At 70.7% G+C, this 41,897-nt stretch carries 32 protein-coding genes and 3 pseudogenes; 14 read left to right on the top strand and 21 right to left on the bottom strand.

The annotated features are described in order from the left end of the window. Window positions 1–127: 127 nt before the first annotated feature. On the top strand, window positions 128–775 hold the full coding sequence (locus AB0D57_RS36045; RefSeq protein WP_362083189.1) for a tetratricopeptide repeat protein: 648 nt from the start codon (window positions 128–130) through the stop codon (window positions 773–775). A gap of 21 nt (window positions 776–796) precedes the next feature. On the opposite strand, the pseudogene AB0D57_RS36040 reads toward AB0D57_RS36045, so the two are convergent. The 3 genes and pseudogenes from AB0D57_RS36040 to AB0D57_RS36030 all read right to left on the bottom strand — a co-directional run. Continuing rightward, window positions 797–1,654, bottom strand: a pseudogene (locus AB0D57_RS36040) (IS5 family transposase); the annotation flags it as partial. A 120-nt stretch (window positions 1,655–1,774) separates the two neighbouring features. Then, window positions 1,775–3,694, bottom strand: a complete 1,920-nt coding sequence (locus AB0D57_RS36035; RefSeq protein WP_362083186.1) for a hypothetical protein — start codon at window positions 3,692–3,694, stop codon at window positions 1,775–1,777. Between the two features lie 286 nt (window positions 3,695–3,980). Next, on the bottom strand, window positions 3,981–4,808 hold the full coding sequence (locus tag AB0D57_RS36030; protein WP_362083183.1) for a class I SAM-dependent methyltransferase: 828 nt from the start codon (window positions 4,806–4,808) through the stop codon (window positions 3,981–3,983). A gap of 72 nt (window positions 4,809–4,880) precedes the next feature. Here AB0D57_RS36030 and AB0D57_RS36025 point away from each other — a divergent pair, with 72 nt between their 5' ends. After that, entirely contained in the window at window positions 4,881–5,483 is a 603-nt protein-coding gene (locus AB0D57_RS36025; protein ID WP_362083180.1) for a TetR/AcrR family transcriptional regulator, read from the top strand. 60 nt (window positions 5,484–5,543) lie between these two features. Here AB0D57_RS36025 and AB0D57_RS36020 read toward each other — a convergent pair whose 3' ends face one another. Together AB0D57_RS36020 and AB0D57_RS36015 are read right to left on the bottom strand one after the other, a co-directional pair. Further along, window positions 5,544–6,833, bottom strand: coding sequence for an ISL3 family transposase (locus tag AB0D57_RS36020; protein WP_362083177.1), 1,290 nt, complete (start codon window positions 6,831–6,833; stop codon window positions 5,544–5,546). Between the two features lie 29 nt (window positions 6,834–6,862). Beyond that, the gene (locus tag AB0D57_RS36015) at window positions 6,863–7,039 is read right to left on the bottom strand and encodes a transposase family protein (protein ID WP_362083192.1); all 177 of its coding nucleotides are present in this window, start codon (window positions 7,037–7,039) and stop codon (window positions 6,863–6,865) included. Between the two features lie 423 nt (window positions 7,040–7,462). On the opposite strand from AB0D57_RS36015, the gene AB0D57_RS36010 reads away from it, so the two are divergent. Continuing rightward, a complete protein-coding gene (locus AB0D57_RS36010; protein WP_362083174.1) occupies window positions 7,463–8,068 on the top strand; it encodes a hypothetical protein in 606 nt (201 codons plus the stop codon). A 231-nt stretch (window positions 8,069–8,299) separates the two neighbouring features. On the opposite strand, the gene AB0D57_RS36005 is transcribed toward AB0D57_RS36010, so the two are convergent. After that, window positions 8,300–8,446 (bottom strand): hypothetical protein, encoded by a 147-nt coding sequence (locus AB0D57_RS36005; protein WP_362083171.1) that lies wholly within the window; start codon window positions 8,444–8,446, stop codon window positions 8,300–8,302. A 498-nt stretch (window positions 8,447–8,944) separates the two neighbouring features. Between AB0D57_RS36005 and AB0D57_RS36000 the strand changes: the two genes are divergently transcribed. Further along, window positions 8,945–9,349 carry a hypothetical protein gene (locus tag AB0D57_RS36000; protein WP_362083168.1) on the top strand — a complete coding sequence of 135 codons (405 nt, stop codon included), beginning with the start codon at window positions 8,945–8,947 and terminating at the stop codon, window positions 9,347–9,349. 360 nt (window positions 9,350–9,709) lie between these two features. Here AB0D57_RS36000 and AB0D57_RS35995 read toward each other — a convergent pair whose 3' ends face one another. Then, window positions 9,710–9,916, bottom strand: a complete 207-nt coding sequence (locus AB0D57_RS35995; RefSeq protein WP_362083165.1) for a hypothetical protein — start codon at window positions 9,914–9,916, stop codon at window positions 9,710–9,712. A gap of 166 nt (window positions 9,917–10,082) precedes the next feature. On the opposite strand from AB0D57_RS35995, the gene AB0D57_RS35990 reads away from it, so the two are divergent. Both AB0D57_RS35990 and AB0D57_RS35985 read left to right on the top strand, forming a co-directional pair. Beyond that, the gene (locus AB0D57_RS35990; RefSeq protein WP_362083162.1) at window positions 10,083–10,424 is read left to right on the top strand and encodes a DUF6207 family protein; all 342 of its coding nucleotides are present in this window, start codon (window positions 10,083–10,085) and stop codon (window positions 10,422–10,424) included. A gap of 86 nt (window positions 10,425–10,510) precedes the next feature. Then, window positions 10,511–10,831 carry a GYD domain-containing protein gene (locus AB0D57_RS35985; protein WP_362083159.1) on the top strand — a complete coding sequence of 107 codons (321 nt, stop codon included), beginning with the start codon at window positions 10,511–10,513 and terminating at the stop codon, window positions 10,829–10,831. Here AB0D57_RS35985 and AB0D57_RS35980 read toward each other — a convergent pair. Further along, window positions 10,824–10,967 (bottom strand): annotated as a pseudogene (locus AB0D57_RS35980) (transposase); the annotation flags it as partial. The gene AB0D57_RS35985 and the pseudogene AB0D57_RS35980 overlap by 8 nt on opposite strands. Before the next feature lie 50 nt (window positions 10,968–11,017). Between AB0D57_RS35980 and AB0D57_RS35975 the strand changes: the two are divergent. Beyond that, window positions 11,018–11,935 (top strand): annotated as a pseudogene (locus AB0D57_RS35975) (IS5 family transposase). A gap of 4 nt (window positions 11,936–11,939) precedes the next feature. On the opposite strand, the gene AB0D57_RS35970 reads toward AB0D57_RS35975, so the two are convergent. Together AB0D57_RS35970 and AB0D57_RS35965 are read right to left on the bottom strand one after the other, a co-directional pair. After that, window positions 11,940–12,374, bottom strand: a complete 435-nt coding sequence (locus AB0D57_RS35970; RefSeq protein ID WP_362083156.1) for a hypothetical protein — start codon at window positions 12,372–12,374, stop codon at window positions 11,940–11,942. 48 nt (window positions 12,375–12,422) lie between these two features. Then, window positions 12,423–13,043 (bottom strand): L-threonylcarbamoyladenylate synthase, encoded by a 621-nt coding sequence (locus tag AB0D57_RS35965; protein ID WP_362083153.1) that lies wholly within the window; start codon window positions 13,041–13,043, stop codon window positions 12,423–12,425. Between the two features lie 277 nt (window positions 13,044–13,320). Between AB0D57_RS35965 and AB0D57_RS35960 the strand changes: the two genes are divergently transcribed. The 3 genes from AB0D57_RS35960 to AB0D57_RS35950 all read left to right on the top strand — a co-directional run bounded on the left by AB0D57_RS35960 (window position 13,321) and on the right by AB0D57_RS35950 (window position 18,219). Next, on the top strand, window positions 13,321–14,157 hold the full coding sequence (locus tag AB0D57_RS35960) for an AfsR/SARP family transcriptional regulator (protein ID WP_362083150.1): 837 nt from the start codon (window positions 13,321–13,323) through the stop codon (window positions 14,155–14,157). Between the two features lie 1,016 nt (window positions 14,158–15,173). Further along, window positions 15,174–15,998: an AfsR/SARP family transcriptional regulator gene (locus AB0D57_RS35955; RefSeq protein ID WP_362083147.1), complete on the top strand. Its 825-nt coding sequence runs from the start codon at window positions 15,174–15,176 to the stop codon at window positions 15,996–15,998. A gap of 928 nt (window positions 15,999–16,926) precedes the next feature. Further along, complete coding sequence (locus tag AB0D57_RS35950; protein WP_362083144.1) at window positions 16,927–18,219, top strand: helix-turn-helix domain-containing protein; 1,293 nt, start codon at window positions 16,927–16,929, stop codon at window positions 18,217–18,219. Window positions 18,220–18,397: 178 nt separating this feature from the next. Here AB0D57_RS35950 and AB0D57_RS35945 read toward each other — a convergent pair whose 3' ends face one another. Together AB0D57_RS35945 and AB0D57_RS35940 are read right to left on the bottom strand one after the other, a co-directional pair. Then, the gene (locus AB0D57_RS35945; protein ID WP_362083142.1) at window positions 18,398–23,863 is read right to left on the bottom strand and encodes an amino acid adenylation domain-containing protein; all 5,466 of its coding nucleotides are present in this window, start codon (window positions 23,861–23,863) and stop codon (window positions 18,398–18,400) included. A 281-nt stretch (window positions 23,864–24,144) separates the two neighbouring features. Further along, complete coding sequence (locus tag AB0D57_RS35940; protein ID WP_362083139.1) at window positions 24,145–24,390, bottom strand: hypothetical protein; 246 nt, start codon at window positions 24,388–24,390, stop codon at window positions 24,145–24,147. Between the two features lie 390 nt (window positions 24,391–24,780). Here AB0D57_RS35940 and AB0D57_RS35935 point away from each other — a divergent pair, with 390 nt between their 5' ends. Then, the gene (locus AB0D57_RS35935) at window positions 24,781–26,010 is read left to right on the top strand and encodes an aminotransferase class V-fold PLP-dependent enzyme (protein ID WP_362083136.1); all 1,230 of its coding nucleotides are present in this window, start codon (window positions 24,781–24,783) and stop codon (window positions 26,008–26,010) included. Between the two features lie 521 nt (window positions 26,011–26,531). Here AB0D57_RS35935 and AB0D57_RS35930 read toward each other — a convergent pair. Then, complete coding sequence (locus tag AB0D57_RS35930) at window positions 26,532–26,726, bottom strand: hypothetical protein (RefSeq protein WP_362083133.1); 195 nt, start codon at window positions 26,724–26,726, stop codon at window positions 26,532–26,534. A 7-nt stretch (window positions 26,727–26,733) separates the two neighbouring features. Here AB0D57_RS35930 and AB0D57_RS35925 point away from each other — a divergent pair, with 7 nt between their 5' ends. From AB0D57_RS35925 to AB0D57_RS35915, 3 genes are all read left to right on the top strand, one after another. Further along, on the top strand, window positions 26,734–27,801 hold the full coding sequence (locus AB0D57_RS35925; RefSeq protein ID WP_362083130.1) for a serine hydrolase domain-containing protein: 1,068 nt from the start codon (window positions 26,734–26,736) through the stop codon (window positions 27,799–27,801). Window positions 27,802–27,977: 176 nt separating this feature from the next. Next, window positions 27,978–28,424 carry a hypothetical protein gene (locus AB0D57_RS35920; protein ID WP_362083126.1) on the top strand — a complete coding sequence of 149 codons (447 nt, stop codon included), beginning with the start codon at window positions 27,978–27,980 and terminating at the stop codon, window positions 28,422–28,424. After that, window positions 28,421–31,315, top strand: a complete 2,895-nt coding sequence (locus AB0D57_RS35915; RefSeq protein WP_362083123.1) for a hypothetical protein — start codon at window positions 28,421–28,423, stop codon at window positions 31,313–31,315. Before AB0D57_RS35920 ends, AB0D57_RS35915 begins: the two co-directional genes overlap by 4 nt. Before the next feature lie 96 nt (window positions 31,316–31,411). On the opposite strand, the gene AB0D57_RS35910 is transcribed toward AB0D57_RS35915, so the two are convergent. The 8 genes from AB0D57_RS35910 to AB0D57_RS35875 form a co-directional block, all read right to left on the bottom strand. Next, window positions 31,412–32,074 carry a spherulation-specific family 4 protein gene (locus tag AB0D57_RS35910; RefSeq protein ID WP_362083120.1) on the bottom strand — a complete coding sequence of 221 codons (663 nt, stop codon included), beginning with the start codon at window positions 32,072–32,074 and terminating at the stop codon, window positions 31,412–31,414. Continuing rightward, a complete protein-coding gene (locus tag AB0D57_RS35905; RefSeq protein WP_362083117.1) occupies window positions 32,071–33,006 on the bottom strand; it encodes an NAD(P)-dependent oxidoreductase in 936 nt (311 codons plus the stop codon). Before AB0D57_RS35905 ends, AB0D57_RS35910 begins: the two co-directional genes overlap by 4 nt. 7 nt (window positions 33,007–33,013) lie before the next feature. Continuing rightward, window positions 33,014–33,727, bottom strand: a complete 714-nt coding sequence (locus AB0D57_RS35900; protein WP_362083114.1) for a sugar phosphate nucleotidyltransferase — start codon at window positions 33,725–33,727, stop codon at window positions 33,014–33,016. A 64-nt stretch (window positions 33,728–33,791) separates the two neighbouring features. Next, window positions 33,792–34,793, bottom strand: a complete 1,002-nt coding sequence (locus AB0D57_RS35895) for a GDP-mannose 4,6-dehydratase (RefSeq protein WP_362083111.1) — start codon at window positions 34,791–34,793, stop codon at window positions 33,792–33,794. Window positions 34,794–35,020: 227 nt separating this feature from the next. Continuing rightward, the gene (locus AB0D57_RS35890; RefSeq protein WP_362083108.1) at window positions 35,021–36,397 is read right to left on the bottom strand and encodes a hypothetical protein; all 1,377 of its coding nucleotides are present in this window, start codon (window positions 36,395–36,397) and stop codon (window positions 35,021–35,023) included. After that, window positions 36,394–37,947, bottom strand: a complete 1,554-nt coding sequence (gene pelF, locus AB0D57_RS35885) for a GT4 family glycosyltransferase PelF (RefSeq protein WP_362083105.1) — start codon at window positions 37,945–37,947, stop codon at window positions 36,394–36,396. The genes AB0D57_RS35890 and pelF overlap by 4 nt, the downstream gene beginning before the upstream one ends. Before the next feature lie 86 nt (window positions 37,948–38,033). Continuing rightward, window positions 38,034–40,169, bottom strand: a complete 2,136-nt coding sequence (locus AB0D57_RS35880; RefSeq protein WP_362083102.1) for a hypothetical protein — start codon at window positions 40,167–40,169, stop codon at window positions 38,034–38,036. Window positions 40,170–40,613: 444 nt separating this feature from the next. Continuing rightward, entirely contained in the window at window positions 40,614–41,141 is a 528-nt protein-coding gene (locus AB0D57_RS35875) for a hypothetical protein (RefSeq protein WP_362083099.1), read from the bottom strand. Between the last annotated feature and the right edge of the window lie 756 nt (window positions 41,142–41,897).

Genomic DNA, 41,897 nt, shown 5'->3' with positions numbered 1-41,897 from the left:
CAAGGCGAGTTGGACATCTGATCGGGCATGGTCGGCGCCCCTGGCCTGCGGATTCCGGTGTCTTGATCCCCTACACCACGTGGCGGGACGCCATCTGCCATCATCGTCCAACGGGAGGGGTAGGGGCATGCAAGGACAGGGTTGGATCGAACGTGCGGGAGAGCTGTTCGAAGCGGCGATGTTCGGAGGGGAAACGTCCGCGCTGGACCGGTCCGATGACGTGCTGGACGCGGTCGAGGCGCCGCTCTCCATGGCGCGGGGCAAGGTACTGCACGTCCGCTTCCTGAACGAGCGCGAGGAGAACAGCGAAGAACTGGTGCTGTTCGAGCGCGCGGCCGAGTTGTACGAGCGTCTGGGGGATGCGTCGGGCCAGGCGGACGCGTTGTTCTGGGTTGGTTGCTGGCACCAGGTGGTCAAGGGCGACGGCGCCACCGGCAGGCCATACTTCGAGCGGTCGTACGAGCTGGCGAAATCCGTCGACGACCGGATGACGATGTCGTATGCGATTCGCCACCTGGGCTTCGCCGACAAGGACGCAGGCCACTTCGATCAGGCCCGCGAGCGGCTGACCGAATCACTGACACTGCGCCGGGAGATCGGTTTCAGGCCCGGGGAAGCGGCCGGCCTGGTGGCGCTGGCCTACCTCGCGGCCGAAACCGGCGACCCATCGGCGGCGTTCCACCACCTCGACGAGGCCCAGTCGGTGGCCGAAAGCTGTGGTGCCAAGGCCGTGTTGGGGTGGATCGACCAAGCCCACACACTCATCCGCTCATAGCATCTGACTGGAAACTGCTGGTCACAGCCACTCGTTGAGGACTGCGACCAGCACGGTCGCCTCGTAGCGAACGGCGAGCTTGTCGTACCTCGTGGCCACGACCCGATGGCGCTTGAGGCGATTGATCCCGCACTCGACGGCATGCCGCTCGCGGTAGTCGCTCTTGTCGAATGTTGGCGGCCGACCGCCTCGGGAGCCGAGCTTCTGACGGTTTTGGACGCGGTCCGCCGGGACTGGGATGGTCGCCTTGATTCCGCGTCTGCGCAGGTAGGCCCGGTTACTGCGGGAGTCGTACGCCTTGTCGGCACGCACCCGGTCCGGGCGCCTGCGGGGTCGGCCCCGACCGAGCCGGGGCACCCGGATCGCTTCCAGAACCGGTTCGAACTGCGGCGAGTCACCCCGCTGACCGGCTGTGATCACGACCGACAGTGGCCTCTGTCCCTGCTCGATGGCAAGGTGGATCTTTGTGGTCAGCCCGCCCCGGGAGCGTCCGAGACCGTGGTCGGCCGGCTCGACGGCGATGCCGCCGGGCGGCTCCTTTTGAAGGTCCCCCTTTTCGCCGCCCCGGCGGCGTGCTGGTGGGCCCGGCAGACGGTGGAGTCGACGTTCACGTCCCAGGTGATGAGGCCCTTCGCATCCGCCTCGGCCTGGAGCTGGGTGACAATCCTGGCCCAGGTGGCCATCGCGCTGCCAGCGGCGGAACAGGTCGTAGACCCGGTCCCAGGGGCCGTAGCGTTCCGGCACGTCGCGCCAGGGGGCACCGGTCCGGGTCCGCCACCGTATGCCGTCTATGAGCTGCCGCCGCGTCCACACCGGCGGACGGCCCGGCTTGATGCCCTGCGGCAACAGCGGCTCCAGCCGGACCCACTGCCCGTTCGTCAGATCACCACGTCCCACAGGGCGTGATCATCTACGACCAAGATCCACTTTCGCAACAGGTCCTAGGCGTGCCGGAGTTCAGCGTCGGACCGCCACGGTCTCCGTGCGGAGTGTCGGTGTTCAGCGCCGGGCTGCCACGGCTGTCGCGGCCGCGGCCAGGATGCGGTGCAGGACGGGGACTGGGATCGCCGGGTTGGTGACCGCTGCGCATGCCGTCTCGCGGTCGTGCAGCAGCCCGGCCAGGACGCGGGCTGGCAGCCGCGGATTGCGCACCGCCGTGCCGCGGACGTAAGCCTCCGGGTCGTTCAGCAGCCGCACCGCGTCGGCCGGTGACAGCCGGGGGTCCTCAGCCGCGCGGCGGCGCACCTCGGCTTCGGGATCCCGGGCCAGGCGTGCGACGTCGGCCAGTGTCGACTCCGGATCGTCCAGGGCCAGTCGGCGCATCCGCCCGCTGGGGTCGGCGGTGTAGCGCAGCAGGCCCGTACGGGGGAAGTTGGGGTGGCTGCGGGGCCGGTCGGGGTGGCTGAAGCTGCCGTCCCACCAGCGCCAGACCTCCAGCAGCATGTCTGCCGGCGCGTCCTCGCATGATTCGGCGAGGAACAGGCGGACCACCCGGTCCTCGTCCCGCGCCAGGCGCGCCACGACATCCGGCGGGAGATGCCGGGCTCGGGCCACACTGCGGCGGACCAGTGGGTGGGACGACGCGGCGAGACGGCGCATCGCGTCGGCGTCGCCGTGCAGGTCCTCGACCCAGGGAAGGGTGTGCGACATCGACGTCGGGTCGAAGTCGTGGCACACCGCGGCACGTTGCTCCTCGGTGAGGTCGGGGCGCAGCGCCACCGCGGAGCGGATGTCGTCCTGCGGGTCCTCCGCCAGCACGGCGACGCCGTGCGCACCCAGGCCCGGGTTGGCGGCCAGCGCCCGACGCATCCCCGCGTCCCCGTCCCGGACCAGCTCCGCCTCCAGCTCGGGCGCGAGGCGGCACCGTTCGAGCGCCCGCCGCGGGTCGGGCAGGGCGGCGAAAACCTCGCGAGGCATGGGTACGCCGATGTGGTGGGCGAGCAGCGCAGCCGTTCGCACCGCGTAGTCGGTGTCGGCCAGCAGCCGCTCCCGCAGCGGCGCAGCGAGGTCCTCCCACCGGGCACAGGCCGCCGCCCGCACCCGGGGATCGGCGTCGGCCGCGAGGCCAGGGAGGTGCTGTGCGGGGAGCCCCGGGAGTTCGGCGGCTCGCGCGCGGGACGGGTCGGCGAGGAGGTCGTCGTACAGGTCCTCGGGGAGTTCGGCGCCCCAGATGCAGGCGTGCTCCGCCCAGAGCACGCCTCGATTCGGCGACGGCTCGGCGCGGACCAGGTGTACCCACTGATCGGATGTGAGATTAGGCCTGAAGGTGTCGGCGGGCCTTGACCGCACCCGCGGATCGGGGTGCGCCACGGCGGCGTCGAGGACGGCGGGCCGGTCGCATCCGTGCAGGAAGCCCTCCTCCACATCCAGCAGCCGGATCAGCAGTTCGTCCGTCGCGGCCGGATTGGACCCGATCCCCTCCGCCCAGTGCAGAGGCCACGCATGTCGGCCGGGCACCGCTGCCCACACCTCGGCGCGCTCGACCTCCGTCTCACGCCCGGCGGCTGCGGCGGCCTCCTCCAGCCGCTCCGGCAGTCGGTCGAGGGCCGTCACCCGATGCCCGTCCGCGCCGGGCACCTCCGCCAGCAGCACCTGCCCGTCGAGGGAGAGCGCCACGAACCCGGGGGCGCCGGTCAATTCCGGCATGCCGCTCCCGGCGTGCCGAACCCGGGTCCACCAGGAGTCGTTGCCGCCGATCCGGTGCCTGAGGACGGCCACCAGGAACTCGCCGTCGACATCGCAAAGACGGCGCCACCACGCGGCATCGAGCGCTTCCCGGGCCACGCCGTCCGGCGCCGCGATCCCCCGCGCGATCCGCCAGCCGGCCTCCGGCGGGAACAGGCTGCCCGGGCGCACGTCCTCGACGACCGTGAGTCCGGCGTGTGCGAGTAGTTCGTGGAGTTCGTCTCGGTGCTGCACGCGGTCATGACCCCCTGATGGCGCTATCTGAATCTGGTTCAGGCAAGATTTTCGTGACGAGTGACACTAATCCGGATCACACACGGGGATGACTCCTGCCCAGAGTGTCCTGCCTACGCGCACCGCGCTGATGAAGCACCTAGCCCCGTCTGCATCGTCACCGGCACCGGCCCGGCAACTCCCGGCCGAGATGGTCGCCCACGCGGCGGCCGCGCTCCGCCGACGCCCGGCAGAGCGTTGAACGGCCGAACGGATTCGTGGGTCGGCGGCGGCGTTGCCGATGGACTCAGGAGGTGCCGACGCGTACGGCGGTCGCTGCCAGGGTGCTGTAGTTCATTGTGAAGCGTCCGCCCAGGGAGTCGATGGCGCTCCCGACCGCGTCCAGTATCTGGGCCAGCTGATCGGGGCGGAGTTGGGTGAGGCCGCCGGTGGTGGGTAGCAGGTCCAACCATTGGTCGCGCGTGTAGGACTGCTCCCAGGCGAATCGCCACTGTTCGGGAGCGTTGAACTGTTCGGTCTCGCGGATCTTGTCGGCGAACTTCGCGTATGCCGCCTGGTAGAGGCCGAGCGGACGTCGGGCCGGTTGGCCGTCGAACGGGGAGTCGGGCGCCGCCCGCCGGTAGGCAGCGGCGAACGGTTCGGCCACCTCGGTTGGCGGCTCGTACGCGTGTCCGAAGATCGCCAGCCGTCCCCCTGGACGCAGCACACGTGCCGCCTTCACGACGCCGGCGACCGGTTCCACCCAGTGCCACGACTGGGCGGCGATGACCGCGTCGAATGTCCGGCCGACCGGCTGCCAAGCTTCGAAGGTCGCCACCTCGACCTGCAGGCCACGGGCTCGCGCGAAGTCGGCCATCCGCGCATCGGGCTCGATGCCGAGCACGGTGCAGCCGGCGGCCTGGAACTGGCGGGCTGCGATGCCGGTGCCGCAGCCGACGTCGAGCACGTCAGAGCCGGGGCTTCCGGCGACGATCCGTGTCACCAACGTATCGGGGTAGCCGGGCCGGGCCTGGTCGTAGCGTTGCGCGTCCACGCCGAACGACTCGGCCATCCGTCGGGCCTCATGCGGCTCCGCCGGGGATGATTCTGGTTGCTCTCGCGGTAAAGTGGGCATGCGCCCACCTTAGTGGGCGCATGCCCACTGGGCAACGGTTGCCAGCGGGATGAAGTACGAGAGGATCTGTGAATGCCGACTGGGGTGCATCTTCGCGACGCGCGGCAGCAGCTGTTCGACGCTGCAGAGCGCGTGCTTCTGCGGGACGGGCCGAGCGGGTTGACCAGCCGGGCCGTCACCGACGAGGCGGGCTGCGCCAAAGGTGTCCTGCACCGGCACTTCTCCGACTTCGACGCCTTCCTCGCCGACCTCGTGCTCGACCGGGCCGCGCAGCTCGAGACGCAGGCGAGTGCGCTGCGCGAGTCCGCCGGCACCGGCGCGGTGGCCGACAACCTCACCAGCGCACTGGCCACCCTGTTCGGACCGATTCCGGTGGCAATCATCCCGCTCATCACCTTCCGGGATGAGCTGCGCGCACGGCTGCGGCAGGCCAGGCCCGGAGGCGGCATCGCGATCCTCGCCGAGGCCGCGACCGCGATCTCCGCTTATCTGGCCGACGAGCGTGAACTGGGCCGCATCGCGGCCGACGCCGACATCGACTCACTCACCCTCTCGCTGGTCGGTGGCGGGCATCTCCTGTTCGCAGACCGCGACCCCGGCCCGCCGGACTTGGCAGCCGTCAACAAGCTCGTGACAGCGGTTATCGCCGATGCCGTGCAACGACGACCGTCCTAGAGACCCCTGGGCGTCGGCAAACGCACATACACCGACCGCGATCGCTTCAGCCTCCCGCCATCATGTGGCGAGGACGCTCACGTCATTTCTTGAAGTGAACGAAGCAGTGAACGAAGCGGCGAGCAGGACCCGCTTGCGGAGCAAGGGGGGCCCGGCCCGGTTGAACATCTGCCGCTTCAGCGTTTTGAGTCTGTTGACGTGTCCCTCGACCACGCCGGAACTGTAGTCCGAGGTCAACCCGGCCAGCACGGCGTCGATGTCCTGACGCAGGAATCCGGCGAAGCTCTTCACCGGGGCGGGCGCGGTCTGCTCGGCCTGACGGATCCAGTCGTGCAGGAGGAAGCCGCGGCGGTGACGCAGCAGGTCGGTGAACGCGCGGGCAAAGTCGCAGGCTGCCGCGATGTCCGGGCAGGCGAGTCGTACTTCGTCCAGTCCGGCGGCATCACGAGGTGACAGGCTCTCGCGGGTCTGCGTGATCCAGCCGGTGAACCGGCGCGGCCTGGGTAACTCGGCGGGGGCCGTGGGTGCGGTGCCGGCGTGGACGGTGCGGAGGTAGCGGGTGAGGGTGAAGTAGCCGCCCTGGTAGCCCTGTTCACGCAGCTGCTCGAACAGGGCAGTGCCACTGGTGTTTCCGCGGGCGAACTCGGCCTGGAGGAAAGGCTTGAAGCGGTCGAGCGGAACGCTACGGCGGTCGCGAGCCGAGGCGAGCAGCATGTCGAGGTCGGTGTCGCGGTAGTGGCGCACGGTCTTGCGGTCCAGGCTGAGGCGCCGGGTGATCTCACTGACCGGGTAGCCGGTCGCGACCATGCGGTTGATCTCCGCGTGCCGGTTCAGAACCCGCTGGACGATCAGGGTCGGCGGCAGGGCATCGAGCAGCGGCATCTGGATGGGCCGGTCCTGGCCGTGCTCGGCATGCTTCTTCAGGCAGCTGCGGTGCTGGTGGCAGACCTTCTCGACGGCTCGGTACAGGCCCTGGAGCAGGTGAAAGCGGTCCGCAACTTGTGTGGCGTCCGGGCAGGCGGCGGTGGCGGCTCGGCTGTAACTGCTGTCGCGGTCACGGCAAATGATCTCGGCGCCGGGGTGGTCGGCCAGCCACGCCGTGAGGGTCTCGGACGAGCGATCGGGCAGAAGGTCGATCACTGCGGATGTATCGACATCGACGAGGATGGTGCCGTAGGTACTGCCCTTGCGAAACGCGAAGTCGTCCACGCCCAGCACCCTCGGACTGGACGGGGCTCTGGTGGCCGGCGGATCGGGCAGAGCCGTCAACAGGCTGATCAACGTGACCCGGCTGACCGCTACCGCGAGGACTGCCGCAATCCGAGCCCCGGCCCGGCCAGCCAGAGCCAACGTGAGCGCCAGCAACAGGCAGCGGATGGTCAGGCCGTCGACCTGTTCGACGAACGTGCGCGCGAGCAGACGCGTTGGTCGCAGAACAGGCGGCGTACCGTCAGGTCGATGACCACCGGCCGCCCGGCGATGGCGGTATCGGCGCGATGCCGTTGGTATCGGCTGTGTACACGGCGTGCGGAAGTCCCGCAGCCCGGGTAGGCCACTGCCCGGCCTTCCTGAGTGCACGCGGTGACATGCACCGTGCCACCCTCCACGAACACCCTTTCCACCCGCACCGACTTCAGGTGTGGGAACGCGATGCCCAGAAGCTCGTCACACGTACATGACGATGCCAGAAAAATGACACTCCGTCACTCATCACGAAATTCTTGCCTGAACCTTGGATCTCCTCACCCTGTGCTCAGCGGGGGACGGAGCTGCTCTCCGAAGTTCCCCACCTGCAGGCCACTGCTCTGCATTCAGCGGAGTCCCCGCGCCTGCGGATTTGCCCGTCGGCCGTCGATTCGGGGCCAGGCTTCGGCAGCCGTATCCCCTGGGTGCGCACGGCCCCCTACGGGACACATTCCCGGGTTCGGTGGGGGACTCCCCCGATAGGCCGGAGGCCAGCGGCCTGTGAGTCTGCCGGTATGACCTCCAAACTCGTGGGCGTGCAGAGCCCCGCCCTCATCGCTCCGCTCCTGCTGGTGCTGTACGGCCTGCTGCGACTCGTCGACGGGTTGGACGGGGAGCACGGACCTGGGCTCGCCTGGAACCTCGGACACACTCTGTTCTTCATCGGCTTCGTACTCTTCGGCGTGGTGACGGTCAGGCTGCGTCAACTCGTTCCCGCCGCCACCATGCGCAGGCGTCTCCTCGCGAACGTGGCCGCAGCAGTCAGCCTGTTCGGCGTCGCCTGTTTCCTATGGGTGATCCTCGGTGATCTGTTCGCAAACCTGGACACCGCGGCACCCTTGCCTGAACCGCTGGAGATGATCGGCCCACTTGCGTTCCAGTTGGGCTGGCTCACCTTGCTGGTCATGCTGGTGGCCGCCAAACCGCGTCTGCTGCCCGCTTGGAGTCCCGTGCTGGTACTCGTGGGCTTCCTTCTGTTCGCGGCCAACCTCGACCTGCTGCCGATCGGCGCATTGCTCCTCATGGCCGGGCTGACTCCTGTGGCCCGCATATCCAGGCCACCGTCCGCCACGGCACCAAGGACAGCCGGCCTACCGGAAGAGAATCCGTCTTCTCGTTGAGGGCGCAACCAAATGGCGAGTGAAGACCGTCCCTGGCCGTTTTCAATCAAGAATCCCCATCAGGGACCCTCATGAGCGGAACCGGCGATCGATGTGCTGACCTCCGGCGGCTCGACGGCGACTTCGGGGAGCGGACGATGCCATGGCTCAGCTGAAGATCCGGGACCTGGCCGAATTCTTGCGTCAGGCACCACGACGACGAGACCTTGAGCAGGACGGGATCCGGCTCGTCTACGACGGCACCGCCCTGCACATGTCCACGGCCGACGCCCCGGACGCCGCGATCGCCCGCGCTGATACCTGCGGGTTCACCACCGAACCGTGGAAGGTGACCGCGTACCGCGCCAGCATCACCAGCACGGAGGTGTGGCTGCGCATCCTCATCAAGGAGCACGGCGACCACCTCATCGACGTCTCTCCCTTCACGACTGCCCACGTGCGGCGTCCCTCTGCTGGGTGTGACGTCCGGCCGCAGCCGCGGCCGGTACCTGTGCCCCATCGACGGGTAAGTCGTCACCCTGGGCCAGACCTCCGTCCAGCTCGACCGTCCCATGCGACTGATCTGGCAGCCCGGCGAGTTCGGACGCTGGCAGGTCACCGAACCGAGCCAGTTCGACGCGCAGCGCCTGGAGGCGCCACGTCCCGACCGAGTGGACACCGTGCCGAGCTTGGGCGACCAAGGGGCGCAGCCAGTTTCGATGATTCTGCCTCGCGTGCCGGAGCACTGCCCGCTTCCGTTGGAGTGAAGAACTCGATGAGCCGCTGCCCTCCCAGGCCTCAACGCGGCATGGTTCCTCTGAGGCAATCAGGGTCGAAGGGAGCAGGGTTGTGCATATGAGGCGTATCGGAACAATCCTGAGCGCTGCCGCGCTCACCATGCTGGCCATTCCGACGAACGCTCACGCCGCAGCAGTCGCCTGCGGCGGTGGTGTGTCGACCGGCCGGGTGGCCGTCAACGGCTGCATCAGCGCCCAACGCGGAAAGGAAGGCCGAATCTACACTCGGGAGATCACGGCGTACGTCAAGGCGCGCAATACGGGGCCGAGGGCGGTGAACGTCTCCTACGAGGCGTTCTTTCGTGTCGTCGACGGTGGTTACTGGGTGAAGTTGGGCAGCGGTCGCACCTATGTCCCGGCAGGTGGGGCCGTCGAGCCCACGGAGGTGGGAAGCTCGACCCGCGTGTGCGGGCCGGTGAAGGTCGAGATTCGTGTACACGCCCGTGCTGACGGGGCCGCCTGGAGCGGGTGGTCTACCGCCGGCACGGCGCAGTGCCAAACCTGAGCGGCCAAACTGCGACCGCTCCGCTGCAAACGGCAACTCCTCAGCTAGGTAGGGGAGATGGGCGGAACGTCGTTCTCGAGCACGATCGCCAGCCACCTGGGAATCGAAGGTTCTGACACAGGCACTGACCTTTGGGCCCGCGCCGCCGACGCCATGTCGTTCGGTTCCGCAGTGAGGACATGGGTGAGCACCGGCGGTGGGGAGTTCCTTGGTACCCCGTACAGCGTCCAGGAACCGTCGGGCCCGGCGGCCGGGCGCTATACGCCCCGCGTCCCGGCGACCAGAGCCACTGGGCCTGGTCCGGCGACTCGCCCTGCCCCGGACAGGCAGGGCGGGTGGTGCCCGGTCAGGCCGCGCTGTTCACGACCAGGTGCAGCACGTCATCGAGCGCCAGCCGCAGCGCACACCCCTCGCCGAAGCCGCCCGGCTGGGGGAGTCCAGCACGGGCACGAACCGCGCCGCGACCGGGGCGAGCCTGCCGTGCGACACCTTCGGACCGGCCGCGCGCAGTCCCGCCCGGTCGGCTTGCGCGCTCGCCCCGCCTTCGGCCTGTATCGCCGTCGCCATCAGGTGCTCGAACTCGTCCGGTCTCCAGGTCTGCTTCCCAGCCCGCCACACAGGTCGTCCAGCGTGGCCAGCGCCTGGTCCATGCTCGTCCTGCCCGGACCCTACTCGGTCGGGTGATGACGCCGAATCGGCGGAACCCTTCGGGCTGTTGGGCGTAGTGCCGTATATGGATTCGATCAACGAGGCACACCTGAAGGAGCCGGGGCTGGTCGTCATCGACGTCGCCGTCTCCTGTTCCGCCCGGGGGCGCCTCCCGGACACGAAGGAGGGTGCACCGCTGTTCGCGCCCGAGGAGCGCTCGGGACGCACACGGCGACGCCCCCGGCCTCGCGGCGGACCCTCGGAGCCGACGGGCGCGCAGACGAGGAACCGCCCCACCATTCCGTCTGACGCGTCCTCAGCGCCGACCGCCGAGGGCTCGATAGGGTCGCTCCGGCGTCTACCGGCGGGCCAGGGCGAGGGCGATTGGGACCGGCCGTGGACCGGCGGCCCGCCGCTGTCCGGGTGAATCCGGCCGTGTGGTGAGTGGCAGGCGACGAGCCTGGGGGAAGGCCCTTGCACAGACCGGACAAATGATGGGCAGGGAGCGTCCCGATGCCGAAGTTCCTCATCCAGGCGACCTACACACCCGAAGGCACCAAGGGGCTGCTTGAGGAGGGCGCGAGTGGCCGCCGCGCCGCTGTCGAGCAGGTCGTCACCGGCCTCGGCGGCACGCTCGAGGCCATGTATTTCGCTTTCGGTGAGGACGACATCGTCCTCATCCTCGACTTTCCCGACCCGGTCTCCATGGCCGCCGTCAGCCTCACCGTCAAGGCCAGCGGCGCCCTTCGCACCCGGGCTACCCCGCTCCTCACCCTCGACGAGATTGACGAGGCCGCCCGCCGACAGGTCGCCTTCCGCGCCCCTGGCGCGTAGCGGACGAGATGAACGCGTCCTTCGCGTCCGTCTTGGCCTCACCGGGGTAGAGGTCGGCGATCCGCCGCATCGTCAGCCCGGGCAGATAGGCGACTGGACACCCCATGCCCCGGGCGACCGCCAGCGGCACTAGGCCTTGTCCGGCCGATCATGTGACTGCTCCGCGCCGGACTCGTTGATGTGGGCATGGGGCGGGGTGATCTGACGAATGCCGAATGGGAACGGCTGCGGCCGTTCCTGCCGGTCAGCAACGGGCGTTGCGGCCGGTGGCGGGACCATCGGCAGGTGATCGACGGGATTCTGCACCGGGTCCGAACCGGTGTTCAGTGGCGTGACCTGCCCGAGCGGTTCGGCCCGTGGAGGACCGTCTATGCACCGGCTGTGGTCCGCGGATGGGACGTGGGAGCGTCTGCTCCAGCAGGTTCAGGCAGCGGCGGACGATATCGACTGGGACATTTCGGTCGACTCCACCATCGTCCGCGCTCACCAACATGCGGCAGGCGCCCGCACCGACCCTCCGCCGGCACCCGCTTCAAAGGGGGGCGAGCAGGCAGAACACCAGGGCGAAACGCCGTGGCAGAGCCTGGTCGCCCGTCTGGTGGAGGTGGTGCTGGAGGTGAGGGCCTGGGCCGTTCGCGGGGCGGGTTCACCACCAAGCTCCACCTGAGCGCGGACGGCCGTTGCCGCCCGCTGTCCCTGATCGTCACTCCAGGTCAGCGGGCGGACTGCACTCAGTTCGGCGCCGTCCTGGAGAAGATCCGCGTTCCGCGGATCGGCCCGGGCAGACCGCGCAGGAATCCCGACAGCCTGGCGGCCGACAAGGCATACAGCAACGGAACCGTCCGCAAGTACCTGCGTCGCCGGGGCATCCGGCACACCATCCCGGAGAAGACCGACAGCCAGGCCGCCCGCCTGCGCAAAGGATCACGCGGGGGACGGCCCTGCGGCTTCGACGAGAACCGCTACAAGAAACGCAACACCGTCGAACGGGCGATCAACCGCCTCAAGCAGTCTCGAGCCGTCGCCACGCGCTACGACAAGCGCGGCTACGTCTTCCTCGGCACCGCCACCGCGGCGTCCGTTGCGATCTGGCTCCGAACGTGAACTCCTATGCGACCCAACAGTAGACATTCTGGCTCTGGCGTCGGGCGCTGCTGACGAGAGCAGCCAGATCGCTCAAGATCACTTCGGCGATCTCCGTGTCAATGACCTCGCCGTCCTCCGCCCGCTGCAAGGACCATGCGAGAGCGGCATCCTTCAACTCGGACCGCTCAGCCTCGGCGAGCGCTGCGGACAGACGAGGCGAGATCGCAAAGACGACGCACCCGTCATCGTGCTGGCCGGCGACGAGACGAGGCTCGTCAGCTTCGACGAGGTCGTCGAAGCTGACGCCGGCAAACAGGCACTCCCACTCGATCACGGCCTCTTCGGGATCGAAGTTGCCGAAGGAGAGCGACTCGAATGCGCGTCGCGGCCCGGTCTGAAGAACCAGAGCTGCTGACGCGTCATCCGGAGCCGCGAAGAACTCGACGATGATGCTCACCCAGGCATCATGCCGGACCGCCCATGACCATGATCGGCCGGACAGCTCCTAGTCGAACCGCGCGGGGTCTCCCGCTCCCCGGCGTACGACTTCGGGTTCCCCCTGAGAGAAGTCGACGACGGTTGTCGGTTCGGTGCCGCATTCACCGGAGTCGATGACCGCGTCCACCACGTGATCGAGTCGCTCCTTGATCTCCCATCCCTGGGTGAGCGGCTTGTCCTCGTCGGGGAGCAACAGAGTGCTCGACAGCAACGGCTCGCCGAGTTCGGCGAGAAGTGCCTGGGCGACGACATGGTCGGGAATCCGGACTCCGACGGTTTTCTTCTTCGGGTGCAGCAACCTGCGCGGCGCCTCCTTCGTCGCCGGAAGAATGAACGTGTAACTGCCGGGCGTAGTGGCTTTGATCGCGCGAAACGCCGCATTGTCGATCCGTACGAAATGGCCGAGCTGCGCGAAGTCCTGGCACATCAGTGTGAAGTGGTGCCGGTCGTCGAGCTGCCGAATCGAGCGGATCCGCTCGAGGCCATCCCGGTTGCCGATCTGGCACCCGAGTGCGAAGCAGGAGTCGGTCGGATAGCTGACGAGACCTCCGGCACGGATCATCTCGGCCACCTGGCCGATGATGCGTTGCTGCGGGTTCTCCGGATGCACGTCGAAGTACTTGGCCATGCGCTGAGCTTAGATCCGCAGTGGTCTCGTTCCCTGTTCAGTTGTGTCGCGGGTCTGCCCTTCTGCAAGCACGGCGACCTTCGGCAGGACCCATGAACCTCTCCATAACAGACCGGTGAGTCTGTTTTGCTAGCCTCTTGTCGCCCCGGCTGCGTGGGTGCGGGTCGGTGAGCTCCCGTCTTCTGGGTGTCCGTGAAGGTTTTGGGCTCATTGACAAACCGTCCGTGCTGTTTTTTAATCGAGGGTCGGGTGGCGTACACCGGTGAGGGGAGACGGCGTGGACATCGGGCTGTTGGGTGCACTGGATGTGAGGGAGAACGGGGTGTCGATCACTCCGAGCGCGCCGAAGCCCCGGCAGGTGCTGGCACTGCTGGCGCTGCACGTAGATCAGGTGGTTCCCCTGTCCGCGCTGGTCGAGGAGTTATGGGGGGACAGGCCCCCGCGCAGTGCCCGTACCACGCTGCAGACCTATGTGCTGCAACTGCGTGAGCTCATCACGGCCGCGCTGGGTGCCGCGGCACCCGGCCAGGAGTCGCGGCGCAGCGCCAAGGAGGTTCTGGTGACCTCGCCCGGCGGCTATCTGCTGGTCGGCGGGGGCGGCGTCAGTGACGTGCGCGAGTTCGACCGGCTCGCGGGTGTGGGTTACCGGGCCATGGACGCGGGGGACTTCCCCGGCGCCGCCCGCACGCTGCGCGACGCGCTCGGTCTGTGGGCCGGCTCCGCCTTCGCCGGCCTGCAGGCCGGGACACAACTGGCGGTGGAGGCACGGCGGCTGGAGGAGAGCCGGCTGTGCGCCCTGGACCAGCGCATCGAGGCCGATCTGCGGCTGGGCCGCCACCGCGAACTGCTCGCGGAGCTGACCGTGCTGGCCAGCCGCTACCGCACCCACGAGAACCTGCACGCTCAGTACATGATCGCGCTCCACCGGTCGGGACGCCGCGGCGAGGCACTCGGCCTCTACCAGCGGCTGCGCACCACGCTCATGCAGGACCTCGGTCTGGAGCCGTCCGCCCGGCTGCGCCGACTGCAGCACTCGCTGCTGACAGCCGCGCCGGCGGCGGGTGGCGTGCTGCCCCCGCAAACTCCCGTCACCCTTCTCGCGGGGATTGAATAGGCCCGGCTGCGCACCAGGTGTGCGGCCCCGACGTGGCGTGGCGTGTGGCACCCGCTGCCCGGGCTCGCACCCGCGTGCGGGAGTCCTGTGTGGTACCTGGCACGGGCCCTCCAGTTGGCCGCGCCACGACCGGCGGCCCGTGTCTGCCGCAGCGGACGGCCCGGTCGGTGTCCGGCGCCGGCCGTGCTCGCCGGCCTCGCGGTGATGCTTGCCGGTGTGCTGCGGCTCGAGGCTGCGATGGCCGGAGGCCCGGGTAGACCTTCCGGTCGCTGGGCCCGGACTCGCTGTCGGCCGTCGGGTGCATCGCCGCCGGGAACGCCGTAGGTCCTGTCGTCGCATTCCTGTCGTCCGCCCGGAGGGCGGGCCTCGCGCCCGCCACCGACGGCGGGGCGACGGCGGCACCGGTGGTGGACGTTCTGCGCGTGCCGCTCGCCGGATCCTGTGCCGTGGTCGCCTGGAGGTGGCCACTGACGCCGCGTGCGGCCCGCTGGCCATGGCTCCCTGCTCGGGGGCGAGTTCGTCGCGGAGATCAACCGTGTCTGCGGTCTCGACGAGCGAGTCGGCATCCTCTGCGGTCGCCATCAGGGCGCTCTGTGTCCGACGGCTCGGGGAAGAGGTCGGGTCGTGTCCGGCGGCGCCTCGAACACGCCAGAACACGCGGCCGGCCCACGCGGCCCGTTCGGGACCGGCGCGTGCGGTTCAGGGCACCCGCCGCCTTGACTTCCGTCCGGCCGGTGATGCGGATGCCGCCGTTTCTCGTGCCCGCGCGCGAGATTTTCGAGGATAACCCTTTGAACTGGGGTGAAGGCGGAATCAGGAGTTCGATTCGAGTGGCTATGCAAGCATGCTCGATTTCCCCGAACCGGCGTGCACGGCACGGTACTTGGAAGTCCGCTCGAGGAGTGCTGGAGGGAATCACTGGACGGGGACGGACCCCGCTAGCGTGAGCGGCGGCGCGGATTTCCGGCCATCGGAAGGAAATGGACGAGGAGCTCGACGACTATACGGAGGAGACCGTGAGGATTCAGGTTCTGGGTCCGTTGAGTGCCGACGTCAACGGGGGATCGATCGTTCCGACGGCGGGCAAGCCACGGCAGATCCTGGCGCTGCTGGCGCTGTATCCGGGACGGGTGATGCCCGTTCCGACGCTCATGGAGGAGATCTGGGCGACCCAGCCGCCGCAGAGCGCGCTGACCACCCTGCAGACCTACATCTTGCAGCTGCGCAGGAGGCTGGGCACCGCGATGGGGCCCGGCGCGCCCGGCGCCGGCGCCAAGGAGGTCCTGGCCACCCGCCACGGCGGCTATCTGCTGCAGATCCCGCAGGACTGCGTGGACGTGCACCAGTACGAGCATCTGGCGCGCGAGGGGCAGGCCGCCTTCGAAGCCGGTGACAACGAGGCGTCGGCGACCCGTTTCCGTCGGGCCCTCGATCTGTGGCAGGGGCCCGCGCTGGTCGACGTGCGGGTCGGGCCGGTCCTGAGCATCGAGGTCGTACGGCTGGAGGAGAGCCGTCTGGTGACCGTGGAGCGGCGGATCGACGCCGACCTGCGGTTGGGGCGGCATGCCGAACTCCTCGCCGAACTAACAGAATTGACGGCACGTCACCCGCAGCATGAGGGACTCCACGCGCAGGTGATGGTGGCGCTCTACCGCTCGGGCCGGCAGGCCTCCGCGTTGGAGGTCTACCGCAGGCTGCGGATGCGACTGATCGAGGAGCTGGGGGTGGAGCCGTCGCCGCAGATGCAGCGCCTGCATCAGGCGGTGCTCGCGGTCGACCCTCAGCTGGACGTGCTGGCCGGCCCGCGGCGCGGCTCGACCTACGACCTCTTCGCCGCGTGACCCCGGCCGGCGGCCCGGCTGTTCCCGCACGCTCCTGCCGGGGTTTTGACCGGCATCTGAGCCCTCACCGGGCGGGCGGTGAGGGCTTTCGTGTGCGGACGGGGGGTGGCCGCAGATTCCCGTTCCTGGCGGCGAATATGGGGCTTGTGTGATGGCTGTAGACCGGTTCCGGTAATTCGTCCGACCGTGTGATCCGGTGATTCCCTCATTCGGGAATTTCGGTGCCTTGGAATCCTGCGCTGCAGTCGTGGGCCTGGGTAATCCGTGCGGTGGGGCAATGCGCGCCTCGGGATAATGCGGCGCCCGGGTATTGCGTGTGCCGACGAGTCAGTGCGCATCCGGCACCGACCGCGCACCGTGCACCGGCGCAGCCGGGTCCGCACGGTGGCGTCTGCAGGTCGGGTCACCCCGGGCCGGGGTGACCCGACCTGGCCTTTCGGCCAGCCGATGTCGTCGTCGGACCCGGGCGCCGACGCCCGCCAAGGTACCCGTCCTGACCCCGCTGTCCCGGCGCCGGGACGACGGGCAGGAACCGGCTGCTGCATGACGACTCCCGGGCGAAAGCGGAAACGTGCGGCGTGCCGCTGATGCCCGGGATCCTGCTCGGGACGGCTGGAGGAACGCTCGAGACATGCACGAAGACCGCAGGAGACCAGCACCTGAGTCCCATGAGATCCGCATCAAGGCCCCATGAGATCCGCATCAAGGCCCCATGAGACCCACATCAAGGTCCCATGAGACGCGCACGAAGGTCCCGGGAGAACTGGACCAGGTCCTCACGGGTGCCGGGGGAGTTCTTCAAGAGAGCCGCACGAGGCTGAGGCAGGGACCGTGGCAAAGGTTTGCCCGCGTATTGCCCACTGCCCTAGGCTCGGCCGAGGTTCTTGGCGAATTCACTTGCCTGTCTCCTATCCCTGGGATCGGTCACATGCTCCAGCAGCCCGCGTTCGGACGTCGTCTGAGGAAACTGCGCATGGCCCGGGGCCTGTCCCAGAGCGCCCTCGCCGGCGACGGCATGTCCACCGGGTATCTCTCCCGTCTGGAGTCGGGCGCCCGCCGGCCCACCGACCGTGCCGTCACCTATCTCGCGGACCGGCTCGGTCTGCAGCCGGCCGATTTCGAGGAGCCCCCCTCCGGTTCGCTGGCGCACGCCCTGACGCTGGCCTCCTCCACCGGTTCCGAGGACGCGGTGGGGGAGCTGGCCGGGGCACTCGCCGCCGAGGGCCACGAGGCACCGGTGCTGCGTTGGCAGGCACTGTGGCTGCTGGCCCGGTCCAAGCGGCTGCAGGGCGACCACGAGGGCGAGCGGGCGCTGCTGGAGGAACTGGTACGCCTGGGCGACGAGGTCGGCCTGCCCGAGTTGCGGGTGCGGGGGCTGACCCGGCTGGCCCGCTGTCTGCGCTCGCTCGGCGGGATCACCCCGGCCCTGGACGCCGCGGTGGCCGCCCACCACCTCGCCCGAGACAACGCACTGGGCGTGGAAGACCGGGCTGCCGCGTTGCTCGCTCTGGTGTCGGTACAGACGGAAGCGGGCCGGCTGCCGGAGGCGCGGGCGCACGCCGACGAACTGACCGCCCTGGTCGCGGGCCGCACGGACGTCCTGTGGGCGGAGGCGATGTGGACGGCCGCGGCCGTGCGGGTGCGCCAGGGCGACCACTCGGGGGCGCACGAGTACCTTCAGCAGGCTCTAGAGCGGTTCAGCAGCACCGAGGACCTGGTGCTGTGGCTGCGGTTGCGGCTGGCGGCCGGCCGACTGCACCTGCAGCGGGTCCCGGCCCGGCCGGACGCCGCACACACCTGCATCACGGCCGCAGAGTCGGCGCTCACCTTCGTCGGCACGCCCGCACTGCGGCAGGAGTTGACCGCGCTCAAGGCGGACTTGGCGTTCTCGACCGGCTGTTACGACGACGCCCGCACCCTGCTGGGTGAACTCGCCCACGACGCACCGCGGATGACCTACCGCGACAGGGTCCGCCTCGACATCCTCCGCCACCGCCTGCGCATCCTGTCCGGTGATGACAGCGGGGCGGCGGGCCTGCGGGCGCTGGCCGAACAGGCCCAGGCTGACGCCAACATCGACCTGGCGGCGGAGATCTGGCGCATCCTCGCGGAGGCTCTCTCCCAGATCCAGCGGCCCTCGACCGCCTCTGGGGTGCCTCGGGCCAGGCTCGAGGACACACCCCTGTCCGTTTCCACCCCTCAGACCGAGGAGCCGGCGTGAAGCCCAGCCCGTACGGTGGCCCCGGTGCCGTTTGCCGTCGTGGTCTCCTCCACTCCCCGTTGAGCGGGCGGGCACGGTGAGCGCAGCGCCCGCGGGTGGACAGACCCCACGGACCACTTGGCGGCCCCAGCGGTGCCGCCCGCGCCCCGCAGTCGGTGGTCCTCAGCATCCGTGACGGTCAGCTGCGTTCGTCGGGGTGGTCGAGGCACAGCTCGTACAGACTCTTGGCGTGGGTCTCGTGCCAGCCTGCGGGCATGGCCGGGCCGACCGGCCACAGTGCACGGTGGCCAGCGCCGTCGCAGACGACGGCGAGGGTGGTGTAGGCGTCGGTGAACGGGTCCTGGGCCGGCGGCTCGTTGAGTACCTGCAGGCTGCCGTCGCAGTCCACCAGGGCGCTGTGACCGGTGCGCCACATGCGGGCGCTGGTGCCGTCCGGGGTGCCGAACGGATCGGGCAGGAACCGTTCGCCGGTCGCGGTGGGCTGTCCGGCGTATCCGTGGGCGACGCCCGCGCCCGCGATGTACAGCGCGCCCACGTGTCCGGCGGGCACCGGCCGCAGCTGTGCGTCCAGTACGTAGGCGCCGTAGCCGGGGGCAGGCCTGGGCCCGTCGCGGGTGTACTCGACCTGGAGTCGGCCCTCGGCCCAGCCCGCGCTGAAGGTCAGGGCGAGGCCCTCGGTGCGAGCGCGCGCGACCAGGACGGGGTCGGCGCCGCCCAGCAGCAGGTCGGCGCCGTGCTCGCGCAGCCATCCCAGGATGTCGCCGTGGGTGGCGAGCGGGAGGTCCGGGCGCGGTACGTGGACGCGGGTGCCATGGACCAGGGCGGCCAGCAGGCCGAGTGCGGCGGCGGCGTCGGGGTAGCCGTCCACCAGCCAGGCGGCGTCGGTGGCCGGCGCCAGGCCCGCAGCGGTGACCGGCTCGGCGCCGATCACGACGGTGCCGTCGACGGCTGGCGCCAGGACCAGCGGAGCGCCGGAGGACAGGGGAGCCGTCCGGTCGGTGTCGTGCACCGGCCAGATGGTGTCGGCGGGCGACAGGTCGGCGGCCGGGGACCGCACCAGGCGGGCCACGCCCGGTATTTCGGGCAGGATCCGGTCGGCGGCTTCATCGAGCAGCAGGACGACGGGCCGGGGTGTGTCGGGCAGGGGGAGGGCGGGGTCCACGGGCAGGCAGGCGGCGCCGGTCTTGGCGATGGCGAGCGCGGCCACACCGAAACCGGTCGGGGAGGTGAGGGCGGTCAGGACCGCGGTGTGGGGGCCTGCCCGATGGGCGATGAGGGCGTGGGCCAAGAGGTCGGAGCGGGAGTCGAGTTCGGCGTAGTCCATGCCGGCCAGGGCGGGTGCCGTGGGGGTGCGCGCGGCGCGTGCGGCGAACAGCGCGGGCACGGTGAGCACCGGGGCGGCCAGGCGGGTGCCCGCCCACGTGCCGGCCATGCCCTGCGTGACGTCACGGGCAGGGGACGGCAGGCGGCTCAGCACCGTCGAGGGCGCGTCCAGGGCGGTCTCCAGCAGTTCGCGCAGCTGCCCGGTCAGGGACGCGGCACCCGCCTCGCCGACCGTGTCGTGTGCGAACGAGGCACTCACGGCGATCCCGGCCGGTGCGCCCGCCGGGTGATGTCGCTCGGTCAGGGTCAGGCCCAGTTCCGCGGCGGGCAGCGGCAGTTCGGGGTGTTGCGGCTGCACCGTGAGAGAGGCTGCCTCGAACTCGCCGCCCGTCTCCTGCAGCACCGACAGGGCCAGGCCGCCCGCTGCGGCCAGCGGCGCGTCGCCGACCCGGTAGGCGGCGAGGTCGGCCTCGCGCACCCGGCGCAACAGGGTGGTGAAGGCCGGGTCGCCGCCGGTGTCGACGCGCAAGGCGAGCACCCGCCCATAGGGGCCGACGGCGCCGCGCAGCGCGGCCGAGGCGCGAGCCGGGACCGGCGCGGCGAGGGTGATGGGGCCCTGCGCGCCGAGCCGGGTGAGCAGGGCGGCGAGCGCGGCGTGCACGACCATGAAGAGGGTGGCACCGTGCGCGGACGCGAACCGGGCGAGCCGCTCGTGCAGGGCCGCGTCCCAGTCCGTCTCCAGGCGGCCCAGGGCGCCGTTGCCGGCTGCCGGTCGGCCGCCCGGCAGCGGTGTGGGCACCCGGTCACCGGTCACGGCCCGTGGCGCCACGTCGGGCACGTCCGTCTCCCACCGCGGCACACGGCCGGTGGCGCGCGCCGCGTAGACCCGGGCGAATTCCGTGGCCAGCGGCAGCTGCGACCAGGCGTCGACGGCGTCGGCGGGCAGGGTGAGCTCCAGCAGATGGTCGTCGGCGGCCAGGAACCGCAGGCGGGTGCCGGCCGTGCCCAGCCGCGTGTTGCGCAGCGCCTCATGACGCCCGCCCAGGTCCGCCAGGGCCAGCTCCAGCGCCCGCACATCCAGCGCCCCGCGCAGCCGCAGCGACAGCACGGCAATGTCCGTGCCGCACTTGGCGGGCCCCGTGAAAGCGGCCGGGCCGTCGCCCACCAGCGCGGCGAACAGCGCGGGAGTGGGCGCCTCGTACAGGGCGCGGCGGCCCGGGTCCACGCCCAGCGTCCGGCGGACCTGGGCCAGCAGTCGGGCGGCGGCCGGCGCATGCCCGCCGATGCGGAAGAAGTCGGTGTCCGCATGGACGGTGCGGCGCGGCACACCGACGGCGTCGGCGAACAGGTCGCGGACGATCTCCTGGAGCGGGGTGCCGGGCCCGCTGCCCATCCGCTCCGTGGCGCACACCGGGACGGGCAGCGCGGCCCGGTCGACCTTGCCCCCCACGCCGAGCGGCAGCGCGTCCAGGACCACCAGCGCGGACGGGACCATGTGGTCCGCCAACCGCGCCCGCAGATGGCCGCGCAGTACGACCTCGGTGTCCAGGGTGCTCCCGAAACCGGCCGGGGTGTTGGCGCAGTCCTCGCTGCGGACTGCGGGCGCCGCGTATACGGAGGTCAGCGGCCCGTCGGGGACACGGGCAGGGTCGAGGAAGACGATGTCGAGGGCGTCGGCGCGGACGGACGACCAGGTCGGCAGCGCCCGGTAGCCCAGCCGCTCGCCGAGCGCGCACAGGTCCTCCGGGTCGGGCGGGGGAGCATTCCCCGCGTCCCCAACAGGCGCGCTATCCCCGACAGGCCCGCAGCCCCCGGCCGGTGCGGCATCCCCAACACGCCTGCTGTCCCTGGCCGGTGCGGCATCCCCGACCAGCGTGTCGGTGTCGGCCGCAGTACTTTCGTCCAAGGCGCGCAGGGCGGCCCACTCGCCATGCACACGGCTGTTGGGGATGGCGGTGACGCGCAGCATGGCGGGACGCAGGCCGCTCAGCACCGCCTCCAGAGCGGCCGCGTCTGCGATCTCGTGGCCCCAGCCTGCGGCGGGAGCGTCGGCGAGATCGGCGACGGGTTCGGCGGTGCTGAGCACCGCCTCGTAGCGGTAACGGGTCAGTTCGTTGTGGTGTCGGCCGCGCTTGGCCCGTACGTCCACCGCGCGCACCGCGGGCAACTCGCGTGCCAGAGCGGTGAACAGGGCAGGTGACAGCAGGAGTTCGGTTTCCCGGGCGACGCGCCGGTCGACCGCGCGGCGCACGCTCTCCCGATCCCGATCCCGATCCCGATCCCGATCCCGATCCCGATCCGCTGCGCCGCGCCGGGCGAGTTCGACGCCGGTCTGCAGGCAGCGCGCGAGGTCGAGGTTGCGCAGGTCGCCCAGCAGCAGCGAGCCGCCCGGGGCGAGCAGCGCCAGCGCCCGCTCGACAACGGTGCGCAGATGACCGAGGTGAGGGAAGTACTGGGCGACCGAATTGACGACGATCGTGTCGAAGTGCCCGGCGGGCAGGCCGGCGGTGTCATCGGCGGCGCGCACGCTCAGCCGCACCTTGTCCCGCAGCACCGCATCCGCCCGCGTCCGGGCACGCAGCGCCTCGACGGCGTTCTCGCAGAAGTCGGTGGCCCAGTACTCCTCGCACTGAGGCATGCCCGCCAGCGGCGCCATCAGCAGGCCGGTGCCGGCGCCGATCTCCAGGATGCGGCGCCCACCCAGCTCACGTACGCGCTCCACGGTGGCCGCCCGCCACTCCCGTACCGCCTCCGCAGGCAGCGCAGCGGTGTGGTGACTGCTGTTCCAGCCCGCGAAGTCCTCCCCGGAACCGGCCCCGTCTCTGGTACCGATGCTGTTCCCGTCCCCGTCCCAGGCCGCCGTGGCGCCGTCGTGGAGGGTCCGGTGGATCTCCTTCCACTCGGCGATCCGCTCCGCGTCCCCGTCAGGGGAGGCGGCCGGGGGAGCGGCGGGCACCACGTGCGCGACCAGCCGACGCCCGCCCTCGTCCTCGTCGCTCCCGTGCACCGACACCACCGCCTGCGCTACCGCGGGGTGCGCACGCAACACGGACTCGATCTCCCCAAGCTCGATCCACAGCCCGCGCAGCGTGACCCGGCGCTCGACGCGGTCGACGAACTCCATCTGCCCGTCCTCGCGCAGCCGTACGAGATCACCGGTGCGGTACAGGACCCCACCGCTGTCCGTGAAGCGGTCCTCGACGAACCGCCGCGCGGTCAGCTCCGGCCGCCGGAGATATCCGGTGGCCAGTCCCGGCCCGCCCAGCAGGAGTTCACCGGTGCCGCCCGCATCCACCGGCAGGCCGTCGCGGCCGACAACGACGGCGACCGCGGTGCCGACGGGCTGCCCGATGGGAACGGTCCGCTCGCCCTCGGCGGGAGCGGCGGTGACCTCGTGCCAGGTGGCGAACCCGGCTGTCTCCGCGGACCCGTACACATGCACCAGCCGCCTGGGCCCTCCGGCCTCGCACACCTGCCGCACCCGGCGCGGGTCGCACGCCTCGCCGCCGAACAGCACGGTGTCCAACGGCGCGAATGCCGCCGGGCGGTGAAGGGCGATCCGCTCGAACAAAGCGGTCGGCAGGAAGACCACCGACACCCCATGGCCATGGACCGCGCCCTCGAAGCGGACCGGGTCGACGACGGTGTCCTGGTTCAGCCCCACCAGCCGGGCTCCCGCAGCGAGCGTCGACCAGACCTCGAAGGCGACCGCGTCGCAGGCCGGTCCGGCCGCCTGTGCCACCACGTCCCGGGGCGTGAGACGCACAGGGCCGCTCGAGCGCACCATGTCCAGGACGGCACGGTGCGGGACGACGACACCCTTGGGCGCGCCGGTGGTCCCCGAGGTGTAGCAGACGTACGCCGCGTCCTGCGCGCCCACCGTCACCCTCGGCAGCGTTCCGCAGCACCGGGCGATCTCGGCGGCCTGGCCCTCCTCGTCCACGGCGATCACCGCCGCGCCCAGATCCCCGAAGTCCGCCGCGCGGGCCTCCTCGCTCACCACCGCGGCCGCCGAGCAGTCCCGCACGATCAGCCGACGGTGCTCGGCGGGCTGCGCGGGGTCCACCGGCACGTACGCCGCTCCGGCCCGGACGATCGCGAGGAAGGCGGTCACCATGTCCGGCCCGGCCGGCAGGCAGGTCACCACCCGGTCGCCGCGCCCGACGCCGCGCGCCCTCAGATGCGCTGCGAGGCGGTTCGCCCCTCGGCTCAACTCGCGGTAGGACAAAGCGACTCCACCACCGGAGCGCTCCGGGTAGATGACGGCGGTCGCCTCGGGCCGCGTGCGTACGTGCTGTTCGACGAGGCCGGAGATGGACATCAGGACGGCTCCTTACGGCAGCGGCTTCTTGGTTGGAAAAACATTGCCAAGATGGTGGCAATCAGCTCCTGAGGACAGGCCTCGCAACGCTGGAGCGGCACTTGAGAGGGGGCGTGCCGGGTAGCGGTTCAGGGGGCGTGGCTGTCATCCGGGAATGACCGAAGCCCCCGTCGCGGCGGGGTGGCCGGCGGGAGCCTCAGGATTCGGTGTGGGTCGGGTCGGGGGCCGGACGGCGGCCCTCCACCGGAGGGCCGGCGGCGAGTTGCTGCCCCGCGCACCCGTCAGACGGCGGTGTTTCCGGTGGTGTTGGGCCACCCGATGCTGTCGGTGGCGGACGCGGAGGCGCTGATGGCGCGGCCCGCCGCCTTCGGCCACCCGATGTCGTCGGTGGCGGCTGCGGTGGTGCTGGTGCTGCTCGTTTTGGGCCAGCCGATGCTCTCCGTGGCTACGACGGCGGTGCCCCCCACGGTGAAGACGGCGGAGCCGATGACGACGGCGGAGCCGATGACGCGGGCGAGGTTCTTCATGGCAACTCCTCTGGGGCAATTCTGCTGTCCGGTGATGGCGACTTCTTGCCTAGAAGGTTGGCAACCTGCGCTCGCGACTCGCTCGGCACTCGCTCGAAAAGGCCTCAAGAGCAGTCAGAAGTATGCGTTCACCTGCGCCGATACCTGGCAATATTTGTCAATCACCGGGAGGTCGGTCTGGCACAGGGGTGCAACCCGGGCCGTGGAACAGCCGTCCGGGGCCCTCTAGTGGAGCGCCACTGGAGCCGCCATTGCCAACGACTCGCGGCAGTGGGCAATCTATTGCCAATTCATTGGCAAGCTTGGGTCATGCCTGGCGTGAAGGCCGGTTGTGCACATCGGCCGCCGGGCAACGCAGCAGATGCCCCGACCTCGGGGGGAGGCCCCGGAATGAACGCGACGACGCCATTCGGGCAGGAAAGGCAGACGGTGCACCTGGACCCGGCCGGCTGGGGCCGTATGCCCGCCGCCGTGCGCGCGGTCCTCGCCGACTGCGTACTTCGCGAGGACCGTTACGGTCCCCACGAGCTCGAGGAATACCTTGAAGACGTCCTGCACACCGAGGTCTACGAACGCCTCGGTGCCCTGCTCAATGTCCCGGCCGGCGACACCGCCCTCGTCACCGGCGCCACCACCGCCTTCGCCGCGGTGGTCTCCCGCCTCGACCCGGGCCGCCACGACCGGATCTGGACGACTCCCTATGAAAGCGCGGCCAACCTGACCGCCCTGTACGCCCTGCGCGACCGTACCCGCTGCCGGCTCGAGGTCGTTCCGCTGCGCGAGGACGGGGACCTGGACCTGGAGTGGATGGCACGGCACATCGGCGACGACGTCGCCCTCGTCTCGGTGGTCCACGTCCCCTCCAGCTGCGGAATCGTCAATCCGGTCGAGGCCGTCGGACTCCTCGTCGCCCCCCACGGCTGTCTGTACGCAGTCGACGCCTCCTATGCCGTCGGCCAACTCCCCCTCGACGCCGCACGGATCGGATGCCATCTGCTGACCGGGGACGGCTGGAGGTTCCTGTGCGGCCCGTACTCCGTCGGAGTCGCCTACCTGGCCCCCCGGTTGCGCGGCGCGCTCGAGGCGGCCACCCCGCACTGCCCCCCGCCGGAGACCGTCGCCGTCGCGGGCCTGAACGCCGCCCTCGCCCACCACGCGGCGACGGCCACCGCAGGCGAGGGCCTCGGGCTGCTGCCGGCTCTGCGCGCCGCGGTCGAGGAGACACCCGGCACCGAACTGATCGCCCCCGGCCGCATCCAGTCCGCCGTCCTCGCCTTCCGCCACCATGAATTGCCCGCCGCGCTCCTCCGCCGGCAACTCGCCGCCCGCGGCGTCATCGTATGGAAGACCGTCGCGGAGGAAACCCCGCTCCACCTGCCCCGGCGCGGCACCGGCGGTGGTAGCGCGCTGCGTGCGTCCCTCCACCACGGCAGCACCGCGCACGACATCGCCCGCTTCGGCCAGGCACTGCAGGACGTCGTCCGAGAGCAGCAGCCGCACTCCGCCCGCGCACACCCGGCCGCCCCCGCACCCTTGCAGGCCGCCCCCACGGTGGCCGACCCGCCCCGCCTTCGGGCGCCCGCCCGGCGGCGGCACCTCGCCGTGTGCCCGTCGCCGTGACTCCCACGGCCCCTTCGAGGGGGTGAACGAGGCCACGCGCCTCAGCGCGGCGTCGCCGGCCGCCGTACCTCCGCAGCGCGAGGACGTGGGCGTGGACACCGACCTGAAGGCGGCTCCTTCACCGGGAAAACAGGATCCGGTGACCGGTATCAGCCAATGCCGCACCGGCTTCCCGCTCGTCGCCCCCTCCACCACCCACCACGGCACGGTGCCCGAACCTCGCTGTCCCGGGCCGCGCAGTCCGACAGGCGGCAAGGCGTGGGCGCTCCTATGCTGGTGAGGTGGAGCCTTGAGGTCCGAGTCCGACGGCATGGCCGAGAGCTGCGGCCGGCCGCAGCTCGCGCCCCTGTCCGGCGATCCGGCCCCAAGCGACAGAGAATCCCCCGCGTACGCCGTCTGCCGGAGCCGGATGCTCGTGTCCCGTACGGCCTTTGGGACGGCGTTGCCCGCGGGCGGACCCCAAGCCCCGCCCCGCTCTCGCTCACGGCGACCGCGGAGGCTTTGACCTCATGCGCTGGGAGTCAGCCCATGACGCATTCGTGCAGTCGGAGACGTAGACGCAGGGGGGCCGCCACCGCGTTGGCGGTGGGCATGGTCATGGCGCCGGTCGCGAGCGGTACCGCCGTCGCGGCACCCGCGTCCGTTCCCGCCGCGGTCACCGCCACCGAGCCGCCTTCCCCGTCCGGCTCGACGGCGGACGGTTTCCGTACGCTCACGCCTGCCGTGACCCAGGAAATCGACGAGGCCGTCCGGCAGGTCATGCGGGAGGCGAACGTACCTGGGGTGACCGTCGGACTGTGGACACCCGGCCAGGGAAGCTACGTACGGTCGTTCGGGGTCGCGGACAAGAGCAGCGGCCGGAAGATGTCGCCGGATCTGTACATGCGCATCGGCAGCGAGACCAAGACCTTCACCGTGACGGCGCTGCTGACGCTGGTCGACCAGGGCAAGGTGGGCCTGGACGATCCGATCGGCAAGTACGTCGACGGTGTGCCGGGCGGAGACACGATCACGCTGCGCGAACTCGCCGGGATGCGCAGCGGGCTGTTCAACTACACCGAGGACCCGGGGTTCTTCACCGCCCTGACGTCCGACCCGCAGCGGCCGTTCACCCCGCAGCAGTTGCTCGACTACTCCTTCAAGCACCCGGTGCTCTTCCCGCCGGGCGAGAAGTTCGACTACAGCAACACCAACCTCATCCTGCTCGGTCTGGTCGTGGAGAAAGTCGGCGGCCTGCCGATCGAGGACTACCTCCACAAGAACGTCTTCGCACCGGCCGGCCTGGACCACACCCTTTTCCCCACCGACGCGGAGTTTCCCACCCCGCACGCGCAGGGATACACGGACCAGACCGCGAGCGGGAAGGTCGAGGAGACAGCCGACTGGAACCCCTCCTGGGCCTGGGCGGCCGGCGCGATCATCTCCGACCTTCAGGATCTACGGGTATGGGCACGCACGGTCGCCACCGGCATCCTGCCCAACGGCGACACCCTGATCAGTCCCGCCACCCAGAAGCAGCGGCTCATCACGCCTCCGACCACGATCCCGGGCGCCGGGTACGGTCTTGGCATTTTCAACGTCCAGGGCTGGATCGGGCACAACGGCTCCCTGCCCGGCTACGAATCCCTGACCATCTACTTGCCCTCGGCCCAGGCGACCCTCGTCGTCCTGCTGGACACCGACATCAACCACGACGACACCGAACCCAGCACACTCTTCGGCGACGCGATCACGAAGATCGTCACACCGCAGCACGTCTTCAACCTGCCGGCACAGCCCGCGGCCCGTTGACGCGCACCGTCCGTGGTGACGCGAAGTGTCCCGGCTGCACGGCCCGCTGAGGCATGCGCAATGCGTTCAACCGTCCAACTGTCACGTTCGTCGGCGGATCACGAACTGATTGAGGTTCAAAGTCCTTGCGGGGACAGAACGTACAGTGATTGCGGAATCAGTGACACTGACATGCCATGAACCATGGTCCGGCAGGGGGGCGTACGGTGGACCCGATCGTGCTGGCAGCAGGAACCGCACTCGTGGGCGCCATGGCCACGGACGTCTGGCAGCAGGCCCGGACCGCGACGGTCGACCTGTGGCGTCGGATACAGCCCGGGCGCGCCGACGGCATCGATGCCGAACTGGACAACCTCCGCACACAGGTGCTCGCGGCCCGGGAGGCTGGGGACGCGGACACCGAGCAGGCTCCGGCGGGTGCCTGGCGGCTGCGTCTGCATGAACTCTTCCGCGACAACCCCGGTCTCGCCGTCGAGCTCCAACAACTGCTCGACGAGCATCTCACCCCGGCTCTCCCGGCAGACGAACAGGCCCAGGTCCGGTCGGTCGTCATGAGTGTCGAGGCGCGTGACAACTCCCGTGTGTACATGGCGGGCGGAGACCAGCACATCACGGGCGCATGAACACACCCTCCCGCGACCCGGACCCGACCCATGTCGAGATCGAAGCGCACGCTCATGACAACGCTCAGGTCTACATCGCGGGAGGGAATCTCTACGTCACCCGGTCCGGCTCGGCGACCAGCGACGAGCGTGACCCTTCCGGGGGCGACGAGCGTGACCCTTCCGGGAGCACGGTCCATGCTCTCCGGGTGTTCGAAGGGCCGTCACTCCTGCTCTGCGTCGGCGCGGCGCTCGTCGGCGCGGCGCTGTTCGGTCGGGAGAATCCGAATGACAGCCTCATAGGATTCGTCCTGCTGCTGGCGGGCTCGGGTGTACTGATCATGGCGGTTGCTCTGATGCGGCGCCGCTACTGGCGCTGGCAGCAGATCCGGCTGCTGAACAGCCCCGCGCTCATGCGCCGTCATGACCGGCGGTTGGACCGCACGGCGCAGCAACTCGCGAGCGCCCTGCGGTCGCAGTGGGAGGCTGAGGAGAGGCTGCGCAAGGTGCAGCATCCCAGTCCGCTGCCGGTGCGATGGATCACTGAGGACCGGTTTTCCGACCACTGGTCGAGCGTGCGCGGGGACGCCGCGTGCGACACGCCATTGGACCTCTCGGGCGACTTCGCTTCCGTCGCTGAGACGTACGCCCGGGTGCCTTCCGGCAGGCTGCTCCTGGTCGGCGGCCCGGGCGCCGGCAAGTCCGTACTCGCTCTGCGGTTCGCGCTGGACCAAGTCCGTCGGGCCAAGCCCGGCGACCGCATCCCGGTGATTCTTCCGCTGGCATCCTGGGATCCTCTCGCCCAGGACCTGGAGTCCTGGGCGGCAGCGCGGCTGATGCTCGACCATTCCTGGCTGGCGACCCGCACCGCGCAGGGGACCACCTTCGCTGCCGAACTTCTGCGCACCGGAAGGCTGTTGCCGGTTCTCGACGGATTCGATGAGATCCGTTCCGAGTCACGCCCCGACGCCATTCGGCGACTGCGCGCTGCACTCGGACATGCGGACCCCATCGTCGTCACCAGCCGGGTCTACGAGTTCGACGCCGCCGTCGCCTCGGCAGGCTTCCTGCTGCCCGCCACCGCGGCTGTCCGCCTGCTGCCCCTGGACCTGGACGAAGTGGCCGAACATCTGCGCCGAACCACGCGCAAGGTGGTCACCGGTGACCTGGTGTCCACCAAGTGGGACCGGGTGTTCGTCCCGCTGCGCCAGGGCGCCGGCGACGTACACGTCGAGCGGCTGCGAAACATCCTGACGACGCCCCTCATGGCCTCGCTGGCCCGCACCGCATACAGCGAGACGGCTCGTGACCCGTCCGAACTCCTGGACGGCGTCGGCTTCCCGACCGAAGCGTCGATCGAGGACCACCTGCTGGACCAGCTCATCCCGGCGGTCTCCGACGAGCCGGAACAGGCAACGCGGTGGCTGGGGTTCCTCGCCCAGCGGCTCGACGCCCTGGACACCCAGGACCTGGCGTGGTGGCAGCTCAGTCGGCGAGCTGCGGGCGTCCTGCGGACGCTGGGGGCGGCGTTGGCACTCGCCGCGTCCGCCACCGTCGTGTGGTGGCTGTTCGACGACACGGAGACTTCATGGTTCTTCGGTCTGCCGGTGTGGGTTCCGGTGGGGCTCATGGGCCTCGTGTCGGTGGCCGAGGTGGGGCTCGGGTCGCGCGGACAACTGCCCTTACCCCACTACTTCCAGCGCCCCGCGTCGATCGGCCGCTTCCTGCTGGGTGGCACGGCAGGGCTCGCCTTGGCCCTGGCGTGCAGCCTTTGGCTGATCGACGGCGGCGTCGTCCTGGTGCTGGTGCTCTACGCCGCTGCGCTGAGCTCCCTGCTGCATCCCGCCGTCCCCCTGGCCGTCGGGCGCAGCCCAAGATGGGTGCTGCGCCAGGATCGCAGAGCGACTGTGGCCTGCCTCGGCCTGGGAAACCTGTGGGCGGGCGGCGCCCCCTACCTTAGGGCCGCCGTGCCCATGCTGGCCCCCGTCGTCGCCCTGACGACCTGGCAATCCAACGCGGGGCACGGTGCCGTCGGCCCCGTCGACCGGGCTGTCACCATCGCCGTCTCGATCGCCGCGTTGGCGGTGTTCGCTGTGAGCGTCTCCGCCTGGGGTGTCTTCACAGCGGCCAGAGTGCGGCCATGGCTCGCCGGGCAACTCCCCTGGGACCTCATGGGTTTCCTCGAGGACACGCACCGCCGCGGCATCCTGCGGCAGTCGGGCGCGTACTACCAATTCCGGCACGCTCGGCTTCAGGAGCGGCTTGTCATCCGTGCCGGACATCGGCCATCCACGACCCGACCGGCACCAGCACGACGACCGCGTGCCCCGCTCATGGCTGCTGCCGTTTCAAAGGTGCTGGTGTCGGGGCCCTCCCTGTTTCTCCTGCTCGTGGCCGGTACGACGTTGCCCGCCTTCAGCCAATCGCCGGGCGCCCCCGGGCCGCGTCTGTCGATCAGACCGGCCTGCGAACTACTTGACCGGAACACTCTCACGACCGTTCTCCCCGAACCGGAAATCGTCGGCGAGCCGGACGGCGGCGACATGTGCTGGTGGGCCGACGAACGGTCGATCCCGGGCGAGTCGAACGTACAGCTCACAGCGCAGGCGCTCCAACCCTTCTTCCGGTACAACGCGGTGCAGTGGGCAGAGAAGAAGTTCGAGTCGGAATCCGCAACGCTCTACGAACCTCGATACACCGGACACCCCGCAGGGCTGGGAGACGAAGCCACCACAGTGATCCAGCTCAAAAAGTCGCAGGCGATGACCGAGACCGTCGTACGCGTCGACAACGTCCTGATCTCCATCACCTGCGTTGTGGACGTCCTCCGGGGCGACGACGAAACGTTGGCGCGCCAGGCCCGTGCCACCGAGAACCTGGCGCGTGTCGCCGTAAGCAACCTCGGCCCATAGCTGGGCGATGACGCCTGCCGCGAGGGCATCCGGCTCGCCCTGATCCGTCTCGCCGCCTACGTCGACAGCCACGACATTCCCATCGACTACGCGATGTCACGCATTCGCCCCACCCAGGGCGGGCGTCAACCGCGACCAGGGATTGGGCAGTTCGCCCGTCACCGGCCCGGCGACCGCCGCGCCGCGATCACGCGCGGTGCGGACGGCGAGCGGGACGAGCGCCCCGGGTACGCCGTACACGAGGTGGCAGAACCGCTCGGGCGGGTGCCGCATGGTCCACGCCGGTCTGCTGAACGCCGACACGTACGTGGACCAGTGCCCCTCGAAGGTGACGACCAGATCCGCGAGGCGGGCGTACCCCGGCGCGGGGTGGACGCCCGGGTTCAGCACGACGGGAGCCGCGCCGAGCCGGCGGACGGCTCCCACCAGCCGTCTGCAGGCGGGCAGCGCGGCCGGGTCCGGGGACACCCGGTCGAGGAAGCATCCGTGGGCCGCGTACCACTCCCGGTGCCGCACGACATCGGCCGCGACCTCGTCGGGGTCGCGCGCACCGTAGTCGGTGTCGACGTACCCGAGCAGCCGGGCGCCGGCCGCCCGCAGCGCGCCGGCCGCCGCGGTGAACGCCGGGTCGGGGCCCGGGCCCGGACCGTTGGCAGGGTTGATCACGACCGCGTACGTACGGTCCGCCGCCGCGATCAGGCGGTGCCAGGCGCCCGGGTCCTCGCCCGGGTGGACGTACAACGGAATCAACAGGCTCACAACGCGCGGCCGCCTTCCCCCTGCCGGGAGGCGGCATCCGTATCCGCGGTGGTGGCCGCCCACAGCGCGGCCAGCGATTCGTCGAGGCTACGGGACGGACGCCAGCCCAGCGCGTCACCGGCGGCGGTGATGTCGGAGCACTGCCACGACACCTCCCCCGAGCGGGCGGATCCGCCGCTGTCCTCCTCGATCCGCCCCCGGAACCCGGCGATGTGCGCCAGGTCCCGCACCAGATCGCGCACCGGGAAGGCCTTCCCGCCGCCGATGTTGAGGACGCGCGGCAGGGGCCCGGGCGCCGTCGCCGCGCACACCGCGGCCCGCGCCACGTCGCGTACGTCCACGAAGTCGCGGTACGCCGACAGGTCACCCAGCCCGATCACCGCGTCCGGGTCCCGGCCGGCCTCGCGCAGCAGCCCGGCGACCCGGCCGGGCAGCCCGGCCGACGGCGCCCCGGGCCCCACCGGGTTGCCCACTCGCAGCACCACCGCGTCCAGGCCGGAGGCGGTGACGGTGATCGTGCCGGCGAGCTTGGTGGCGCCGTACGGGGTGACGGGCCGGGTGGCCGCCGACTCCGTCACGCTGGTGTCCGGGGCGCCCGGGCCGTACTCGGCGGCCGAGCCGAGGTGGACGAGCCGCGCCGCGGGTGCCGCCTCGCGCAGCGCCGCGCACAGGACCGCGGGGCCACGGGAGTTGACCTCCGCGAGCGTCACGGCATCTCCGCCGGTCGCGCCGGCGCAGTTGATCACGCCGTCGGGCGCCGCCGACTCCAGTGCCTTTGCCAGCCGGTCCGTGCGGGCGGTGGCGAGGTCGATGCCGAGCTCGGCGGCGGGCGAGCGGCCGCCGCCGAGCACCCGCACGCCCGGCGTGGCGCGCAACTGCTCGACGACGTGGCCGCCCAGATAGCCGGTGAAGCCCAGGACGAGAATGCGCATGCGAGGGTCAGGCTCCCTTGAGCAGCAGCGACTTGCGGGTGGTGAACTCGGCGTTGGCCCGGTCGTAGTCGTCCGGGCGTCCGATGTCGAGCCAGTACCCCTCGAAATCGTAGGCGTGCGGAGGATTTTGGGTCCGCAACAGGTCCAGCACGAGTTCGTCGAAGCCCAACGGCAGGCCGGGGGTGTACCCGTCGAGCGTCGACCGCGACAGCCCGTACACGCCCATCGAAACGCGGTAGTCCATGCTCGGCTTCTCGGTGAACGCGACGACCCTGCTCGCGTCGGTGGTCAGCACCCCGAAGTCGATGTGCACCTTGCGCGCGTACGTGGCGATCGTCAGCGGCGCGTCCGAACTCCGGTGCCGCAGGAGGACGTCGGCGAAGTCGAGGTCGGTGAGCACGTCCCCGTTCATCACGAGGAACGACTCCGGCAGCCGCTCGCGCATGGTGAGCAACGGGCCCATGGTGCCCAGCGGGCTCTCCTCGGTGGAGTAGTCGACGGCCATACCCCATTGGGAGCCGTCGCCGACGTAGGCGCGGATGATCTCACCCAAGTGACCTATGGCGATGGTGCAGCGGGTGAAGCCGGCCGAGGCCAGCTGGCGCAGCACTATCTCGAGGATGGCGTGCTGATCGCCGATGGGCACGAGCGGCTTGGGCAGCGCGGTGGTGTAGGGCCGCAACCTCACGCCCTTGCCTCCCGCCAGGATCACTGCGTGCATGGGACTCCTCGTTCGTGGGATGTGCCGATATGGGGATGTGCCTTCGGGGTTGTGCCGGGACAGGTCAGATGTTGTAGATGCCTGTCTTGTAGCGGGCGAGGTTGGCCGGGTCGCGGAAGAACTCCACGGTGTGCGCGAGACCCTGTTCGAGTGCGTGGGCGGGGCTCCAGCCGGTCGCCTCACCCAGCCGGGTCGCGTCAGCGACCAGCCGCATCACCTCCGACCCCGCGGGCCGGATGCGCTGCGCGTCCTCGCGGACGTCGAGGGCGGTGTCCATCACTTTGCCGATCAGCGCGACCAGGTCGCCGACCGAGATCTCGCCGCCGGTACCGGCGTTGAAGGTCCGGCCCACGACCCGGTCGGCGGGCGCGGTGCCCACCGCGAGGAACGCCTGCGCGGTGTCTTTGACGTAGGTGAAGTCGCGGGTGGGGCGCAGGTCGCCGAGGGTGATGGTGCGCGTTCTCGCCGCGACCTGGCCGATGACGGTGGGGATGACCGCCCGCATCGACTGACGCGGACCGAAGGTGTTGAACGGCCGCAGCGTCACCACAGGGGTGTCGAAACTGGCGTGGTAGCTGTCGGCCAGCCGGTCCCCGCCCGCCTTCGAAGCCGCGTACGGCGACTGGGTGTTGATGGGGTGGTCCTCGGTGATCGGCACGGTCTGCGCGGTGCCGTAGGTCTCGCTGGTCGAGGTGTGCACGAGGCGGGGGGTGCCGAGGGCGCGTACCGCCTCCAGGACGTTGAGGGTGCCGGTGACGTTGGTGTCCACGTAGCTGTGCGGCGCCTGGTACGAGTACGGGATGGCGATCAGGGCGGCCAGGTGGTAGACGCAGTCGGCGCCTTCGACGAGACCGCGCACGGAGCCGGGGTCCCTCACGTCGCCGAGGACGATCTCGACGTGGTCGAGGACATCGGGATGCAGGGTCTCCAGCCAGCCGTAGGAGGAGAAGGAGTTGTACTGCGCCATGGCTCTCACCCGGTGCCCGGAAGCGACCAGCGCCTCGGTGAGGTGGGAGCCGATGAAACCCTCGGCTCCCGTGACGGCGGCGAGCGGTGCGGAGGTCAAATCGCGGTCCTTCCGGTCGGTGGCGCGTGTGGTGTCCGTGCGGCGTTGGGTGCGGTGTTGCGTGGGGGACTAGGTGTCGGGGGTGGCGGCCCGTGGGGGCCGCTGTCGTGCGGTGGTCGCCGGTGTGGTGCGGTGCGGTTTCGGGCGGGGCGCGGTTGCGTGCGACGTGGGCGTGGGTTGAGGCGTGTGGTGCCGGGCGGGGGGCAGGCGTGTGTGGGGCCGGGGGTTCAGGAGTGCGGTGCGGGCCGTCCCAGCAGCCGCAGCGCGCACGCGGTGAGACACAGCGCCGCCGCGCCGCAACACAGCGACAGCACGTCGGCGCCCGGTGGTGGATGGAACACGGCGACCGCCACGCCCCCGGCGGCGGCTGCCAGACACACCCCGGCCGGTGGCCAGGCCACCCCGAACGCCTGGAGCAGCAGCGCGATCCACAGCGTCGCCGCGAGCAGCAGCAGCGGGGCCGGCTCGGCGCCGGTGAGCAGCGCCGCGGGCCACAGCGGAAGGAGATAGGCCAGCAGACAGACGCCGAGGATGCCGGCCGAACGCAGCAGGAAGGCGGCCGGTGTGGCGGTGGCCCGCAGCGCCGCCACCGACATCCCCCGATACCGGTACAGCAGCCATTCGGCCGGCCCCATGCTCACGGTCAGCACGATCACGGCGTACGGGTGCCGACTCCCCTCCAGCAGCACCAACACCCCAGCGGCCAGGCCGAACAGGCCGTACGGCAGGGACCGCAGCAGTGGGGGCCGGGCGGCGCCCGGGACGGGGGAGGCCGTGAGCGTGGACCGCAAGACCCAGCCGGCCGCGAGGGCCGCGCCGAGCAGGGACAGCAGCGGCAGTGCGGCCCGCAGCGGGGTGCCCGGCTCCCACCACGGCAGCACCACCGCACCGGCGATCACCGGGGTGAGCGCCGCCAGCAGCAGCCGCTCCCGGCCCAGTACCAGCAGCACACCGGCCGCCGCGAGATACGCCGACTGCGCGGCGGCGACCAGAGCCGTCGTGCCGGACTGGGTGAGCAGTGTCCCGGCACCCGTCGCTGCGACTGCGCCCAGCGGGGCGCCTTTGAGCAGGGTGTGGCCCGCCTCGCGCCGGCCGGTTGCCATCCGCAGACAGGCCCGGTGCCCGAGTGCCTGGCCCCAGGCCCAGGAGACGAGCCCGGCCACGACCAGCACGTCGGTGTCGCGCTGCGCGTCCCACAGCCGCCCGGTGAGCAGGTAGGCGAGTCCCGGCAGCGCGAAAAGCGCCCCGCGCAGTGCGCACCGCAGGTGGTCCGGTCGCCAGGGGTCGACCGGCGGCGCGGGCTCGGGATAGGTGCGCGGCACCCGCTCGTACAGCGCGGACGCGAGCGAGAACAGGTTCGGGTGTCCGTAGCGCTCCTGGATCACCTCGGCGGTCAGTCCCTCCGACTCCAGCAGCGCGGCCACCTCGTACGGGTGGACGGCCGGCCCGATGCCGTCGGCCAGCTCGGCGGCGAGCAGGTCGACCGCGTCCTGGTGCCCCCCGCTTCCCGGCGCGCGCGGTGCCGGGGAGCGGCCGCCGGCGAGTCGCAGGGACAGCGTGTCGCCTTGTGCACCGCTGGGTTCGAGGGCCATCGGTCCGCTCATCCGGCCAGGCTCCTCGGCCTCGGGACCTGGGAGCCGCTCGCCGCCGCGAGTGCGGAGCCGGAGTCGGCGACGGTGTCGGCAGCCCAGGGGGCGCGTGGGGTGCTCCGGCCGAGCGTCGGCAGCTCCAGGTAGATGGACCGGAAGGTGTCGACGGTCTGGCGCAGGGTGAACTGCTCGATGACCCGCAGTCGGGCCGCCTCGCCCATCGAGCGGCGGCGCCCGGGATCACCCAGCAGGTGAAGCGCGGCGGCGGCCATGGCGGCGGCGTCGCGCGGCGGCACGACGAGCCCGGTGTCGCCGACGGCCTCGCGTACGCCGCCCACGTCCGTGGAGACGGTCGCCCGCCCGCACGACATGGCCTCGATCAGGGTGAAGGGGAAGCCCTCGCTGATGCTGGAGAGCATCACCACGTTGCCTGCGGCGTAGGCGTCCTTGATGTCGTCGACGCGGCCCTCGAAGGTGACCGCGTCGGCGTGCCCGAGCTCCGCGGCCAGGGCCTGGCAGCGTTCCCGGTAGGCCTCTCCGCCGCGCGGTGTGCCGCCGAACAACCGCAGCCGCGCGCCGGGGAGTTCGGCCCGCACGAGGGCGAAGGCGCGGATGAGGGTCTCCAGGTCCTTGATCGGGTCGACCCGGCCGGCCCAGCTGAGGGTGGGCTGCTCGGGCTCGGGGCCGGCCGGCGGGAACGCTGCGGGGTCCACGCCGTTGTAGACGGTGCGTATCGACGTGGGTTCGGCGCCGCCCTGTTCCTCCCACAGCCGGTTGTAGCGGTTGCCCGGTGTGATCAGGGCGGCCCGCCGGTAGGTCTCCTCGGCCAGCAGCCGGAAGAAGCCCAGCACGACGGCCTTCACGGGCCAGCGGTAGGGGGCGGTGCGGTAGCCGAGGTAGCGCTCGCGCAGATAGACGCCGTGCTCGGTCAGCAGCAGCGGTACGCCGTGCCGCTCCAGTGCGGTCAGGCCGGGCAGCGCGGCGACGCCGCCGCTGACCGCGTGCGCCACCCCGTGCTCCGGCGGCGGTGTCGCCAGCGGGCGCAGGGCGTGCTCCAGCAGGGCGGTGGCGGTGGTCGCGTCGTGCAGGGTCGGCCGGGCCTCGCGCACGGCAAGGCCCGGGCGGTTCCACACGGCGGTGAGGATGCCGATCGCCCGGTCGCCGCGCAGGAAGGGACTCAGCAGCCCGTCGGCCGCGGCCGACGCCAGCGCGTACAGGGCGGTGGCGAACCGGTCCTCCGCGCAGGGGTCGAGCAGGGCGGTCAGGAACTGCTCGTAGGCGGAGGCCAGTTGGTTGCGGCGCCACCCGCGGGGCGGGCGGCCTCGGGGCGCGGGCCCCCACATGGGGACCGCGGTGACGCGCGAAACGTGTGGGGGGATGTCCCACACGACCGGTTCGCGTCCGGTACCGGTGACGGCGATGACCTCGAAGGCGATGTCGGGCATCCCGCCGACGAGCTGGTCACACCAGACGCTGACACCGCCGTGACTGTGCGGATAGGTGCCTTCGGTGAGCAGGGTGACGCGCGTTGACTTGGGGCGTCGCGCGCCGTGGGGAACGTGCATCGATGTGCTCCACGGCCGAGGTATGGGGTGGTCGTGCCGGTCCCGGCCGCGATGGGTGCGGCCGGGACCTTCGGTCGGTGCGCCGTTCAGCTGTCCGGGGTGTAGGGAACCCGCTCCCTCACACCGGCCGGCACCCGGGTGGCCGGCGTGGTTGCGGTCGCCGTCTCCTCCCCGGTGACGCTGGCGGTCGCGGCCGCCGGCGTGCCGGACGACGGCAGGGTGAGCGTCAGTGGCTGCCCGGTCGGGGCGGCCCATCCGGACACTCCGCCGGCGTACGCGTCGCCGAAGCCGGTGCCGGCGCTCACGGTGCCGGCTGGCATGGTGGCCGTCACCGCGACGCCGTCGGGCGCCTGGACGGTCACCGTGTCGCCGACGCGGTAGGCGGTGACCTGACCGGCGGCGACCGCCGACTTCCAGACGGCACGCCGCTGCAGCTCGGCGCCGATGTCCTTCATCCGCAGGTTCACCACGGGGGTGTTGTCCGCGAACAGGGCGGAATACCCGTCGAGGATGCCGTCGAGGACCGGGTAGGCGATACGGTCCTCGGCCAGGTTCGACTGATGGATGAAGTGCGGCTTGGGATCGTTGGACAGGACGTGTCCGAGGCCGGTTCTCGTCTCCAGCGGCACGATGTGGTCGGCGTAGCCCGTCGTGGTGCTCAGCGGCGCCGACAGGCAGGTGGAGGTGGCGGGGTTGTCCTCGCAGATGCCGCTGCCGCCCTGGGCGCGGCTGGTGTAGATCCAGTTGTACTCGTCGACCTGCTCGGCCGCCCGCCCGGCGTTGTAGAAGACGTTCATCGGGTAGCGGGAGACGGTCGTCGAGGGGCCGACCTGACGCTGCACGGGGTCGCGGGAGTTGTCCGAGGCGAGCCACCGAACGTCGTTGTCGGCCAGCGCGAGCGCCAGGTTGGGGTTGTCCTCGGGCTGCTGCGGCGAGATCCTCAGGCCGGAGTGCTCGCCGGTCACCAACTCGTCGTTCTCCAGCGGGAGTCCGGCGGTCCGACCCCAGACGCCGTTGTTGGCGATCTCGTCGGCGATCTCGGTGCGGCTGACCCACGCGGTGGAGCCGTCCGCGTTGGTGGCGCACTTCCACGGCACCACGCTGACGTCCTGAACACAGCCGAGGAACGGGTGCGAGTACGTGTGGTTGACCCAGCGGAAGCTGTCGCGATCGGCGATGAACTGGTCGGCGAGTTCGTCGACGCCGTCGTTGTCCTCACGCTGGTTCACGCTGCCGGCGCCGTTGTACACCATGTCGAGGGTGACTTGGTGTCTGCCCTGCCATTCGATGGCGTAGTCGACATCGGCCGGGGTCATGCGGATCGGGTTCGCCACGCCCTGGCCCGGGGGACAGTCGATGTCGCCCGGCGTGCAGTTGAGTTCGGTGTCCCAGCGGTCGTCGGCCGCGAACACGTCGTCGACGTGCACCGCGAAGTAGTTGCGCGAGGCGCCGAGGTGCACGCCGTCGGTCATCCACTCCACGATGCCGCGTGCCAGCAGCCGGAACTGCTGTTGGTACTGGTTGTAGACGAAGGTGAGGACGAGCTCGCGCCGTCCGTCGTGCCGGTACTCGCCGACCAGTGAACCCCTGGTCGACTGCCCTGGGATCGGCGCGTCGACGTACGGGATGAAGTCCGCCCCCGCGACCGGTGTCGACAGATAGGCGTAACTCTCGCCAACGTCAGGGGAGTTGTCCTCGAACGGTACAGCTCCGTCCAGATAGCCGAACGGCCCCGCCTGCCCGGCTGCGGTGACCTCGGCCTGAACGCCGTCGACGCTGCCGGAGTAGCCGCCGTAGACCGGGTACTGGAGCCCGGCCTCGGGACGCGCGTAGGTGTAGGCGTCGACCTGTGGGATCGCGTACGTCTGCTCGTAGGCCACCAGCGCCGCCATCTCGGCGGAGCCGGCGGCGAACGGGTTGTCGTTGGGCAGCACGACGGCCTGGAACTTGGCCCGAGGTGTGCCGTCCACCGTGTCCGCCAGGAAGCCGGCGTCGATCACGGGGCGGCCGGCCTGTTGCAGGTCGACCTCGGTGTACGGCGTGCCGGCCGTCTCCAGCTCGGCGGCGATGGCGTCGGTGGCCGGTCCGCCGTCGCTCACGATCAGGACCCGCAGGTCGATGCGCGACGAGGCGTCCACGGCGTGTGCCGTGCCGGCCGGTAAGCCGAGTGAGGCGATGAGCGCGCCCACGGTGAGCACGGTCGTGCGAATGGTCCGCTTCATGCGGTGAAGTCCCCTCCCCGGGCAGGGGTGAGTACTGCTCCTACGGAGCGGACGCACCCCCTGCGCGACGCCACCGCCCCCCTCAGACGTCGGTCGTCAAACGCATTCGTCGCGTCACATAGTGAGGTCTGTGTGTAGTTTTCGTGCGCCCGTTGCGAAACATGACGGAAAAGAGCAGGCGTCCAACTGGTGGTCGCCGGAGCCGGAACGCCCATGTCGCGGCCGCCGGGGCGCACGCGGCGGGGCTTGCGGGAAGGCCCCTGCGCTGGGCCCGGCCCGGGCCGGAGCGCATGGACCGCTGACGCCCGCCGGTGCCGGAGCGCCAGCGGTCCAGACCACTGTGACTTCCCGGCGCCTGATCGGTTTCAGGTCACCCTCACCTCGGACCGCGAGCGTGCCCAGGGTGGCCGGTCTGTGCGGACCGGTCGCCGCCTGTCTCTCGGGTCAGGAGCAGAGCACGCGGGTCTCGGGCGTGTAGAGGGGGCCGCCGCTGGTGCTCGTGCTGTCGCTGAACTCGGCGTAGAAGTACGAGTAGAAGCCGATGTTGCCGTTGCAGCCGGAATCGGCGGCGACCTGCAGCGTGAGGGTGACGGTCCGGCTCTGGCCGGGCGGGATGGTGGCGCCGTAGTTGGCGCCGAGGTTGGCGGGACCGGTGCCGGAACACGCGACACTGCCGGCGGCCGTGGCCAGGCTGCAGCCGGTGAAGCTGTACTTCAGATCGGGCCGCTGGGTGGTCAGCCAGGTCGGCTCGATCGTCTGGTAGACGAACCAGACGTCGTAGGTCCTGTTGTTGGTGATCGTCATCGACAGGTTCACCGCGCCACCCGGCACAGTGGTGGCGCTGTCGGTGGCGAACGTCAGATCGGCCGGGCCCGGGTCGGCCGCGCTCGCGGTGGGAGCAAGGCCGAACAGGGCGAGGGCAAGGGCGAGGACGGCGGTGAGACCGAGGCGTCTCGTCTGTGTGGATCGCATGGCCCGGGAGGCTAGGCACACCGACATCGCACCGTCTGCCCCACCCGGATCGCCGGTAGCGGCGCCCGGCCGGAAGTGGATGTCCAGTGACGAGGCCGTGGAGGTGCTGTCACGGCCCACGGTCGCCGGTATTCCTGCACGGCAGTGTCGACCAGGGGGGCCCGGCGGGCCGCGGCCGACGGTGCCGGACGGCTCTGCGGCCCGCCCCGGCGCTAATGGCGGATACAGGGTGCGCCGGCTGCGGAACGATCACCGCCGAATGTGAGGCGGTGACGTTACCGGCCGGGGCCGGCCAGGATGGCGGGCGGTGCAACGGCCTTTCCCCGCACCGTCGTTTCAAGTCGCTGCCGTCGGCCGCACCGCTGCTGTTCACCACCCGTGGGCACGGAACAGGCATGCGCTGTTGCCTCTTTGCTCCCCACGCTGTCCCGCGGTCCGCCGAAACCCTCGCACGCGCTCTGTTCAGGACCCTGCCCGCCGCCGCCCATCGTCGTACGGCCCACGCACGCACCCCCCGCGGCCCCGATGCCGTATCTGCTGTCCATCTGGAGCTGGTCACGCTCGCTGAGGACCGGGCTGTTGTCACCTGGTACACAGGCGTGCCCGGAAGCGACGACGGGCTCGACCGCATGCTCCCGGCCGTGACCGAGGGGGAAGTCGTCTAGGGCCTGTCCGGCGGATCAAGTCGGAGGGAAGCAGTGGTGCCTTGTCGGCGCAGGTGAGCGGGGTCTGGTGCGTCGAGCTGCAAGGCGGAGG

The organism is Streptomyces sp. NPDC048275, from assembly GCF_040652275.1.
In the GTDB taxonomy this organism is placed as follows: Bacteria; Actinomycetota; Actinomycetes; order Streptomycetales; family Streptomycetaceae; genus Streptomyces.
The sequence above is the reverse complement of the archived record's forward strand: the minus strand, read 5'-3'. Positions and strand labels throughout refer to the sequence as shown.

Excerpts from the sequence above, each read along its gene's own strand:
- AB0D57_RS36030 (WP_362083183.1), bottom strand. The coding sequence starts at position 4,808 with ATGCCCACTTTACCGCGAGAGCAACCAGAATCATCCCCGGCGGAGCCG.
- AB0D57_RS35985 (WP_362083159.1), top strand. The coding sequence starts at position 10,511 with ATGCCGAAGTTCCTCATCCAGGCGACCTACACACCCGAAGGCACCAAG.
- AB0D57_RS35965 (WP_362083153.1), bottom strand. The coding sequence starts at position 13,043 with ATGGCCAAGTACTTCGACGTGCATCCGGAGAACCCGCAGCAACGCATC.
- AB0D57_RS35890 (WP_362083108.1), bottom strand. The coding sequence starts at position 36,397 with ATGAGCGGACCGATGGCCCTCGAACCCAGCGGTGCACAAGGCGACACG.
- AB0D57_RS35935 (WP_362083136.1), top strand. The coding sequence starts at position 24,781 with ATGAACGCGACGACGCCATTCGGGCAGGAAAGGCAGACGGTGCACCTG.
- AB0D57_RS35920 (WP_362083126.1), top strand. The coding sequence starts at position 27,978 with ATGAACCATGGTCCGGCAGGGGGGCGTACGGTGGACCCGATCGTGCTG.
- AB0D57_RS35905 (WP_362083117.1), bottom strand. The coding sequence starts at position 33,006 with ATGCGCATTCTCGTCCTGGGCTTCACCGGCTATCTGGGCGGCCACGTC.
- AB0D57_RS35880 (WP_362083102.1), bottom strand. The coding sequence starts at position 40,169 with ATGAAGCGGACCATTCGCACGACCGTGCTCACCGTGGGCGCGCTCATC.
- AB0D57_RS35945 (WP_362083142.1), bottom strand. The coding sequence starts at position 23,863 with ATGTCCATCTCCGGCCTCGTCGAACAGCACGTACGCACGCGGCCCGAG.
- AB0D57_RS35950 (WP_362083144.1), top strand. The coding sequence starts at position 16,927 with ATGCTCCAGCAGCCCGCGTTCGGACGTCGTCTGAGGAAACTGCGCATG.
- AB0D57_RS35875 (WP_362083099.1), bottom strand. The coding sequence starts at position 41,141 with ATGCGATCCACACAGACGAGACGCCTCGGTCTCACCGCCGTCCTCGCC.
- pelF (WP_362083105.1), bottom strand. The coding sequence starts at position 37,947 with ATGCACGTTCCCCACGGCGCGCGACGCCCCAAGTCAACGCGCGTCACC.
- AB0D57_RS36025 (WP_362083180.1), top strand. The coding sequence starts at position 4,881 with ATGCCGACTGGGGTGCATCTTCGCGACGCGCGGCAGCAGCTGTTCGAC.
- AB0D57_RS35940 (WP_362083139.1), bottom strand. The coding sequence starts at position 24,390 with ATGAAGAACCTCGCCCGCGTCATCGGCTCCGCCGTCGTCATCGGCTCC.
- AB0D57_RS35990 (WP_362083162.1), top strand. The coding sequence starts at position 10,083 with ATGGATTCGATCAACGAGGCACACCTGAAGGAGCCGGGGCTGGTCGTC.
- AB0D57_RS35995 (WP_362083165.1), bottom strand. The coding sequence starts at position 9,916 with ATGGCGACGGCGATACAGGCCGAAGGCGGGGCGAGCGCGCAAGCCGAC.
- AB0D57_RS36005 (WP_362083171.1), bottom strand. The coding sequence starts at position 8,446 with ATGCGCAGCCACACCTCCGTGCTGGTGATGCTGGCGCGGTACGCGGTC.
- AB0D57_RS36010 (WP_362083174.1), top strand. The coding sequence starts at position 7,463 with ATGACCTCCAAACTCGTGGGCGTGCAGAGCCCCGCCCTCATCGCTCCG.
- AB0D57_RS36000 (WP_362083168.1), top strand. The coding sequence starts at position 8,945 with ATGCTGGCCATTCCGACGAACGCTCACGCCGCAGCAGTCGCCTGCGGC.
- AB0D57_RS36045 (WP_362083189.1), top strand. The coding sequence starts at position 128 with ATGCAAGGACAGGGTTGGATCGAACGTGCGGGAGAGCTGTTCGAAGCG.
- AB0D57_RS35900 (WP_362083114.1), bottom strand. The coding sequence starts at position 33,727 with ATGCACGCAGTGATCCTGGCGGGAGGCAAGGGCGTGAGGTTGCGGCCC.
- AB0D57_RS35915 (WP_362083123.1), top strand. The coding sequence starts at position 28,421 with ATGAACACACCCTCCCGCGACCCGGACCCGACCCATGTCGAGATCGAA.